The sequence below is a fragment of the Rhodococcus artemisiae genome (assembly GCF_036327795.1).
Lineage (GTDB): Bacteria > Actinomycetota > Actinomycetes > Mycobacteriales > Mycobacteriaceae > Rhodococcus > Rhodococcus artemisiae.
The window spans coordinates 340245-397915 of record NZ_JAUTXY010000004.1; the positions used below are offsets into that span (position 1 = coordinate 340245).

A 57671-nucleotide genomic window follows, 5' to 3' on the forward strand; every position below is an offset into this window, starting at 1 on the left:
GGGATCTCGCCGCCGGTGAAACCGAGCACCACGGCGCGACCGCCCGGGGCGAGGCTGCGGAGGCTGTCGGTGAACCGGTCGCCGCCGACGGGGTCGAGCACGATGTCGACGCCTCGGCCGCCGGTGAGTTCGAGGGCCTTGTCCTTGAATCCGTCGACACGGATGACGTGGGTCGCTCCGTTGGCCTCGGCGACCTCGGCCTTCGCGTCGGTGCTCACGACCGCAATCGTCTCGAGACCCAGGGCTGCGGCGACATTGAGCGCTGCGACGCCGACACCGCCTGCGGCGCCGTGGACCAGCACGGACTCGCCGGGGCGGTAGCGTGCGCGCTCGTCGAGGGCGAAATGCGCAGTCAGGTAGTTCAGCGGCATGCCGGCTGCGGCCGTGAGTGACACGTGATCCGGGAGTGCGAACACCGACCGGGGGTCGACGGCGACCGTCTGCTGCCATGCACCGCCGTGCGCGAGTACGGCGACCCGTTGACCGGGTGCGAACCCGCTGCTCTCGGGCGCGGAACGGACGATCCCGGCGCCTTCGGACCCGAGGACGCAGGGGAGGGGGCGGACCACCTGGTAACCGGCGCTGGTCTGGAGGAGATCGGGAAACGAGACGCCTGCGGCGTGGAGGTCGACGACGACGTCGCCGGGGCCTGGGGTGGGTTCGGGGATGTCGACGGTGTGTACACCGTCAGGACCGGTGTTCTGGGTCAACTGTGCAGCCTGCATGGGTCTCCCGCCGTGTGGTGGCCGAAATCGGTGTCCGGGCTCACGGCCAATCATTACCAGACGTAACTGATCGGGCGCTAGATAAAGCTTGCTGTTGACCGAGCGATCGTTCCGTGGTACTCCTTTAGCGATCGATAAGTAACAGAATCCGGATTCGAAGGGGCACGCATGGCCGACGACACGACCGCTACCGAACCCGCCGCACTGTACGAAAAGCGTGGTGGGGTCGCGATCATCACACTCAACCGGCCCAAGGCGCTCAATGCGGTCAACGGTGCGCTGTCGACGGCAGTCGGCACGCTGCTCGAGCAGGCAGAGGGCGACGACGACGTCCGCGTCATCGTGATCACCGGATCCGGACGTGCGTTCTGTGCGGGTGCCGACCTCAAGGCCATCGCAGCAGGGGAGAACACCTCCGCGGACGGACACCCCGAATGGGGCTTCGCCGGATACGCACAGCACTGGATCAGCAAGCCCACGATCGCGGCCGTCAACGGATTTGCGCTCGGTGGCGGAACCGAACTCGTCCTCGCCAGCGACCTCGCCGTGGTCGACGAGGAAGCCAAGCTCGGACTGCCCGAGGTCAAGCGCGGACTGTTCGCCGCCGCCGGCGGAGTGATCCGCCTGCAGCAGCAGATCCCCCGCAAGCTCGCCCTCGAACTCGCCCTCACCGGCGAGCCCATCTCCGCCGCGCAGGGAAAGGAATACGGCCTGGTCAACCGGGTCGCTCCCGCCGGCACCGCCCTCGACGTCGCACTCGAGATCGCCGAGACCATCGCCGCCAACGCGCCGCTGTCGGTGCGCGAATCGAAATCGATGATCTACCGCACCGCGAACCTCCCCGACTGGGAGGACGCGGCGTGGAACGCGAACGTCGAAGCCCTGAAGGTCGTCTTCAGCAGCGAGGACGCCATCGAGGGCCCCACCGCGTTCGCCCAGAAGCGGCAGCCCGTGTGGAAGGGCCGCTGACCCACAAGCTCGGCCCGGTGTCGCGGCGAACGCTCCTGTGACATCGGGTCGCACCAACCGCTCCCGGGACATCGGGTCGCACCAACCGCTCCCGGGACATGGGGTCGCACCAACGACCGTCCCGTTCGAACATCAGGAGTCACCATGACCAATGCAGTCATCGTCGACGTCGTCCGCACCGCGGTCGGCAAGGGCAAACCGGGAGGGGCGCTCTCGAGTACCCATCCCGTCGAACTGCTCGCGCACGTGCTGCGCTCGCTCGTCGAGCGCAACGGCATCGACCCCGCCCAGGTCGACGACGTCATCGGCGGTTGTGTCAACCAGGCGTCCGAGCAGGCACTCAACATCTCCCGCACCGCGCTCCTCGCGGCGGGCTTCCCCGAATCCGTGCCCGCCACCACCATCGACCGCCAGTGCGGTTCGAGCCAGCAGGCGGCCCACTTCGCGGCACAAGGCGTCATCGCCGGGGCGTACGACATGGTCATCGCGTGCGGCGTCGAATCAATGAGCCGAATCCCGATGGGCACCTCGTCGATGGGCAAGGACACCCACGGGCCGAGCATTCGTGCTCGCTACCCGGAGGGCCTGGTCAATCAGGGCATCTCCGCCGAGCTGATCTCGGCGAAGTGGAAGTTCGACCGTGACGCGCTCGACGCGTTCTCCGCGCAGTCGCACCAGCGCGCCGCTGCCGCCATCGCCGCGGGACACTTCGACAAGGAGATCGTCCCGATCGAGGTCGCCAACGCGGCAGGCGAGCAGGTGAAGCACACGGTCGACGAGACAGTACGCGCCGCCACCACCGCAGAAGGACTCGCCGGCCTGAAGCCGTCGTTCTACACCGAGGAGTACGCCGCCCGGTTCCCTGAGGCACAGTGGATCATCACCCCCGGTAACTCGTCGCCGCTCACCGACGGTGCCTCCGCCGCGCTGATCATGAGCGAGGAGCTCGCCAGCAAGCTCGGCCTCACCCCGCGTGCCCGATTCCACTCGTTCTCCGTCGCCGGCGACGACCCGGTCTTCATGCTCACCGCGCCGATCCCGGCCACCAAGAAGGTTCTCGCGAAGGCGGGCCTGAGCATCGACGACATCGACGCATACGAGGTCAACGAAGCGTTCGCTCCTGTGCCGCTCGCATGGGCGCACGAGTTCGGTGCCGATCCGGCGAAGCTCAACCCGTGGGGCGGCGCCATCGCGCTCGGTCATGCGCTCGGATCGTCGGGCACCCGCCTGCTGAGCACGCTCGTCAACCACCTCGAAGCGACCGGCGGCCGTTACGGTCTGCAGACGATGTGTGAGGGCGCAGGCATGGCCAACGCCACCATCATCGAACGTATCTGACACACCACTATTCGGAAGGATATTCAATGATCGTCAATGACAGCGTTGCCGTCGTCACCGGAGGCGCCTCGGGTCTCGGCCTGGCCACCACCAAGGCGCTGATCGCCGACGGTGCGACCGTCGTCATCATCGACCTCCCCTCCTCCAACGGTGAAGCCGTCGCCAAGGAGCTCGGCGACCGTGCGCGCTTCGCGGCGGCCGATGTCGCCGACGAGGCAGCAGTGGTCGCGGCTCTCGATCTCGCCGAGTCCCTCGGACCGCTGCGTGTCGCAGTGAACTGCGCCGGCATCGGCAACGCAGTCAAGACCGTCAGCAAGAAGGGCGCGTTCCCGCTCGACGGCTTCAAGAAGGTCATCGATGTCAACCTGATCGGCACGTTCAACGTGATCCGCCTGGCGGCCGAGCGTATTTCGAAGACCGAACCGGTCGACGGCGAGCGTGGCGTCATCATCAACACCGCCTCCGTCGCCGCGTTCGACGGTCAGATCGGCCAGGCCGCGTACTCCGCGTCCAAGGGCGGTGTCGTCGGCATGACCCTGCCGATCGCCCGCGACCTCGCGTCGCTGCTCATCCGCGTCGTGACGATCGCTCCCGGCCTGTTCAAGACGCCGCTGCTCGGTTCGCTGCCGGAAGAAGCTCAGGCCTCGCTCGGCCAGCAGGTTCCGCACCCGGCCCGCCTCGGTGATCCCGCCGAGTACGGTGCTCTGGCCGCGCACATCGTCTCGAACGCGATGCTCAACGGCGAGGTCATCCGTCTCGACGGCGCCATCCGTATGGCACCGCGCTAGACACCGCACGACGCACACGCGAGAGGATGGGATCGATGACCGCGCAACCGGAGATCAAGGCCGCGGATTGGCGGGTATTCGAGCAGCTGCGATACGACCCCATCCTCGAGCACGCGCTGGAAGCCTTCAGCGAGAACGGCTTCCACGGAACCACCGTGCGCGACCTGGCCCGCCGGGTCGGTGTGACGGTGCCCGCGCTGTACTACCACTTCGAGAACAAGGAAGCCGTTCTCGTGACCCTGCTCGACGCCGCCGTCCTCGACCTCATCGACCGTGTTCTGGCCGCGGTCGCGGATGGTGGCGCCGACCCGGTCGCCCGATTCTCCAATGCCGTCGAGGCGATCGTGCTCAACATGACGTTCCGCGCCATGCGTTCGGGATTGGATTCCGAACTGCGCCACGTCTCTTTCGAGAACCGCCGCACCTACGCTGCGACGCGGAAACGCCTCGAACTCATCATGCTCGACCTCGTCCGCGAAGGTGCCGAGGCCGGAGTCTTCGACGTCGACGATGCCGAGGAGACCGTGCGGGCCATGCTCGGCATGCTCCAATCCATCGCCCGCTGGTACCAACTCGACGGGCCACTCACCCCGGCGCAGGTCGCCGACCGCTACATCGTGATCGCCCTGCGCATCGTGGGCAACCACGCCACCACCTGAACGTCTCACTGCGAGGAGATCTTTCGTGCTGTCCACAGCTTTCACCGAAACCTTCGGAGTTCGTCACCCCATCGTGCAGGGCGGAATGCAGTGGGTCGGCCGCGCCGAACTGGTCGCCGCCGTCGCCAACGCCGGCGCGCTCGGCATGATCACCGCACTCACCCAGCCCACCCCCGAAGATCTCGATAAGGAGATCGCCCGAACCCGTGAGCTCACCGACCAGCCGTTCGGTGTCAACCTCACCATCCTGCCGTCGATCACGCCGCCACCGTACGACGAATACCGCCAGGTCATCATCGATTCCGGTATCAAGATCGTCGAAACCGCGGGATCCAATCCCGCGCCGCACCTACCCGACTTCCACGCCGCCGGAATCAAGGTGCTGCACAAGTGCACCAGTGTCCGCCACGCCGTCAAGGCACAGGATGTCGGTGTCGACGGCATCAGCATCGACGGATTCGAATGCGCAGGTCACCCCGGTGAGGACGACATCCCCGGCCTCGTGCTCATCGCTGCGGCAGCAGAGCAGATCAGCATTCCGATGATCGCCTCGGGCGGTTTCGGTGATGGTCGCGGTCTCGTGGCCGCTCTCGCCCTCGGTGCCGACGGCATCAACATGGGCACCCGATTCATGTGCACCGTCGAATCGCCGATCCACCAGAAGATCAAGGAAGCGATCGTCGAGGCGAAGGAAACAGACACCGAGTTGATCTTCCGTACGCTCCGCAACACCGCGCGCGTGGCCAGCAACAGCGTCAGCCGTGAGGTAGTCGAGATCTTGGGCCGCGGTGGACAGTTCCCCGACGTGCAGGAACTCGTTGCCGGTGCGCGCGGTCGCCTGGTGTACGAGAACGGCGACCCGGAGGCCGGAATCTGGACTGTCGGTACCGTCCAGGGCATCATCCACGATATTCCCTCTGCCGGTGAGCTCGTCGAGCGCATCGTCGCCGACGCGGAAGCCTTGATCTCCGAGCGTCTCGCGGGTCTGATCGACCGCGTGAACGCCTGATGAGCGCCTACTTCCAGGAGAATTCATGAAGCGTACCCATTTCGAGGGTGATCATGAGGCGTACCGGGAAACGGTGCGCGAGTTCTATGCCCGCGAGGTCGAACCGAACTACGAACGCTGGGAAGAGGAACGGCTCATCGACCGGTCCGTGTACCTGGCGGCCGGCAAGGCCGGGATTCTGGGCCTCGGAGTCCCGGAGGAATTCGGTGGGTCGGGTGTCACCGACTACCGGTTCCGTCAGATCGTCCAGGAGGAGACGGCCCGCACGAACACCACGTCGTTCGGTGCGACCCTGGCACTTCAGGACGACATCGCCATCCCGTACCTGCTGCATCTGGGCACCGAGGAGCAGAAGGCTCGCTGGCTGCCGCGTATGGCCTCCGGCGAGATCATCGGTGCCATTGCGATGACCGAACCGGGTGCCGGTTCCGACCTGCAGGGCGTCAAGGCCACCGCGGTCCGCGACGGTGACGACTGGATCATCAACGGCCAGAAGACCTTCATCACCAACGGCATCCACGCCGACCTCGTCATCGTCGTGTGCCGCACCGATCCGAGTGCCGGGTCGAAGGGGTTCTCGCTCATCGTCGTCGAGCGCGACACTCCCGGCTTCAGCCGCGGACGCAAACTCGACAAGGTCGGTCTCGCCGCGCAGGATACCGCGGAGCTGGTGTTCGAGAATGCCCGCGTACCCGCCGAGAACCTGCTCGGCACCGAGGGTCGCGGCTTCATCCATCTCATGGAGAACCTGCCGCTCGAGCGGATCGGCATTGCTGTCAGCGCCATCACGTCGGCGCGCGCGGCCTACGAGTGGACCAAGCAGTACGTGTTCGAGCGCAAGGCATTCGGAAAGCCGATCGGCGATCTGCAGAACACCCGATTCGTGCTCGCGGAGATGCTCACGGAGATCGAGGTGACCGAGTCGCACGTCGACCGGTGCATTCTCGCGCTCAACGCCGGTGAGCTCACCGCGGTCGATGCGTCGAAGGCGAAGTGGTGGGCCAGCGAGTTGCAGAAGCGTGTCGTGGACCGGGGTGTGCAGCTGCACGGCGGTTACGGGTTCATGATGGAGTACGCGATCGGTCGCGCCTACCGGGACGCGCGCATCCAGACCATCTACGGTGGCACTACCGAGGTCATGAAGGAAATCATCGGCCGCGACATCGCCGCCGAGTTCAAATAACGAGGTCACCCATGGGAGCGGCATGTTCGATCTGACCGGTAAGAGGGCTCTGGTGACCGGCGGATCGGCCGGTCTCGGGCTCGGCATGGCGCGCGGACTTGTGCGCGCAGGCGCCGACGTGGCGCTCTGGGGACGTAGTACCGACAAGCTCGAGGCCGCGGCGGCCGGACTCGCGGATTTCGGCACGACGGTGTGCACGCGGTCGGTCGACGTGGCGGACGAACAGGCGGTGATCGACGGCGTCGTGGCCACCGTCGACGCTCTCGGTGGCCTCGACATCGTCGTCGCCAACGCGGGTATCACGGGGCAGCTGCAGAAGTTCCCGGAATCGTCGACCGAGCTGTACCGGGAGGTGATGGCGACCAATGTCGACGGCGCATACTTCACGTTGCGGGAGACGTCGAAGATTCTCGTAGCGCAAGGCACCGGCGGGTCGATGATCGTGACGTCGAGCCTCGGCGCGCTCCAGGGTGCCGGTCGGAATCAGGCGTACGGCGCGACCAAGGCTGCGGTGCTGGCCATGGCCAACGGCTGCGCGGTCGAGTTCGCTCGTTTCGGTATCCGGGTGAACAGCGTTCTGCCCGGCTGGATCGCAACCGATCTCACCGCGCAATTGCAGGACTCCGAGGTGTTCAACAGCAACGTCATCTCCCGGGTACCGCTCGGTCGCTGGGGCACGCCCGAGGATTTCGAGGGTATTGCCGTCTACCTGGCGAGCGATGCGTCGCGATTCCAGACCGGAAGCACGACCCTCATCGACGGCGGATACAGCATGTTCTGATTCCCCACTCTCCGGGCCGACCTATTGCGCGGCCCGGAACGATCGGGAAATGTAGAGCGCGAAAACCACATTCTACGAAAGGGAGAACATGGCGCTCACCGCACTGCTGGAGCTCGAGTTCAAGGCCGATTCGCTCGACGACGCGAAGAAGGTCATGACACGCGTCCTGGACGAGACCCGGGCGTTCGACGGGTGCGTCGGCATCGAGATCCTCGTGGACCAGAAGAACGAGGCACGCTGGGTCGTCGTCGAGAAATGGCAGTCGCAGGCGCACGACACCGCATACCGCAAGTTCCGCGCGGGTGAGGGCGCGATCACCGATCTCGGGCCACTGCTCGCAGGCGCGCCGAAGCTGACCCACTTCGACACGCTCTGACAAGCGAATCCCCAAGTGGGGCGCGCCATGGCGCGCCCCACTTTCACGCGTGAAATGTGTGAGTGGGTAGGTCGTCGCCGAAGAGATCCGGCATGTCGGTGCTGACGCGATCGGGGAACGATGCCGGTCGTTTCTCGAGGAACGCGGCGATGCCCTCGCGGGCATCCGGTCCGACGCCGCGGATGTTGATGCCGCGTGATTCTGCCCGGTGGGCGAACATCGGATGGTCGGTTCCGAGCATGCGCCACATCAACTCCCTGGACAGTGCGACGGATACCGGGGCCGAATGTTCGGTGATTCTGCGTGCCAGGGCGAGCGCTTCGTCGAGTACGGATGCCTTCGGATGGAGCGCGTAGAAGAGACCTGATTCGTACGCTTCCGCGGCGTCGATGAGCCGACCGGAGTAGACCCAGTCCAGCGCGCGTTGCATCGGCACCAATCTGGGCAGGAACCACGACGAGCACGATTCCGGAATCAACCCGCGACGATTGAAGACGAAGCCGATGCGTGCGTCGTCGGCGGCGAGCCGGAAGTCGGCTGCCAGGGTCATGGTGATGCCCACACCGACGGCGGGACCGTTGATGGCCGCGATGATCGGTTTGCGCGACTCGAACATGCGTAGGACGACCCGTCCACCACCGTCGCGGCGCATCTCGTTGTCGGGGTGCTCGTCCTGCCACTCGGTGAAGGTGTCCGCGCCGGCGGAAAGATCGGCCCCGGCACAGAACGCTCGTCCGGCACCGGTGAGCACGACGGCACGGACGTTGTCGTCGGTGTCGCAGCGTTCGTAGGCGTCGATCAACTCGTTCTCCATGATGGTCGTGAAGGCATTGAGCTGGCCGGGACGATTCAGGGTTATTGTGGCGATCCCATCGGCGATGTCGAGTCGAATGTGCTCCATCGGGACAGCATCGCACGGTTATTGAACGATCGCTAGGACGGATTCGGGACGCGTGACTCTACGCTGTGCGTAGTTGGTCGGCGATGAGATGGGAAGAGAATGCGTGCTGCAAAAGGGGCGATGCCGGGTGCCGGTCGCCAGGTGATCCTGGATTCTGCCATCAGGAACATGAACCACCGCGGCTATCACGGCACGTCCATGCGCGACATCGCGCGCGACGCCGACATCACAGTCGCATCGATCTATCACCACTTCAAATCCAAGCAGGAAATCCTGCAGGACATCATGACCCGAGCGTTGCACGACGCTTTTGCGATGACCCGGTCCGCGCTCCTACGTTCGGGCGGGTCCTCCGCCGAACAACTCCGCGCGGTGGTGCGCGCGTGGGTCATTTTTCATACGACGCGACAGTCCGACGCCCTTGTCGGCGCCACCGAGCTGCGCAGCCTCGACGATGAGGGTCGCCGACTGGTGGTCGCACTGCGTGACGAACAGGAGAGCGTCTTCCGCGAGATCATCGACAGGGGAGTCGAAGACGGGGTGTTCACCACTGCACTGCCGCTGGATGCGTCGCGCGCCATCATTCACATGGGGCAGTCGGTGTGCACGTGGTGGCGTTCGGACGGGCCCTTGACGCCCGAGGAGCTTGCGGAGCGATACGCGGAGCTCGCGCTTGCCATGGTGCAGCCCGTGGACGGCCGGTAGCGCAGAATCTCCGTACGTCTGCGCTGGTCACCTTTGCCGTCTGACGAGTGAACGATTGATTGGCCGAGGGTGAAGACCTCTCCGACAAACGCGTAGTTCTACAGAAACCAGCAGTTCAATGCGAGAGAGTTGACACGCGTCGTGCGCTGGGTCACGATTGCGCTACCCGAACGATCGTTTGGGTGCGTGATCGAAAGGAGGCCCATCGATGGCCGCTCCCATGGCCGACGCAGTGGCCGAACTCGACCTCGACGCACTCGGTGTCCATCTGCAGGCGACCCTCCCCGGGAGGATCGCGGGGCCCCTGAGCGCCACACTTGTCGGTGGCGGTCGCTCGAATCCGACCTATCGCCTCACCGACGGCGAGAACATCTGGGTGCTGCGCAGGCCTCCTTATGGTCACGTACTTCCCAGCGCGCACGACATGAAGCGCGAGTACACGGTCATCGACGCTCTCGCAGGCTCTGCGGTCCCGGTACCTGCTGCAGTGCATCTGTGCGAGGACGTGCACATCCTCGGCGCGCCGTTCTATCTCATGGAGCTCGTCGACGGCGGATCCGTCGGTACCGTCTCGCAGGCCGAGGCCCTCACCCCTGGACAGCGTCACCGTCTCGGTCTCGACCTCGCAGACAAGCTGGCCGATCTCCACGACATCGACCCAGCGTCGGTCGGGCTGAGCGAATTCGGCAGGCCGGACGGGTATCTCGAGCGTCAGCTGAGCCGCTGGGAGCGGCAGTGGACGTCGTCCAAGACCTCGGAGCGCTCGGAGGTGGCCGCTCTACTCGGTAAACTACGCAGAGCTCTGCCCCGCACCCGATTCCCGGGAATCGTGCACGGCGACGTCAAGCTCGACAACGTGCTGGTCGCTCACGAAGACCCGGCGAGCATCGTCGCTGTGCTGGACTGGGAAATGGCAACTCTGGGCGACACGCTCGCCGACGTGGGCATCATGCTCAGCTTCTGGGATGTGCCCGGCTCGCCGTTCAACCCTGTCACGAAAGGTCTCGCGACGCTCGACGGCTTCCCCACCCGAGCAGAACTCGTCGACCGTTACGCGACCAGGCGCGGAATCGAGCTCCCCGAAATCGACTGGTACACCGTGTTTGCCGACCTCAAGATCGCGGTCATCCTCGAAGGAATCCACGCCCGCCATCTGCAGGGCGACACAGTCGGTGAAGGCTTCGAGGACATCGCGGACATGGTCGGCCCTTTGCTGCAGCGCGCACTCGAACTCGCCGAGACGTCGTCGCTCCATGAACTTCGCCACTAGGCACCCACACCGATCGGAGACAGCATTATGGATTTCGCGTACAGCCCCAAGGTCGAGGAGCTGCGGGAGAAGCTGGCCGAGTTCGTGCAGAACCGCGTCCTTCCTGCCGAGAGGATTGCGGCGCAACAGCTCGCGAGCAAGCCCGACTTCTGGGGTGCGCCGCCGATCATGGCCGATCTCAAGGCTGCGGCCAAGCGGCAGGGACTGTGGAACCTCTTCCTGCCGGAGGACGGTGGCGCCGGCCTGACCAACCTCGAGTACGCGCCGCTCGCCGAACTCACCGGCTGGAGTCCACAGCTCGCTCCCGAAGCACTGAACTGCAACGCGCCGGACACCGGCAACATGGAACTACTCGCCCGCTACGGCACGGCGGATCAGAAGCAACAGTGGCTTGCCCCGCTCCTCGAGGGCGAGATCCGCTCCTGCTTCTCGATGACCGAGCCCGACGTCGCGAGCTCGGATGCCTCCAATGTGCGGCTCGACATCGCCGAGGACGGCGACGACTGGGTACTCACCGGACGTAAGTGGTGGACCACCGCCGCGCTGCGCGAAGACAACCGGGTCGCAATGGTCATGGGCGTCACCGATCCCGACGCGCCTGCCGGCTCGCGTCACTCGATCGTGCTGGTACCCACCGACACCCCCGGCGTGACCATCGAACGCTCCACCACGGTCCTCGGATTCGACGACCGGCACGAAGGTGGCCACGGCGAGATCGTCTACGACCGCGTTCGGGTCCCGAAAGCGAACCTGCTCGGTCCGCGCGGAAAAGGCTTCGCAGTGGCTCAGGCCCGCCTCGGTCCGGGTCGCATCCATCACTGCATGCGCCTGATCGGCATGGCCGAGCGGGCGATCGCGCTCATGACCGAACGCGCGCGCACCCGGGTGGCATTCGGCAGACCCCTCGCAGACGAAGGCGTCGTCCAGGCGACGATCGCCGACGCTCGGATCAAGGTCGACGCAGCACGTCTGATGGTGCTGCGCGCGGCATGGAGAATGGACGTCGAGGGCCCCAAACAGGCTCGCCACCACATTGCTGCTGCGAAGGTCCTGGTGCCGTCGACGGCCAAGTGGATCATCGACGAAGCAATGCAGATCTTCGGTGGTGCCGGATTGTCCGAAGACACGCCGCTCGCCATGCTGTACTCGCAGGCCAGATTCCTGCAGATCGCCGACGGCCCCGACCAGGTGCACCGTCGTTCGCTCGCGCGCGCCGAATTCGCTGCTACCCCCGCCATCCGAGAGATTCGCGGATGATCGGCGAACACTGACGCTCCCGCCCCCCAATTCCCCTGGTTCGAAAACGAGGACCTACGATGTCCGAAACACAAACCCACGAACAACCACTCGGTACGCCAGCGGGTCCGGCCCCCCGTGCCGGCCGCGCCGCAGTTGCCGCCGCGATCTCCACCTCGCTCGAGTGGTACGACTTCTTCATCTATTCGACGGCCGCTGCGCTCGTGTTCAACGTGACCTTCTTCGCCACCGGCAACGAAGTCGTCGCGGCAGTGAACTCCTTCGCGACCGTCGCCGTCGGATTCATCGCGCGGCCCATCGGCGGTATCCTCGCCGGGCACTTCGGTGACAAGGTCGGGCGCAAACCCGTGCTCGTGGCCGCCGTGGTGCTCATGGCGGTTGCAACGTCGCTGATCGGCTTCGTGCCGAACACCGAGATCGTCTGGCTTGCACCGATGCTCCTGGTCACCTTGCGTATCTGTCAGGGCCTGGCGGTCGGCGCACAGTGGGGCGGCGCAGTCCTGCTGGCCACGGAGAACGCCCCCGCGAATCGTCGCGGATTCTTCGGTAGTTTCGCCCAGCTCGGCGTTCCGATCGGTGTAGTCCTCGGCAACGTCGTCTTCCTGATACTCACCGCAACCGTCGCCCAGGACTCGTTCCTGTCGTGGGGCTGGCGCATTCCGTTCTGGATCAGCCTCATCATGCTGCCGGTGGCGTTCGCGATCCATCGCTACCTGGAAGAGACCCCCGAGTTCAAGAAGATCGCTGCGAAACTCGAGGAGGCTCCGGCCGCGCGTCGCTCTCCGATCGTCGAAGTGCTGCGCAAGAATCCGGGCACGGTACTCATGGCCGCGGGCTCGAACGCGATCGGTGTCATCTTCTTCTACACGATGATCACCGGCTCGGTGCAGTACGCGACAACCTACCTCGGCCTCGGCCGCTCGACCGTGCTCACGTTCATCCTCATCGCGTGCCTTCTCCAGATCCCGTTGGTGCCGTTGTTCGGTCATCTGTCGGACCGTATCGGCCGGAAGCTCGTCTTCGGTGCGGGTACCGTCGCCATGATGGTGTGGGGTGTGCCGATGTGGCTGCTGATCGGAACATCCGGTCCGGACACGGTGTGGCCGTTCGCGGTTGCCGTGATCGTCGGCGTTGTCGCGATGTCGCTCCAGACAGGCACGCAGGGAACGCTATTCTCGGAGCTTTTCCCGCCCGAGGTGCGCTTCTCCGGAGCATCGCTCGGCTACCAGATCTCGGCCATCATCGGCGGCTTCGCTCCGATGGTGATGGTGTTGCTCATCAACGGCGAGGCCGGCAATGCGTGGAAGGTAGGCGTATTCCTCGCCCTCTCCGCCGCGATCGGGCTGCTGTGCCTCATCGCAATCGTGCGGAGGTATTCCCGGCCGCACGAGTCTGCGGACGCAGCCTGACCCGATACGACCAGGAGTAGACAGATGCTGGACTTCCCGGATACCCACGCTGCGGCCGACCCCGGTCGTCCCGCGTACATCATGGCGGACACCGGTGCCGTCGTGACCTACGGCGAGCTCGTCGCGGAGTCGCGCGATATAGCAAAAATGTTGTGGTCCAAAGGTCTTCGTCACGGAGACTGTGTGGCCGTATTGATGGAGAACTGTGCGTCGTTTCCGAAGATCGCGTGGGCGGCACAGCGCATCGGACTGCGCTATGTCACTCTGTCCACGCGTCTGCTGCCGGATGAAATCGCATACATTCTGGGAGATTCCGGAGCATGCGCACTGTTCACGAGCGGGCGCTGTCTCGATGCGGCAGCCGATGCCGTAGATCTGACCCCGGGAGTGCAGCACCGCTTCACCGTGGACGAGGCTGCCCGGGGATTCGAGAATCTGGCGGTCGAACTGGACTCCGTTGCGCCTGGAGTGGTTCCGGACGAGCGTGAAGGTGTGGATCTGCTGTATTCGTCCGGCACAACAGGTCGGCCCAAGGGTGTCGTGGCGGACCTGCCGCTCCACCCGCTCGGGACGCCGCCGGGCGTGGCCGGCCTGCTGCACACCCAGTGGGAGATCGGCCGGGACAGCGTGTACCTGTCTCCAGCGCCGCTGTATCATGCTGCACCGCTACGTTTCACCATGACGGTGCACCGGTACGGCGGCACCGCGATCGTGATGGAGCGGTTCGACCCGGAGAAGGCGCTCGAACTCGTCGAGCGCTACCGGGTGACCCATACCCAGATGGTGCCCACCATGTTCATCCGGATGCTCAAACTCCCGGAGGCGCAACGCACCGCATTCGATGTCTCGTCGCTGCAAGTGGTCATCCACGCCGCGGCGCCGTGTCCGCCGGACACCAAACGAGCAATGATCGACTGGCTCGGACCGATCATCCACGAGTACTACTCGTCGACAGAGAACAGCCTGTTCACCGCTCTGGACTCGCAAGAGTGGCTGGCCCACCCGGGATCGGTGGGGCGATCGATCCTGGGTACCGCACACATCCTCGACGAGTCGGGGGAGGAACTGCCACCGGGGGAGTCCGGCACGATCTGGTCGGACGGCGGGCTGATGTTCGAGTATCTGAATGATCCGGAGAAGACCGCGGCAGCCCGCAACGAGATCGGTTGGACGACGGTGGGCGACCTCGGATATCTCGACGAGGACGGCTACCTCTACCTGTCGGATCGGCGCGCCGATCTCATCCTGTCGGGCGGTGTCAACATCTACCCGCGTGAATCGGAGGACGTACTCGTGGTGCATCCGAAGGTTGCCGATGCTGCGGTGTTCGGTATCCCACACGACGAACTCGGTGAAGTCGTGCACGCGGTAGTGCAGCCCGCACCCGGCGCGGCGAGCGGCAGTGCGCTCGAGGAAGAACTGCTCGCGTTCCTCCGGGAGAAGCTGTCGACCTACAAGTGCCCACGCCGGATCGATTTCGTCGACGAGTTGCCTCGTCACGCCACCGGCAAGCTGTACAAGCGGCTGCTGCGCGACCGCTACTCGCAGAAGATGGTGTCGTGACCGCTGTCGTCCTCTCGACCCCGATCGCCGGCGTTGTGCAGGTGACGATGAACCGGCCTGATGCCCTCAACACTCTGACCTCGGACTCGGTGGCCGAGTTCCGTAGTGCTCTGGCGGACATCGCCGCCGACCGATCCTGTCGTGTCGTGGTGCTCACCGGGGACGGCCGTGCGTTCAGCGCGGGGCTCGACCTCCACGGCTACGGCGACGAGGACCGGATCGCCGCCGAGGGCGCGGTCGGTCGGATGCTCTCTCGGCAGCGGGACCTCGCCGGGCTGGCGCAGCAACTGCACGAACTCCCGCAACCGGTGATCGCCGCGGTCAACGGACCCGCGGCAGGCGGTGGACTCGCGCTGGTGTGCGCGAGCGACATCCGTCTCGCCGCGACGTCGGCGGTCTTCGCGGTCTCGTTCATCCGTGCGGGCTTCTCCGCCTGTGATATCGGGGTGTCGTGGCTGCTGCCACGCATTGTCGGCGCCGGTCCGGCCCACGAGCTCATGCTCACCGGCCGGCGCATCGACGCCTCCGAGGCGCAGCGCATCGGGCTCGTCACCGCAGTCTTCGATCCGGAGGAACTGCTCGACTCCGCGCTCGCGAAGGCCCGGGAGATCATGCTGAATCCGCCGTTGTCGGTGGAGCTCACCAAACAAGGCATGTGGATTGCACTCGAGACGCCGTCGTTCGACGCGTCGGTGGAATTCGAGAACCGTCAGCAGGTGTTCACCGCGCTCACCGAGGATCGCAGGGAGGCGACCGCGGCGTTCCTGGAGCGGCGGCCTCCGTCGTATCGGCGCAGATAGCGCACGTACCGGAGACCGCCCGGTCGGTAGCCCCGGATTACCGGAGCGACAAGCGTCGGCGGGCCCCCGCATACTCTGCGGTCAGGCGCGCGACTACGTCTGCCGCGGGCACCACCGAGTCGATCGCGCCCACACCCTGGCCCGCGCCCCACACGTCGCGCCACGCCTTGGTGCTGTTGTCCGAGCCGAAGCTCATCGCAGACGGATCCGACTCGGCGAGGTTGTCGGGGTCGAGGCCCGCAGCCTCGATGCTGCCGCGCAGGTAGTTGCCGTGGACGCCCGTGAACAGATTCGAGTAGACGATGTCCGACGCGGTCGAGTCCACGAGCATCTGCTTGTAGCCGTCCACGGCGTTCGCCTCGTCGGTGGCGATGAACACCGACCCTGCGTAGGCGAGGTCTGCACCGGCTGCCTGCGCCGCGAGGATCGCGTTGCCGTGCGCGATCGACCCCGACAGGAGCAGAGGCCCGTCGAACCACTCGCGGATTTCCTGGAGGAGGGCGAAGGGCGACTGGGTGCCGGCGTGTCCGCCCGCGCCCGCGGCGACCGCGATCAGGCCGTCGGCGCCCTTCTCGATCGCCTTCCGTGCGAAGCGGTTGTCGATGACGTCGTGCAGCACGATGCCGCCGTACGAGTGCACGGCGTCGTAGACGTCGGTGCGTGCACCGAGCGAGGTGATGACGATCGGAACCTCGAACTCGACGACTGTCGCGAGATCCTGCTCGAGGCGGTCGTTGGACCGGTGCACGATCAGATTCACCGCGTACGGAGCCGACGGTGCGTCGGGATTGTTCGCGTCGTGCTTGGCGAGGTCCTCGGTGATCCGGGTGAGCCACTCACGTAGCTGCGACTGGGGTCGCGCGTTCAGCGACGGGAACGAGCCGACGATGCCCGCAGTGCATTGTGCGATGACGAGATCGGGATTCGACACGATGAACATCGGCGACGCGACGAGCGGCAGGCGCAGCCGGTCTTGCAGGACGGGTGGCAGACTCACAGCTCTCCCTCACAGGGTTCGGACGCGGATGTGCTGAGCGTAGAACCCCGGGTGATCGACCGGAAATCGTGGTGGGTCCGACGCCGGTCGCCGCCTTGCCGGGGCGGGCGGTTAAGGTGAATGCCGGAGTGTCGTGGTCACTGCACGTCACTGTTACGTCGAGTGTGGAGGTAATCGGGCATGTTTGAACTGATCGGCATGGTCATCGTGGTCGCTTGTATTGCCGTCGTCGTGGCCTGCTGCCTGACCCTGCTCGTGGCGTCGACCATCGGACCGCACTTCCTCCTGGCGTCGGACAAGAAGAACGCCGAGGTCGAGCGGAACACGCCCGCCCGCGTCTGACCCCGGCCCGACCTCGTAGGAGTCCGAGCGCCTACCCCCAGCCCAGCTGGTGGAGGCGCTCCTCTTCGATTCCGAAGTAATGTGCAATCTCGTGCACGACCGTCACCGCGACTTCGTGCACCACGTCCTCGTCGGTGTCGCAGATGTCGAGGATCGCGTCGCGGTAGATCGTGATCGTGTCGGGTAGCGATCCGGCGTAGTGGCTGTCGCGTTCGGTCAGCGCGATCCCCTGGTACAGACCCAGCAGGCTCGGCTCGTCCTCGTGCCGCGGCTCGACGAGCACCACCACGTTGTCGATCGCTCGCGTGAGTTCTGCGGGAATCTCGTCGAGTGCATCCGAGACGAGTCCGTCGAAGCGCTCGTCGCTCATCTCCACCATGGGGTCAGCCTCCCGGGAGGGGAGCCGCGCCGGGGAGCGGCGTGGGGAGCGACCTGCCCTCGGGCTGCGGAGGCGGCGGAACCGGCGGCTGGCCGTCGATCAGGATGTCGCCCTTCGCACTGCCCGTGATGGAGGCGAAGCCGCCGCCGTCGACCTGCTTGCCGACCGAGCAGTTGACCTTGCGGCTGCCCGCCAGCCAGCTGTCGAAGTTCACGTTGTCCCAGAACAGCGTCAGCGTCTTGTTCCTCAACGCCTCGGGGTCGCCCAGGTACTCGTTCACACGCTCCGTGCAGGTCTGCTCGAGGTAGGCGTCCTGATCCTCGACACTCGGCACTCCGCCCGGGAAGTTCTCGGACAGGTCCACCGTGGCGACCACTTCGAACGCATGCGGCTTCGAGCACTCGACGGGATCGGCCGGGACCCCGTTGTTGATGCCGATGCACAGGCCGACATCCCAGGCGCGGGACTGGTCCTGATCGGCGACCTGGCCCTTGATGGGCAGCAGGTTGCCTGTGGTCGACGAGAACTGCAGTCCACAGCGCAGCGTGCGTTCACCGGCGGCCCAACCGGCTTCGCCGGGGTTGATCAGTCCGACGCTGAACTTTCCGTGCGGATCGAAGTGGCCGCCCAGGTAGTCCATTGCCGCAGGTTCGCACTGCTCGTCGCGGAGTTCGGTGAACCGCACCACCGACGGGAAACGCGACCCCGGCCCCCACTCGGCGCCGGGGAACACGCTCAGGTCGATATCTCGGACCACCTCGAACAGGTGAGTCTGCTCGCAGTCCACCTTCGCGAGGTCGCTCGCATCGAGCTCCGTCCAGCTCAGACAGTCTCCGCTGGTGGAGGTACCGAACGCTTCACCGGCGACGGCACCGGTCGACGGCGACGCAGCGCTGCTGTTTCCGTCGACGGTGTCGGTGCCCTGGAAGCCCGCGACGACGAACGTCGCGATCGCGGCGAGGACCGCGCCCGCAGCTACGAATACCAACGCGCGCCGCGTCAGCTTTGCTGACGGCGGACGCCGTACCGGCTTCTTCTTCTTGTCTTCGGCCATCACCTCCCATCATGCCCTGGCCCAGTCCCTGCGGGTAACGTCGGTTCATGGCCGACGACCAGATCGATCCCCGTATCCAGGAGATCGCGCAGCGTTGCTTCGACGCAGCGCGCGCAGGCGACAGCGAGACCTTGGCGACATATATCGAGGCAGGCGTCCCCGCAAACCTGACGAACGGAGCGGGCGACACCCTCGTCATGCTCGCCTCCTACCGCGGGAACGCCGCTGCCGTGCGAGTCCTCATCGACAACGGCGCGGACGTGAATCGTGCGAACGACCGCGGCCAGACTCCGCTCGCCGGCGCGGTCTTCAAGGGCGAAGAAGAGGTTGTGCGGATGCTCACCGACGCGGGCGCGGATCCGCTGGGCGGGCACCCCACCGCGGTGGACGCGGCGCAGATGTTCGGGCGCGAGGACTACCTGCAGCTCTGGCAAAGGTAGGCTTCACCTTCGTGATCGACCTCAAGTTCCTCCGCGAGAATCCCGACACCGTTCGCGCCTCGCAGCGCACTCGAGGCGAGGACCCCAGTCTCGTCGATGCGCTGCTCGATGCGGATGCCTCCCGTCGCGCCGCTGTGCTGGCGGGCGACAACGCCCGCGCCGAGCAGAAGGCGCTCGGTAAGAAGGTCGGTAAGGCATCCCCGGAGGAGCGGCCCGCGCTGCTCGACGGCGCGAAGGAACTCGCGGCCGAGGTGAAGGAACTCGAAGCCGAGCAGAAGGCCGCGCAGGAGGCGCTCGAGCGGGCGCACATGGCGATCTCCAACGTCGTCCAAGAGGGTGCTCCGGCCGGCGGTGAGGACGATTTCGTCACCCTGGAGACGGTTGGTGACCTGCCGACGTTCGATTTCGAGCCGAAGGATCACCTCACTCTCGGAGAGTCGCTGGGCCTGATCGATATGGAGCGCGGCGCGAAGGTCTCCGGTGCGCGCTTCTACTTCCTCACCGGCTACGGTGCGCTCCTGCAGCTCGGTCTGCTCCAGCTCGCTGCGCAGAAGGCCACGGCCAACGGATTCACCATGATGATCCCGCCGGTGCTGGTACGCCCCGAGATCATGCGTGGCACCGGCTTCCTGGGGCAGCACGCCGACGAGGTGTATCACCTCGAGGACGACGACCTGTACCTCGTCGGCACGTCCGAGGTCCCGCTCGCCGGCTACCACTCGGGGGAGATCCTCGACCTGTCCGGCGGCCCGAAGCGCTACGCGGGCTGGTCGTCCTGCTTCCGCCGCGAGGCCGGCAGCTACGGCAAGGACACCCGCGGCATCATCCGCGTGCACCAGTTCGACAAGGTCGAGATGTTCGTCTACTGCAAGCCCGAGGACGCGACCGCGGAGCATCAGCGGCTGCTGGCGTGGGAACGCGAGATGCTCGCCGCGATCGATGTGCCCTACCGGGTCATCGACGTCGCAGGCGGCGACCTCGGATCCTCGGCGGCCCGCAAGTTCGACTGCGAGGCATGGGTTCCCACTCAGGAGCGTTACCGCGAACTGACGTCGACGTCGAACTGCACCACGTTCCAGGCCCGTCGCCTCGGCGTTCGTTATCGCGACGAGAACGGCAAGCCGCAGACCGCCGCGACCCTCAACGGGACGTTGGCGACCACGCGTTGGCTCGTCGCGCTCCTCGAGAATCACCAGCAGGCCGACGGCACCGTCGAGGTTCCCCCGGCGCTGGTTCCGTTCGTCGGGCGCGAGGTGCTCGAGCCCGTCGGCTGATCGATCCCATCAGGGCGGGTGTGCTCAGCTCAGGATGAGGCAACTCGTGGAGCCGGTGGCCAACAGTTTCCCCTGATCGTCGCGTGCTTCACCGCGCGCGATCGCAGTGCGGCGACCGGTGTGTTCGCAGAACCCTTGCACCCGTACCACGTGGCCCGGCTGTACCGCACGCAGATAACGCACCTGCAGGTCGAGTGTCGTGTAGCCGACGCCCGCGTCGAGTGTGCTCGACACGGAGAATCCCATTGCCGTGTCGAACAAGGTGGCGAGCACCCCGCCGTGCACGCTGCCGACGGCGTTGGCGTGGAACTCCTGCACCTCCAGGGTCACCTCGACGAATCCTTCCCGGGCGTCGGTGACGGTGAAACCCAGCGTCCGGGACGTGGGGTGATGGGGGATGTTGCCGTCCATCAGTCCGCGCAGGAAATCCAGTCCCTGCATATCGCGGTTGGCTGCCGATGTCGGTGCCGGATCTTCCCACGTGTAGGTGCGCTGCCGGTTCGGTTCGTTGTCCTTGCTCACAACTGACGACGGTATCGGACGACCATGTCGTTCGTGACACACGCGAGCCGGAGTGCCATGCTGGACCCATGCGCCGACGATGTTGATTCAGCCGTTCGACCTCGCTGTCCGTCCGGGCGGTCGCCTACGCGGCCACTCGCGAATTCGTGCCGCTCTACGGTCTCTATGCGCTGCTGTTCGAAGACCACGGCCTGAGCACCGGCAGTATTTCGTCGCTGTTCGTCCTGTGGTCCGTAGTTGCGTTCGTCTCGGAGGTTCCGTCGGGCGCGTGGGCCGATACGGTGTCGCGCCGTGGCCTGCTTCTCGGCAGTGGCGTCCTGTTCACGGCGACCTTCACGATCTGGATGGTCTGGCCCACTGTCTGGGGGTTCGCGGCAGGGTTCGTGCTGTGGGGTGTCAGTGAATCCCTGAAATCGGGCACGTTCGAGGCACTCCTCTACGACGAGCTCGCGGCGCTCGACGCCGAACACAGGTACGCCGCCGTGATGGGGTACGCGAATGCCGGCGAGATGGTGTGCGTGTTCGTCGCGATCCTGTCGGCATCCCCGCTGTTCGGGCTCGGCGGCTATGCGCTGGTCGGTTGGCTGTCCGTCGCGATCACCGTCGCGAACATGCTGCTGGTCCTGACGTTGCCGTGTGCGCCCTGTGCGATGGAGGCAGACGAACTCGACGGCACCGGCGACACGGCGACCTCGGTGCCGCCTCCGTCGGCGGTGCTCGCTCGCTACGTTTCGGCGCTGCGCGACGGCACGACCGAAGTGCGCACCGACAAGGTGGTACGCCGCGCGGTGGTCCTTGCCGCGGCGCTACTCGCGTGTCTTGCATTCGACGAGTACTTCGGCCTGCTCGCACGGGAAGGTGGGGCGACCATCGAGCAGGTGCCGGTTCTGGTCGCGCTGACGGTGGTCGGTCAGGTGATCGGTGCTGCGGCCGCGGGCAGGACCGCCTCGATGAGTGGCCGGGTGATGAGTGCGGTGGTGATTGCGGGGGCGATGCTCCTCGCGGCCGGCGCGATGGTGGGTGGTGTCGTCGGGTTCATCGCGATCGGGTTCGGGTACGGGGCGCTGCAGAACACCGCCATCGTTGCCGAGGCCCGTCTGCAGGACACGATGTCGGGCCGCACCCGCGCGACGGTGACCTCGGTGGTGGGTCTGACGAGCGAGGTGATGTCGGTTGCAGTGTTCGCGTGGTTCGCGGTGGGCTCGGCATGGATTCCGCTGTCTGCGCTTGTGGTGTCGACGGTATTGCCGCTACTCGTGGTAGGTATCACTGCCGTCCGATGGCTGCCCGACCGGGGCTCCTCAGCAGCTTCTTAACCGGAGGCTCTAGCCTCGACGCACATGCGTGCACGTCTGCTCACCATGATCACCGCAGTTTCCGGGTTGGCCCTTGTGGGCGCCGGATCGACCTTCGCCTACCTCGATTCGCCCGACACCACCGTGACCGTCACCGAACAGGAGGCTGGCGGCGCCGACGTCGACGATGCCCGCAGCACGTTGCAACAGGCGAGTCTTCCCCTCTCGATCCTCGACGGTGGAGTCGGCCAGCTCACGGACGGCAGTCGTCAGCTCGACGACGGCGCACAGCAACTCGCGGACGGACTCGGTCAGGCCCGGGACGGGGGACAGCAGCTTGCGGACGGACTCGACCAGCTCGAGGGCGGCGTGGGTCTGCTCGGCGACGGGGCCTCCCAGATCAGCGGGGGCGTCGACGAAGTGGTCACCCGGCTCACCGGATTCGGTGAGATGCAGGGCAGCGTCACCACGCAGCTGACGACCGTCGCCGACACTCTCGATCTGTCCGGCGATCCTGTGTCGCGCTCGGCATCCGGGAAGATCCGGGATCTGGTCGACATGTTGAACACGCAGGGGCTGGGGCCCGACACCATGGACCAGCTCGCGCAGCTGCGCGGCGGCGCACAGCAGCTCGCCTACGAACTCACCGACCCGAACGCGGAATTCGTCGCGGGTATGGCCCAGGCTACCGACGGCTCCCGGCAACTGCGTGACGGCCTGATCCTGCTGGACGACGGTGGCCGGCAACTGACCGACGGCACCGGTCAGCTCGTGGCGGGGGTCGGACCGGTGAGCAATGTCGTCCAGAGCATCTCGGGCAACGTGCGGGATGCGACGGAGGCGCTGCCGCGGTCCGGTGACGCGCAGGCCGCCGAACCCACCGTGGAGGCGGGGGATCGTCAGTGGTGGCCTTTCGCGTTGATCGCAGTCGGCGCGGTGCTGTTGCTCGTGCCGGCGTTCGCACCGCGCCCTGCGGTCACGCCGATTCCGGGCGACGCGACTGTGTGACCAGCAATTCTGTGATCAGTGCGGGCAGCCGCTCGCGCCACTGAACCCAGTCGTGACCACCCGCGAACGTCCCCGAACGAATCGGGTGCCCGGCCGCGGCCAGCCGATCGGTGGCGTCGGCGACCTCGCCGAGCATCATCCACTCGAGTGAACCCACCTCGCTGAGGATGGGTACGTCGCCGCCGTTGTCGGCCTTCGCGAGTGTCGGCACGTCGTGCCCGTGCTCGTCGTGCCACCACATCGACGGTGACAGGCAGGCTGCGCCGCGCACGGCATCGGGCCGGGTCAATGCGAAGAACATCGACGCGAGTCCGCCGTACGAGCAGCCGCCCACCGTCACGGGCTCGCCCGCATATGCGAGGAGGTCGTCGCGGAACCGAGGGTTGGCGGTCAGGTCGGACGCCCGCACGTTGCGTTCCTGTCCGTCGGCGCTCACGTGGTCGACGACGAGCACCCGCGCGGGGGCGTTCGCGGGATCGTCGAACGCGGCGAGCACCCGGTGGCGGCGGACCTCGTCGCCGTCGAACAACACGACGGTGCCGTGACCCGGCACGGGCGGGACGTAGGTGCCGACGCGACGCGGGATGCCGTCGAGTTCCACCGTCTCTGCCGTGAGGATGCCTTCCGGGAGCGCGCCCGTCCGGAGTCGCTGTGGCTCGGCGTCGGGGGCAGCGCCTTCGAACGATTCGATGGCACCCCGGCGGAAGTCGATCCACCACTGACGCTGGTCCACGTCGCCTTCCGGAACTGTGAGCGGTGCGTCCGACGGAATGAACGTGTACGCGCCGCGCCAACCGGCCGGAACCCGCACGGACAGGATCCACAACCGTAAGTCCGTGTCGCGGTGCATGCTTCCGGCGGGAATCCGGCTCCGGTCGGTGACGCAGTTGACATCGAGGAAGACGGCGGTCGTCGAGGGTGGCAATGCGGCGTCACCCACGGCGAACGTCGCAATCCAGTCACTGCCCTCGGAAGTGAAGACCACTGTTCCGTCACCCTGCAGCGCTTCCCGGACGGCACTCGGAGTGGGGACGGAACGATCGGGGGCCGGTCGGCGCTTCCTCGGCGAGGGTGGAGGAACGGTGGTGTTCTCGGTCAAGTCCGATCAGCCCTCTCCGCGGATCGCGGCCGCGATCTTGTCGGGTAGTTCCTGGCCGAGCCATGCCATGCTCAGCAGGCTGGTCGAGCGGAAACCGCGCCATTCTTCATCGGTCGGCTGGTAATGATGCCCGCCTCCGACCACGTTCAGTGAACTGAACACCGGCATCGCGTAGTACGTGTCGCGCAGACCGGTGTCGGGGAAGTAACCGATGAGCACATCCGCTTCGAGGAGACGGAGGTTCTCGGGGCTGAGCTGGTTGTCCTTGCCCTCCTCGACGTACTTCTCGGTTTCCGGCGCGGGGACGAGACCGAGGCTGCCGAGCAGCTGACTCGTGGCGGAGTCCGGTCCGGTGAGCAGACCTGCCTGATCGGCGGAGTGCAGCAGAGACACGACGTAGGTGGCGCCGTTCAGTTCCGGATTGCGTTCGGCAGCGGCCTCGAGTTCGGATTCGGTGGCCTCGATCTGGGCGTCGATGTCCTCGCGGGTACCGAACAGCTCGGAGACCCGTTGGGACTGCTCGGCCCACGTGTCGGCCTGCTCGGCTTCGGCGCGGGCCAGGGTGGGAGCGATGGCTGCGAGCTGCTCGTACACGGTGTCGGTGAGCTCGAGGCCGGTCGCGAGGATCAGATCGGGCTCGTAGGACGCGACTTCCTCGACCGGGACCTCGGTGCCGAAGTCGAGCAGCGGCGGGATCTCGCTGCCGAGTTCTGTGATCGCTTCCTCGGTCCACGGCATGACCGGCTTGACCACCGATTGCGCCATCGCGACCGGAACGACACCCGACGCGAGGGCGGCGTCGTTGTCGGACACCGACAGGGTGACCACTCGCTCGGGCGTGCCTTCGACCGTGGTCTCGCCGAACCGATGGCCCACTGTGACCGACGCTGCGTCATCGGTCGGCGACGCAGCGTCCGACGAACCCGACGAACATGCCGCGACGAACAGCAGCGGAACCGCGGCGAGTGAGACGGCAATCCGACCGAATCTCATGGTGACCTCCTCGATGACCAGCAAACGGGAGGCAAGCCTAACCTGAGCAGGTCGGGTGTGGTTCCGGTAGTTCCGGTTACCCGGAACTACCGGAACCACACAACGGCGTCAGAGCTTGCTGCTACGCAGCTCATGCCCCTTCGACGTCTTGCAGCGACCTGACTCGAGATCCCACTGCCAGCCGTGGAGGTTGCAGGTGAGGGTGGTGCCGTCGACGACGCCGAACTTGGACAGGTCGGCCTTCAGGTGCGGGCAGCGGCGCTGAATCTCGTAGCCGCCCAGCTCGATCGACGCCGTGTCGTCGTGTGCCTCGGCGAACCAGCCGTCCGCGTAGGCGATTCGTTCATCGGTGAGGCACTTGAAGAAGGTGTACAAGAACTCGTTGTACCCGCCGATGCGCCACGCCGTGAAGCGGGTGGACAGGAAGATCGTGTTGACCCAGTCGGGTTCGTCGTCGCGCAGGACAGTCCGCACCAGCTCCGGTGCGATTCGGAATCCGTAGCGGTACTTGCCTTCTCCTTCGATGGGCTCGCGCACGACCCGCTTCGGGAAATCCAGCACGACCGTCTCGGCGTCGTCGCCCGAGCCCATGACCAGACCCACGGGGTAACCGATGCCGTCGCAGATCAGGTCGGACTGCGCCATGATCGGCTCGAACTTCGCCTTGAGCGCGGGCAGCAACGGCTCACCCTCGGCGGGCGCCCACGTGGCCTTCTCTGCCGCGATGACCGGCGCGAACCGCTGTGCCATGTCCTCGATGTAGGCGGCCTTGTCGGTGAAGATCGCATCGACCTGCTCATCCGGGATCGGATGCGTGAGTGTCATCCGATCCTTGCCTGCCAGATCCACGGTCGACCCCGGGATCATGAGCAGGCCGCCGTCGCGCCCGTGGATACGCAGCTGTTCGAGGAACACGTGCTGGTCGGGGAAGATGTTCCCCTCGTCGCCGTGGTCGTCGTTGAGGTCGCGCAGATCGTCGTCGAGGAACACCGGCGGCCCGGCCGACGGCACGATCCAGGTGGCGCCGACCTGCTCGATGTAGCTGCGGCAGCGATCCATGCCGCGCCGGCGCTTCTGCTTACCGAAGTTGGCCTTGGTCTTCTTCGGGATGTCGTAGACCATCGGGTACCAGATGGCACCCGAGTACTGCAGCAGATGGATGTCGATGTGGCCGAACGCCTCGTGCATCGGATCCATGTCGATCGGGCGCGCGTCGTTCATGTTGAACACGGTGCTCTCGCCGTCGGAGACGACGAGACCGGAGTCGCCGATCGGACCGTCGGCAGGGGCCCGCAACGCGATGATCATGATGTCGAGAGCGCCGGGCTGGAGCGGAGCCTGCGGAGCGACCTCGATTCCGGCCGCCGAGATCCGGTGCTTGACGGAGTCGATGGTCTCGAAGAACTTGGTGAAGCCCAGCGCCTCGAGTTCACGCCGCAGATCCGGCACCGGGTAGTCCGGCAGCAGCACCGTCGCGTCCTTGCTGACGTGCTTGCTCAGGGTGCCCGGATCGAAATGATCCTTGTGCAGGTGCGACACGTACAGGTAGTCGACGTTGCCGAGTGCATCCCAATCGAGCCCGGTGTTGTCGGGAAACGGTACCCACGATGCGAAGTACGCGGGGTTGACCCAGGGGTCGCACAGGATGGACCCGGCCTCGGTCCGAATATGAAACCCTGCGTGTCCGACGCTGGTGATCTGCACTTCGTTGCCTCCTGACGTGCTGACCGACGTGACCCCAGGGTAGGCGGAGCCGCTCAGCCCACTGCGCCCAGGCAGTATCCGTTCGACGCGATTGTGACGTAGACAACCAGGTCACGAGCCGTTCCTGCCTCGACGATCGGGATCGTCACACTCCCGTAGACGTCGTCGACAGGTGAGAAGGTCGCAGATTCCGCGTCGAAGGATGTCACGTCGTCGAGGGCATCGGGATCGGTCCACAGCGGCGGCACGACCGGGTTGCCGGTGCCCCACGGATCCCAGATCCCCATCCCGGGGCAGATCAGGGGATAGTCCTCCTCGGTGTCGCTCGGGTCCACCGGATCGCCCACGGCGCGTCCGAGGAACCGTTCCACCGCGTAGACGGCGTCGTCATCGGTGTAGATGCCGCTGTCATCGGTCGCGTGGACATAGGGGCAGGCGTAGCCGGAGGAGATCTCACTGCGCAGCACCGACACATCGGTGTCGTTCGCGGACCACGTCACCGCGAACTGGCCGTCGAGTCCGGTCTGCTGCACCGCGGCGCTGATCGCGTCGGCATCGGCGTACATCTCCTCGGCTCGTTCCGGTGCGATCGTCCAGCATTTGCCGACCACGTCGGTGCCCGCCAGCAGATCGTTCGTCCACCCCTGTAGGGCCGCGGCGGCCGCGGCGTTGCCGGGCACGTCGCCGACCGTGACCCCAGGTGTTGCGGCCTCCGTCGAGGGAGCCGTGGCGGAATCCCCGTCGGTTGCGGCGCCCCCGCTGTCCGAGGAGACCGCTGCGGGCGGTTCGGGAGTCTCGGTGGGAATGCCGGACTGCCCATCGCCGGCGCATCCGGTCGCGGCCAACGCCAGTGCGACAGCGGTGCCTGCGACGACGAACAGGCGGGGTTTTCCGGTGGTGATGGTCAATATTCTCGCCCCTGACGTCGATCGCGGTCGGTCCGATGCGGTGGACCCGGCTACGCTAACCGACGTGGAACCCTTCTACCGGACCATCATCGGCGTGGCACGCACACTGTTCGCAGCCCAAGGCCTGAAATTCACGATTTCCGGGGCGGAACACATCCCGGCGACCGGGGGTGCGGTCATCGCGATGAACCACACGGGCTACATGGACTTCACCTACGCGGGCATTCCCGCGCGCGAAACCAAGCGGTACATCCGGTTCATGGCGAAGAAAGAAGTGTTCGACAACAAGATCTCCGGGCCGATGATGCGCGCCATGAAGCACATCCCCGTCGACCGCGGCGATGCCGGCGACTCCTATCGGCTTGCAGTCGAGGCGCTTCGCAGGGGTGATCTCGTCGGCGTGTTCCCCGAGGAGACGATCAGCCGTAGTTTCGAACTCAAGGACTTCCGGTCAGGTGCGGCCCGGATGGCGCTCGAGGCCGGTGTGCCCGTCGTCCCCATGGTGCTGTGGGGGTCGCAGCGGGTGTGGACCAAGGGGCACCCGAAGCGACTCGGTCGAACGAACACTCCGATCACCATCATCGTCGGGGCGCCGATCGAGCCGTACGAGCCTGCCGCCGAGATGACCGCACAGCTGCACACCACCATGGAGCAGATGCTGCAGGAAGCCCAGAAGAACTATCGCCACGAGCAGGGTGCCTATTGGGTGCCGAAGCGGCTCGGCGGTTCGGCCCCGAGTCCCGAGGAAGCGAACCTCGAGGACGCTCGCGTGGCGGCGGAACGGCGTGCCCGCAAGGAGCAGCAACGTGCTCGACGTGAGGCCGGTGGGCACAGTGGGGACGAGCCGGGCGCGAACGGAAAAGGTCCTTCGGCACAATGACCGAGTGAGTCCCCAACGTCCGAGCCTTGTCGCGACCGATGTCGACGGCACCCTGATCGACGACACGGAGCAGATTTCCGACCGAACCCGCAGCGCAGTGCACGCGGTGATCGATTCCGGAACCCCGTTCGTCCTCGCGACCGGTCGCCCGCCGCGGTGGATCGCGCCGGTGGTCGAACAGCTCCGGTACGCGCCGCTCGCGGTGTGCGCCAACGGCGCAGTGCTCTACGACAGCGCCACCGATCGAGTGCTCAGCGCCGCGCTGCTCGGCACGGACGAATTGTCGTGGCTCGCCGATCTCGCGGCCACGGTCCTGCCGGGCAGCGGTCTCGCCGCCGAACGGGTCGGAGCGAGCGCACACGATGCCGCGACACCTCAGTTCGTGAGTTCACCGGGTTACGAGCACGCGTGGCTCAACCCGGACAACACCGAACTCGCCGAGCACGACGTGATCGCCGAGCCGGCCATCAAGCTGCTGATCCGGCAGCCGGGTATCAGCAGCGCCGAAATGGCCGAGGTGCTCCTGCCGGAACTCCACGGTCTCGTCGACCTGACGTATTCGACCGACAACGGGCTCATCGAGATCTCCGCGGCGGGCATCACGAAGGCGGCAGGACTCCAGGAAGCCGCTCGGCATCTCGGGGTGACGGCCGATCATCTCGTTGCGTTCGGCGACATGCCCAACGACATTCCGATGCTGTCGATGGCACGGCACGGTGTGGCGATGGAGAACGCGCATCCCGAGGCCAAATCGGTGGCAGACGAAGTCACTGCCACCAACGTCGAGGACGGGGTTGCCCGCATCCTCGAACGCTGGTGGCAGTGACTCGTTTACGCCGGTGACCGAAGGTCAGCCTGCAGGCACCGGTTCGGGTGCCGGCGCGGCTTCCGGTGCCGGTGCAGGTTCCGGAGCGACCGCGGCGGCCGCAGGTTCCTGCATCGACTCCTCGTAGGCGTCGTTGTAAGCGCGGAGCACCTTCGTGACGACACCGGTGACCTCGTTGAAGATCAGCGAACCGAACTCGAAGTCCGACCGCCAACCGTCCGGCACCCGGTACTCGTCGCTGGTGGGCAACCCCAGCTCACCAGCGTCGAGCCCGGACTTCTGCCACGCCTGGTAGATCTCGCCGAGCACCGTCCACACACCGCCGTTGGGCGAGGTGTAGATGGCCCCGTTGACGAACTGGGCGCTCTCGAATCCGCCCCTTGCGGGAAGGATCGATGTCATGGCCGTACCCAGACGTCCGGTCTCGCCGCCTTCGGCGATCCATTTCTGGGCCAGCGGGTGATTATCGGCGAGACGAATCAGTTCCTGCACGAGGTTCTGGACGTTCTCGGCCGATCCGGTGGCCGGTGTCCCGGCATCGGTGTCGGGCACTGCATCGCGTGCGGGCGGAGGAGTGTCCGTCGCGAGATCGGTGCTCGGGCTCGTGCCCTTCGCGGCTTCCGCGGCGATGTTGCGGATCTTGTCCATCTGGGCGTATCCGCCGTCGCCGGGGCAACTGGTGCTGCCGACGTCGCGGTGGGCGAAGATGACCGGCAGGTCGACGGACGCGCCCCTCGGGTACGGGGTGAACGAGGTGCCTTCCGAGTACATCGTGGTGCGGCCCTTGGGATCGAGCCCTGCCTTCGCGAGCCGCCATCCGAGGAACTTGCCCACGGCGTCGACGGTGGTCTCGGGCGGTGTCGCCGACGAGAAGTCTCCCATCATCGCGATACCCATCGTGTTCTCGTTGAAGCCACCCGCGTGGGCGCCCTGCACATTGCGGTCGAGACCGCCGGCGCGACCTTCGAAGATCTGGCCGTACTTGTCGACGAGCACGTTGTACCCCACGTCGCACCAGCCGAGTGTCTGCGAGTGGTACGCGTAGATCGCACGCACGATCTCCGCGGATTCCGCCTTGGAATAGTCGTTGCTGCCCGCAGTGTGGTGCACGGTGGCGCCGCCCAGCGAATCGTCGTAGGTCGGTTCGTCGCACCGGATCGATTCGTCGGCGCCCCACTGCGAGCGGGTGATGACCTCGAGGCCGGAGTCACCCACCGGGCCTGCGATGTCTTCGAGGGTGGCATCGGCGGGGCTGGTGCCCGGGTCGATGAGCACAGCGCTGACGCTGTCGGCGAGGACCTGAGCGGGGTCTTGGCCGTGCAGCGGGCGTGACGAGGACGCCGGTGCGTAACCGAGTTCGGGCGCGTCCTCTGCAGGTGTCGCGACGGGTGCCGGTGCCTCGGCGGGTACGGGTGCCTCGGCCGGTGCGGGAACTTCGCCCGGTGCGGGAACTTCAGCAGGTGCGGGAGCCCCGGGTGCAGCCGGTGCTTCGGGTGCTGCCGGCGCAGGTTCCTCGGGCGGCGCTTCGGCGCCGGCAAGGTTCGGTTCCGGACCCGGCCGCGGAGTCAACAGAACCTGCACGGCCTTGGTCGCACCGACGAAGATCGGCTCGGTGCCGCCGCGCGCGTCGGGGCTGGGGTTGTCGGGTCCGGCGTCGATGGGTTCGGTCACAGACCACGGACCCCACGTGCCGTCGTCGTTCTGCGCGCGGATCATCGCGTCGGTGTCGGCCACGTCGCTTGCCGTGAGGGCGACGAGGCTGAACGGCGTGTCGTGGGTGAGTTCCTTGACGACTGCGCCGACGTGCCCGATCGGTCCACCACCCGGATCGGGAGCCGTCGAGATCTGCGGGATGCCCTGGACGATCTCCCTGAGGCTCATGTCGGGCAGGTTGAGCCCGGTCAGTTCTTCGAGCGGGATCACGAGGTCGGGCACTGACGCGAGCACGACCTCGGCGATCGTGGGCGCGACCGCTTCGACGGAATCGCTGGTCTGACGGATATCGGTCTGGTCACTGGTGAAGCCGGACACCGCGAAAGGTGTTGCGACGGCCAGGGCGGCGACGGCACCCAGGACGATCGACGGCTTCGGGCGGCGATGCGGCACTGTTTGCTACTCCCTGTTGGTGTGCGCGGGTTCGGGCGGTCGATATCTCGGGCGGTCGATATCACTGGTCGGAATCCAACATCTTCGAGCCCGTTCCGCGCCGGAACGGACCGCCGATGAAGGCAACTTGTGATGCCATTGTTGCTGTTGTGACATTTGTTGCGATACCTCGCCACTCTTGTCACACTAGACACAGCAAACCATAACCCTCAACCTGAGCTTGAGCATCGGTCTCGGGATGTCCGATCCGTGAGAGCGGGCGATGACGTGGACGATCGTCCGCGTGATCAGCGGAAATGCGAGAACAAGGGAGCGCAGCGCATGGCACGACAGTCGATTCGTCGCAGAGGAAAAATTCGTAGACGGCGTGTCGTCCTCGGTCGGCCGCTGCGCAACGGATGGCGCCCGACCGCGACACGTGCCGCTGCGATGGGCATCGCGCCCGCTCTACTCGCCGGGGCAGTCGTCGGTGTTTTCGTGAGCAGCGGATCGGACGGCTCCGACGTCCGCCAGGCCGTCTCCGCCGACACTCCCTTCACCTTCAGCGGTCAAGGCCACGGTCACGGACGTGGCATGGGCCAGTGGGGTGCCTACGGCTACGCGCAGGACGGATGGACGGCCGAACAAATCGTCGGTCATTACTACGGGGGCACCACCCTGGGCACCGCCCCGGACTCCATGATCGCCGTGCGTCTCATGGGCCTCGACGACCACAGTCTCGACGTCTACTCCGACGCCGGACTCGACGTCGCGGGTCGACAGGTCGGTCCCGGAGAGGCCGCCCATCTCACCCCGAATGCCGACGGCGGCGCGAACGTCGTGGTCACGGCCGGGTGCAGTGGTGATGTGCTGTGGCAGGGCGCCACCGATGTGCCGTGGGTCGACCCTGTCGATCTCGGCGAGGATCGTCCCAAGGACGAGCACCTGAAGCTGTGCTCGGGCGACACCACCTACCGCGGCGCGATCGGTGTGGTGCTCGACGGAGATGCCGCACGCACCGTCAACCGTCTGAATGTCGAGGATTACCTGCGCAGCGTCGTCCCCGCCGAGGCCGTGCCGGGCTGGGCCGACACGGGTGGAGCCGAAGCATTGCGTGCACAGGCGATCGCGGCCCGCTCGTACGCACTCGCGGAGAAGCGCGACGAGAAGTGGCAGACCTGCGACACGACGAGCTGCCAGGTGTACGGAGGCTCGGGCACGGAGGATCCCCGTACCGATGACGCCGTTCGCACCACCCGCGGACAGGCGCTGATGAAGGACGGCGCGGTGGTCCGCAGCGAGTTCTCCGCATCGACCGGCGGATACAGTGCCGGTGGCACCTTCCCGCCCGTCGAGGATCTCGGCGACAAGGTCGCACCCAACCGGCAATGGGCGAAGACGATCACCGCCGGTGAGATCGGTACGGCATTCGGTGTCGGTGAGCTCCAGAACATCGAGGTCATCGCCCGCAACAACCTCGGCGACGCGGGAGGTCGCGCCACTCAGGTGCGCGTGATCGGCTCCGATCGGACCATCGAGACCACCGGTGCCGAGGCGCGCGCCAAGCTCGGGCTGCGGTCCGACTGGTTCAGCGTGCAGGAAGGTACCGAGGCCGCTGTGCCGCCGCCTACCCCGGCACCGGAGATCGACACCGAGGTGGGAGCCCTGCGGTTCGAGACCGGTGACAGCTCGGAGATCCAGTCGAAGTACCTCGAACTCGGCGGGGTCGAGGGCATCCTCGGCTCGCCCGTCGGACCAGAACTGATGCTTCCCGACGAGCGCGGCAAGTTCCGGATCTTCACCGGTGGCGCGATCGTCTGGACCCCCGATCTCGGTGCCCAGGTCATCGAGTCGAGCTTCCTGCGTGACTGGTTCCCGAGTAGCGGAAGCGCAGAATAGAGCTCGACCACCCGACACAGTGAGCAATGCCGTCCACGGAATCCGTGGACGGCATTGCTGTGCGTAGGGCGTTGGTTCCTCGGCACGCCGCAGCGTTGACATTGACGCAACGTCAAGATGCACAGTGGATGTCGAGCAGAACGGAGGCAGGCATGCAGCGTCACACGGACGTGCAGCGCGAATGGTCGATCCAAGAGCTTTCCCGCGCTGCCGGAGTCACCAGCCGCACCCTGCGGCACTACGACGACGTCGGGGTGCTCGCACCGAGCCGCACGGGGCGGAACGGGATGCGGTTCTACGACTCCGATGCCCTGGTCCGGTTACAGCGGGTCCTGCTACTGCGCGACCTCGGGCTGGGGCTACACGCGATCCGCGAAGCCCTCGACGATCGTCACGACACCGCGGGTGCGCTGCGCACCCACCTCGAGCTGCTCGAACACGAGCGAACCCAACTCGAACGCCGCATTCGGGCGGTTCGCACGACCCTGGAGAAAACAGAGAAAGGAGAGGATCTCATGGCGAAGGAAGTGTTCGACGGATTCGATCACACGCAGTACCGCGACGAGGTGACAGAGCGCTGGGGTGAGCAGGCGTACGCCACCGGCGACCGGTGGTGGCGCGGTATGAGCGAGCACGAACGGCGCGACTGGCAGTCGCACGTCGCCCGCCTGAGCGCAGACTGGGCGGCCGCGGCTCAGGCGGGTCTCGACCCGCACGGAGAGCAGGCCCAGGACCTCGCACGCCGCCACGTCGAATGGTTGTCGTCCGTTCCGGGCACGCCCGCTCACGGCGCGGACGAGTCCGGCCTGCGTGACTATGTGCTCGGCCTCGCCGATATGTACGTCGAGGACGACCGGTTCGCGGCGAACTACGGCGGTACCGCGGGTGCCGAGTTCGTACGCGCCGTTCTGCAGCATTACCTCTGATCACCCGGCCCTTACGGGACCCGCCGACGGACCGAAAGGGCGCCGGGGTGACAAGGTCGTTACCCTGGTTCTCCGTGACTGCTGCATCAGCGCCCCAGCCCTCTCCCGGTGAGTACGACCTGATCGTCGTCGGCTCCGGATTCTTCGGACTGACGATTGCCGAGCGCGCGGCCACGCAGCTCGGGAAGCGGGTCCTCGTGGTCGAACGGCGCCACCATCTCGGTGGCAACGCGTACTCCGAACCCGAACCGGAGACCGGAATCGAGGTCCACAAGTACGGTGCCCACCTGTTCCACACGTCGAACAAGCGGGTCTGGGATTACGTCACCCAGTTCACCGACTTCACCGGCTACCAGCATCGCGTATTCGCGAAGCACAACGGTCAGGCCTACCAGTTCCCCATGGGCCTCGGCCTGATCTCCCAGTTCTTCGGGCGCTACTACAGCCCGGAGGAAGCGCGGGCACTGATCAAGGAACAGTCCGCCGAGATCTCGACCGCCGACGCCCAGAACCTCGAGGAGAAGGCGATCTCCCTGATCGGCCGTCCTCTCTACGAGGCGTTCATCCGCGACTACACCGCCAAGCAGTGGCAGACCGATCCCAAGGAACTGCCCGCAGGCAACATCACCCGCCTGCCCGTGCGGTACACGTTCGACAACCGCTACTTCAACGACACCTACGAGGGTCTGCCCGTCGATGGCTACACCGCGTGGCTCGAGAACATGGCGAAGGATCCGAAGATCGAGATCCGGCTGGACACCGACTGGTTCGAGGTGCGCGACGAGATCCGTGGCGCCAACCCCGACGCACCCGTCGTCTACACCGGTCCGCTCGACCGCTACTTCGACTACGCCGAAGGCAAGCTCGGCTGGCGCACCCTGGACTTCGAGACCGAGGTCCTGCCCACCGGTGACTTCCAGGGGACTCCGGTCATGAATTACAACGACGCCGACGTGCCCTTCACCCGCATCCACGAGTTCCGGCACTTCCACCCCGAACGCGACACGTACCCGGCGGACAAGACCGTCATCATGCGTGAGTTCTCGCGTTTCGCGGAGGACGAGGACGAGCCGTACTACCCGATCAACACGTCCGACGACCGCGCGAAGGTCGCCGCCTACCGTGAGCTCGCCAAGAAGGAAGCCGTGGCGAACAAGGTGCTGTTCGGTGGCCGTCTCGGTACTTACCAGTACCTCGACATGCACATGGCGATCGCGAGCGCGTTGACGATGTTCGACAACACTGTGGCGCCGCACTTCGAATCGGGTGCGCCGATCGCGGGGGATGCCTCATGAGCCGATCGACCACCACCGTCGCGCCGGCGCCCGCCGCGTCGGACAGCGACTCGCTCGGTAAAGCGCTGCTCCAGCGGATCATCCTGCCTCGACCGGGTGAACCTCTGGACGTGCGGACCCTCTACATCGAGGAATCGTCCACCAACGCGCGACGGGCACACGCGTCGAGCCGAACCGAGCTGAACATCGGTGCCGAGTCCGAGGTGTCGCTGTGCACCTACTTCAACGCGTTCCCCGCGAGCTACTGGCGTCGGTGGAGCACGTTGAATTCGGTGGTCCTGAGACTCGAGCTCACCGGCCACGGCCGTATCGACATCTACCGCAGCAAGGCCGATTCGAGCCGCATCCACGTGCAGGGCCGTGAATTCGACGGTTCGGGCATCGTCCTCGAACTCGAAACCGATCTCGGCCCGTTCGAGGACGGCGGGTGGATCTGGTTCGACGTCACCACCGACACCGACGTCACCGTTCACGCCGCCGGCTGGTTCGCGCCCGTCGAGGCCCCAGGCAAGGCCTCCGTCGCAGTGGGCATCCCCACCTTCAACCGCCCGGCCGACTGTGTCGCGGCGCTGCGCGCGCTCGCGTCGGATCCGTTGGTCATGGATGTCATCGACGCGATGATCATCCCCGACCAGGGCACCCGCAAGGTCCGTGACCAGGACGGCTTCGCAGAGGCCGCCGAGCCGTTCGGCGACCGCCTCGTCATCCACGACCAGGCCAACCTCGGTGGGTCCGGCGGATACAGCCGCATCATGTACGAGGCGCTGAAGACCACCTCTGCCCCCTACATCCTGTTCATGGACGACGACATCGAGATCGAACCCGACTCGATCCTGCGCGCACTCGCGTTCTCGAGGTTCGCCAAGTCTCCGACACTCGTCGGCGGACAGATGCTCAACCTGCAGGAACGCAGCCACCTCCACACGATGGGTGAGGTCGTCGACCGGTCGGTCTTCATGTGGTCGGCCGCCCCGAACGTCGAGTACGACCACGACTTCTCCACGAACCCGCTGCGCGACCGCGAGAACTCGAAACTGCTGCACCGGCGCATCGACGTCGACTTCAACGGCTGGTGGATGTGCATGATCCCGCGCGTCGTCGCGGAGGAGATCGGGCAGCCGCTGCCGCTGTTCATCAAGTGGGACGACGCCGAATACGGGCTCCGCGCCCGTGCCGCCGGGTACTCCACGGTGACGATGCCCGGCGCTGCGATCTGGCACATGGCGTGGAGCGACAAGGACGACGCGATCGACTGGCAGGCGTACTTCCACCTGCGCAATCGTCTCGTCGTCGCCGCCCTGCACATGCCGGGCGACGGCAAGGGCATGGTCCTCGACACGATCAAGGCCACGATCAAGCACCTCGTGTGCCTCGAGTACTCGACCGTCGCGATCCAGAACAAGGCGATCGAGGACTTCCTCGCCGGACCCGAGAACCTGTTCGACCTGCTCCCCGAGGCGCTCGGCGAGGTGCATGCGCTGCGGAAGAACTTCTCCGACGCCCGGGTGGTGCCGTCGTCGACCGATCTGCCGTTGCCTTCGGGCGCAGAAGTGGGCGCCGTCGGAGAACCCGAAGGGAAACTTGCAAAGATCTCGCGACTCGCGAAGGGCATGCTGCACAACGTGCGCCCCGAGAATCCCGAGCACCACACGCGCCCGCAGCTCAACGTGCCGACGATCGATGCCCGCTGGTTCCTGCTGTCACAGGTCGACGGGGTGACGGTCACCACCGCGGACGGCCGGGGCGTGGTCTACCGTAAGCGCGACCGCGCGCAAGCCCAGGCGCTGCTGACCGAAGCGCTGCGGTTGCGGCGCGAACTCGCACAGCGCTTCCCGGAGCTCAAGAGGCGCTACCGGGATGCGGTTCCCGCCCTGACCAGCAAAGAGGAGTGGGAACGTGTCTTCGGCATCGACGGATAACGTCACTGTTCCGGCCGGTGCCGGCACCGCGACCGTAGAGGTCGACAGCGACCGTGCGCCTTTCGAGGTGCGGGTGCTGCAGACGGTGCAGGGCACCGTCGGGACCCTGCCCGGAGCGACCTCGGTGGCGCGCGGGATGTCGCACTTCGGAGAGCACGCGCTCGGCTGGATCACGATCGGCGCCGTGGGCGCTCTCGTGGATCCGAAGCGACGCACCCAGTGGGCTGGAGTCGCGGTCGGGGCGGTCGGAGCGCACGCCGCGTCGATCGTCATCAAGCGCGTCGTCCGTCGCAAGCGCCCTGCCCATCCGTCGGTGCAGGTCAACGTATCGACGCCGAGTCGGCTGAGTTTCCCGTCGTCGCACGCGACGTCCACGACGGCAGCGGCCGTGCTGATGGCGCGCACGACCGGGCTACCCTTTCCGGCGATGCTCGTGCCCCCGATGCTGCTGTCGCGTCTCGTTCTCGGTGTGCACTATCCGACGGATGTCCTGGCCGGTGCGGCGCTCGGGGCGGCGTCCGCTGCTGTGGTGGCGCGGGCAGAGAAGAAGTTTGGAGAGCGATGAGCGAGGAACCGACCGCCGTTACGGAGGCCCCCAAGAGCCTCCCAGCGGCAATCGTGAAGGCGGTGCGCCCACGGCAGTGGGTCAAGAACGTGCTGGTGCTCGCGGCGCCGATGGCGGCGGGGTCCGTCACGGAATCCGCGGTGCTGTTGCCGGTCGCGCTCGCGTTCGTGGTGTTCTGCATGGCGGCGTCCGGGATCTACCTCGTCAATGACGCGATGGACGTCGAGGCCGACCGGGAGCATCCGACCAAGCGGTTCCGGCCGATCGCGGCGGGAGTGCTGCCGCTGCAGCTCGCGTACATCCTCGCCGGCGTGCTGCTCGTCGCCTCGATCGCGCTGTCGTTCCTTGCGAACTGGCAGCTCGCTGTGGTGATGGCCGTGTACATCGGCATTCAGCTCGCATACTGCTTCGGTCTCAAGCATCAGGCCGTGCTCGATATCTGCATCGTCTCGTCGGGATTCTTGATCCGTGCGATCGCAGGTGGTGTGGCCGCCGAGATCCCGCTGTCGCAGTGGTTCCTGCTGATCATGGCGTTCGGATCGTTGTTCATGGCCGCCGGGAAGCGGTACGCGGAACTGCGGCTCGCGACGCGGACGGGTGCGAAGATCCGGAAGTCGCTCGAGTACTACACCGAGACGTACCTGCGGTTCGTGTGGACGCTCGCTGCCACGGCCGTGGTGATCTGCTACGGGTTGTGGGCGTTCGAGCAGGACACCATCGCCGGTTCCAACTGGTACGCGATCTCGATGATCCCGTTCGTCGTCGCGATCCTGCGGTATGCGGTGGATGTCGACGGTGGCGATGCCGGTGAGCCCGAGGAGATTGCTCTGGGCGACCGCGTGCTGCAGTTCCTTGCGGTGGTGTGGATCGTGGTGGTCGGCGGTGCTGTCTACCTCTTCTGACGTCGTGGACGGCGTCGACGACAGCGTGGCGGGCAGGTCGGTTACCGATCCGCCCGCCCGGTCGCGTCGCCTCGCGACGGGGGTGTTCGCCGGTGGTGTCGTGATCGCGGCACTGCTGATGTTCTCGGGGGCGTGGGAACGCCGTTGGATCGCCGACGACGGCCTGATCGTGTTGCGCACAGTGCGCAACCTGATGGCGGGCAACGGCCCGGTGTTCAACAGCGGCGAGCGGGTCGAGGCCAACACCTCCACCATGTGGACCTACATGGTCTACGCGGCCGGGGAGCTGAGCGGAGTTCGCCTCGAATACGTGGTGCTCACGATCGCCCTGTTGTTGTCGACCGGTGCGGTCGTGCTGGCCATGCTGGCCGCCGCACGGATGTACAGATGGCGCCTGCGGGGCGCCACGGGCACAGTCCTGCTGATGCCCGCGGGAGTGCTCGTCTACATCGCCGTGCCACCTGCGCGCGACTTCGCAACGTCCGGACTCGAAACCTGCCTGGTGATCTGCTGGATCGCGCTGCTGTGGCTGATGCTCGTGCGGTGGGCGACACCCGACCCGAAGCACGAGGGACTTCCCGGTACCACGCAGATCCTCGTCACTGCCTTCGTTGCGGGCCTCGGTCCGCTCGTACGCCCCGAACTCGCCATTCTCGCGGCCGGGGCGCTGGCCATGCTGTTCTTGGCACAGGGACTGACGTGGCGGGTGCGGGTCGCGATGGTCGCGGTGGCCGGACTGATCCCCGTGATGTATCAGATCTGGCGGATGGGTTACTACGCTCTGCCGTACCCGAACACCGCCGTGTCGAAGGACGCGGGCGGAGCCAAGTGGTCACAGGGGTTCGAGTACCTCGGCAATCTGGTGAGCCCGTACCTGCTGTGGTTGCCGGTCCTGTTCCTGGCGGTCGTCGCCGCGGTGGTGCTGTGGGCCACTCGGGCCCCGGCCGGTGGCGGAGCCGTGTCGCAAGACGAGGGAACAGACCTCCGGGCGTGGGCCCGGCGTGGGCAACGGGCGTTGCGCACCCCGACGGCGGTCGTGTTCTTCGCGCTCGGCGCCGGCCTGCTGTTGATGCTCTATTCGATGCGGGTCGGCGGCGACTTCATGCACGGTCGCGTGCTGTTGCCACCGCTGTTCTGCTTGCTGCTTCCCGTCGCTGTCGTGCCCTTGCGGGTGCCCGACCGGTCGGAGATCGGCAACAACAAGACCACCCGTACGGCAGGTGGTATGGCGCTGCTGTGGATCGGGACGGTGGTCTGGGCGTTCTTCGCCTCCAACACCACGGGCATGCCCGAAGGTGCGGTGGTGGGTCGCTCCGGGATCGTCGACGAGCGCGCGTTCTACGTGCTCAACACCGGCCATTCGCATCCGATCCTCGCGACCGATTACCTCGATTACCCCCGCATGCGCGCGATGGTCGAGGCGATCGACAACACCCCGGACGGGGGGCTGCTGTTGTCGACGCCCTCGTACGACGTGTGGGACGTCGTGCCGCCGCCCCTACCGATTCCTCCGGGTGGTGCCGGGCACACGGTGTACTTCCTGAATCTCGGCATGACGAGTATGAACGTCGGCCTGGATGTGCGGGTGATCGATCAGATGGGTCTCGCCTATCCGCTCGCTGCGCACACCGAGCGACTCGAGGACGGCCGGATCGGGCACGACAAGATCCTGTATCCCGACTGGGTGGTCGCGGACTCGGGGATGGTCGACGTACATCCGTGGATGCCGGCGTATCTCGATGAGGACTGGGTCGCCATGGCCCAGGTGGCGTTGACGTGTCCTGAAACACAGGAGCTGCTCGCGTCGTCGAGTGCGGAGCTCACGTGGCCTCTGTTCAAGCGGAATCTGCGCAACGCGTTCGAATATTCCGGGTACCGCATCGAGCGAGTGCCGAAGTATGAGATACAACGCTGCGATCTGGAAATGCCGCCACCGCGAGGCTAGAATGACGCCCCTTTTCGGAGGAATGTCGCATTCATTCGGATGACCTGGATGAATGCGACATTCTGCGTCGTGTGACCGTTCGGGTGACCCGGCCTACGGCCGTCGTCGAGGTCTCGTTACGATCACGCCGGATAACGGAGATGTAACGTTCGGGCCCCTGTGATCCGACGGAGTAGTCAAGACAAGCTCAAGACCTTGGGAATCGGGGTTTGTCAGAGATCACGCTGTCCTTTACAGTCTTGACCGCAGTGTGACTTGAAGGCGACCTTCACCAGGTCGCCGCCGCCGAAATCCGTCGGGGGACGCAGACGCGGACGCCGCAGATCGAGAAAGTGAGCATTGTTCATGCGTTTTGTCCCTAGGTTGTCGCAGGGCCTTCGCAGGCGCCTGCTCGGCACCGCCGCCGCAGCGCTTGTACTTCCTGTTGCTGCAGGTGTTGCCGGAACGACGGCTGCACTTGCCGCTCCGGCCCAGGCCGCGCCGGTTTCGCACCGTGCGCCCGCCGGAGGCTTCGAAGAGGTCTTCGTCGATTCCGACATGGGTCCGATCAAGGTCCAGATCCAGTGGGCCGCACGCGGTGGCGACGCCGCTCTCTACATGCTCGACGGACTGCGTGCCCGCGACGACGCGAACGCATGGACCTTCGAGACCAACGCGCTGCAGCAGTTCTCGCAGGACAACGTCAGCCTGATCATGCCGGTCGGCGGCCAGGCGAGCTTCTACACCGACTGGTACTCGCCGAGTAACTTCAACGGCCAGGACATCACCTACAAGTGGGAGACCTTCCTGACCGAGCAGCTTCCCGCCTACCTCGAAACCCGTGGTGTCTCGCGTAGCAACAACGGCATCCTGGGCCTGTCGATGGGCGGTTCCGCTGCACTGACCCTGGCCGCGTACCACCGCGACCAGTTCCAGTTCGCGTCGTCGCTGTCGGGTTACCTGAACCTGTCGGCCCCCGGCATGCGTGAGGCCATCCGCATCGCGATGCTCGACGCCGGCCGCTTCAATGTCGACTCGATGTGGGGCCCGCCGTGGAACCCGGCATGGCTGCGCAACGATCCGTTCGTGTTCGCGCCCAAGCTCGAGGGCCTGTCCATGTACATCTCGGCGGCCAGCGGCCTGCCCGGTGAGCACGACAACCCGAAGGGCCTGGTCGGCTTCTACAACACGGCCAACGCCATGGGCCTCGAGGCACTGGCTCTCGTCCAGACCCGCGCCTTCCAGGTGAAGCTCGCGACCCTGGGAATCCCGGCCACCTTCGACTTCCCGGCCCGCGGAACCCACGCGTGGAAGTACTGGGAGGACGAGCTGTGGAAGGCACGTCCGCAGATCCTGGACGCACTCAACGCGCACTGATCCGACTGCCAGGCCAAGCACACTGCTTCGACGTTGCCGCCCGGTTGCTCCTCACGGAGCAGCCGGGCGGCTTCGTGTCTTCGGTAACAATTTCCCCACCTGTCACAGCGCGGCTCCCTCACATCACGTCGCTCGACGTGTAGAAACAGGATTCGGGCCTGGCTGATCCGATCGACGGACGGCTCCCGCGATACCGAGTCCGCTCGGCGGACGATCTGCAATACCGCAATGCAGGAAGTGAGCGATATCGATGCGAACTGTGCATGGTGGCCATCGGGGGAGGCCGAACGAGGAAAAGGCAGGTACGAGGACCAAACGACGCCTGCTGGGGCTCGTCGCTGCGGCGCTCGTGGCGCCGGTCGGGGCGGGATTGACGACAGTCGCGGTGGCGACGGCGCAGCCGTCGGTCGCCGAGTCCGGGCCGGCAGCGACCCAGGACTCCTCCGGCGCGACCGTGCGTCAGGTCGACTGGCTCACTGATCGCCGCGTCGCGCTCTGGATCGATTCGCCGTCGATGGGCACGCCCATCCAGGTGCAGCTCCTGCTCGCGCGGGATTGGAACCTCACACCCGAGGCCCGGTTCCCGTCGGTGTTCATGCTCGACGGCCTCCGCGCTCGTGACGACGAGAACGGCTGGACGATCGAGACCGACGCCGAGCAGTTCTTCGCAGACAAGAACGTCAACGTGGTACTGCCCGTCGGCGGCCAGTCGAGCTTCTACGCGGACTGGATCGACCAGAACAACGGCCAGAATTACAAGTGGGAGACCTTCCTGACCGAGGAACTCCCGCCCATCCTCGAAAAGGACTGGCGCACCACCGACAAGCGCGGTGTGGTCGGCCTGTCGATGGGTGGCACGGCTGCGATGTTCCTCGCAGCCCGCAACCAGGGATTCTTCCAGTTCGCGGCGTCGCTGTCGGGCATTCTCACCACCACGACGCTCGGCATGCCCGAAGCCATTCGCTACGCCATGCAGGACGCCGGCGGATTCGACGTCGACGCGATGTGGGGTGAGCCCGGTAGCGAGGGATGGGAGTCTCACGACCCGTATCTTCTCGCCGAGAAGCTCCGCGGGGTGAGCATGTACGTCTCGAGCGGCAGCGGCAGCACCGGTCCGTACGATCAGCCGACCGCAGTTCCCGGCGTGAGCACGAACTACGCGGGCATGGGGCTCGAGATCCTGTCTCGCCTGACTTCGCAGGCATTCGCGACGAAGCTGAACAAGCTCGGCATCCCTGCGCAGATCGTGTACCGCCCGTCCGGCACGCACTCGTGGCCGTACTGGGAATTCGAACTGCATCAGCTGTGGCCGCAACTCGCGAACACCCTCGGCGTGGAAATCCAGAAGCCCGAGTGCGCCCCGCTCGGAGCGTTCGGTGACGTCGCGGCCGCGAATCCGTGGCTCGGCGACTGCCTGACTCGGGAGTATCCCGTCGCGGGTGGTTCCGTGCAGGACTTCCGCCACGGCCGGGTGTTCTCGTCCGGCGGCACCGCGGTGCCCGTCGCGGGAGCGATCGGTGGCAAGTACCAGAGCGCGGGTGGTCCCGCCGGCAGGCTCGGTTACCCGACGACGGAGGAGCGGGGAACCGCCGACGGGCGCGGCCGCTTCAATCACTTCCAGCACGGAGCCATCTACTGGACTCCCGAGCACGGTGCACGCACCGTGCAGGGCGCGATCTTCGAGGAATGGAAGGAACAGGGCTGGGAAACCGGTCCGCTCGGATATCCCGTGCTCGACGAGGTCGGTACGCCCGATCAGCGCGGCAGCGTTCAGGGATTCGAGATCGGCGCGATGTACTGGACGGAAGCGACCGGCGCGAACGCTGTGCTGGGGAAGATTCTGGCCAAGTACGGCGAACTCGGTTACGAGACCGGTGCACTCGGCTATCCGAAGTCGAGCGAGCACGTGATCACCGGCGACGGGCGTTTCTCCGAGTTCGAGCACGGCACCATCTACTGGACGCATGAGACGGGGGCGTGGCCGGTGCGTGGCCGCGTATTCGAGGCCTGGGTGGCCGAGGGTGCCGAGAACGGCCGGCTCGGCTATCCGATCGGAGACGAGACGCCGATCGAAGGCGGAATCGAGCAGAGGTTCCAGCACGGGTCCGTGACCGTCATCGATGATGCCCCCACGGTTCACCCGTGATTGTGTTTCACCCGTGATTTCGTACGGCAGGTGACTCTCGGCCCACGCGGTGCCGGTCGGAGCAGGCGCTCCTACCGGCACCGCGTGCGCTCTGTAGCCTGGACCGAGCCCAGTTCAGATCGATTCGAATCCCGGATGTGAGGACCCCCCAGATGCCTGCACGGACCCGCTCGCGCTCGACCCGCGTCCTCGGAGCGATCGCCGCAGCCCTGACTTCCGCGGCTGTGCTGGCCGCGTGTGGTAGCGACGATTCGACTGCCACGAACACCCCCTCGGCCACGACCACGACCGCCGCCGCGACCTCCGCCGAGACGACCACCTCGGAGGCAGCGGGCGACGACACCACCCGCCCGGACACCTCCGGTACCGAGGACACCGGTACCGACGCCGCCCCGACGAGCCCGGGTGAAGCGGCGACCGCGCCGCCGCCGGAGTCGCAGCCCGCACCGAGCGAGAGCGGTGAGGCGTTCCTGGCCGCGCTGCGTGAGGAGGGCGTCGAGCCGTCCGACGAGGCGAGCGCGATCGCGATCGCGGACTACGTCTGCGGTGCCGAAGCCCAGGGCGGTAATCCCGACGAGATCAAGACGATGGTGACCGCCCTCGTAGGCAGCGGATCCGTCGCCGCCGGTGAGGAGATCACCGAAGAGGACGCATCCGCGACCGCCGACACCTACATCTCGGTCGCCCACGACGCGTACTGCAGCTGACGCGTACTGCAGGCGAGAAGGTACTGCTGGTAGAGGGAGAAACACTTGATGGCCAGAACGAAGCGGCGTCGCGGGCGCAAGATCGTCGTACTCGGGGCGCTGCTGCTTCTGGTCCTGGTGCTGGCCCTCTGGTACATGCTGGCGGGGCGCTTGGATGTCCCCGGACCCATCACGCCGCCCGGACCGGAGGAACCACAGTCGCAGCCTGCGTCGTGCCCGGACGTCCAGGTCGTTGCGGTGCCCGGTACGTGGGAGTCGGCGGTCGGCGACGACCCGTACAACCCGACGGCCAACCCGGCGTCGCTGATGTTGAACGTGACCCGACCGCTGCAGGAGCAGTTCGACCCGCAGCGCGCCGACGTCTACACGGTCCCGTACGTCGCTCAGTTCTCCAATCCGGTCGCCCTCCCGCCGGACGGCCAGCAGTCGTACAACAACAGCCGTAGCGCCGGTACCGCCGCGGTGAACGACTTCATTGCGGGACGGTCCGCGGAATGCCCGCTGACCACCTACATCCTCACCGGGTTCTCGCAGGGCGCTGTCATCGCCGGTGACGTCGCGGCTCAGATCGGTGCAGGCAACGGACCGGTCCCCGCGGATCGGGTCCTCGGTGTCGCGCTGATCGCCGACGGCCGTCGTGACGGGGTGTCCGGCATCGATATCGGCCCTCCGGTCGTGGGGGTCGGCGCCGAACTCTCGCTCGGTGGTCTGCGGCTTCCCGGGATCACCATGACCGGCGAGCGTCCCGGTGGGTTCGGTGCGCTCGACGATCGCACCTTTCAGATCTGTGCACCGTCCGACAGCATCTGCGATGCACCGCCGGATGCGCTCAACCCGACCAACTGGATGACCGCTGCGCCGCGAGTTCTCGAGTACGTCAACAATCCGATCCACGCCATGTACAACACGTTCATAGTGGACGAATCGGGCATCACTGCGCCGCAGTGGATCACGGGTTGGGCTGCCGAGAAGATCGAGTCCGCACCGCATCCTCCGGAAGAGTGACGAATCACGGTTACCGGTGGGTAGTGTCCGGGATCACGTACCGGTACAATCGACCGATGGCTGCCTACGGGCCCGCCCGCGAGTGACGTTCGTGGGGCCGGGGGGAGACGGCGGGAAGTAACCGTAGTGATCGAAGGGGATGGATGCGTGCCGTCATCGGCGGAGACCTTGGGGAACGGGGTGCCGATCGGAATGATCCTCGTCACGAATTGTCGTGCCGAGGAGGTGATCCGCCGACGGCCGACCCACACTTACGGACGGAAAGTTCGGGCGGTGTGCACAGCCGACATGTCGGTGGCGCAGCGGCGAACAGGCATCTCTCGCAACTGCTGTGTCCGATGCTCCTGCTGTGTCCGAACAGATCGCCGAACGAGACCGCGTTTCGCGGATGGCCGCCGGGGTGTCGTATCTTTGGTGCTTCCCATCTCGGACGGAAAGGTTCGCGCCACAGGATCCGCTGCTCGCGGGGGAGCGAGCTGAGCCGATCTGTAACATATTCGTGATCTCGGATCGATGGACAGTACTGGCGGGTTGATTGCCGGAGACTGTTCGGTGCTGTGCAGGCACGACGATCCGGTAGCGCGGAGAACGTAGATGAGGCGCAACCATGTCGAGTGGTTGTGGGATCGCTTCGACAGGGAGAAGGAATTGAGCGTCGGGTTCGAAGAGTTCATCGATGAGAACGGGCAGATCGAACTGCCGGAGGGCAGTACGTTGCTCGATCATCTCGAGCGGCACACTGCCTCCAACGGTGACGAGCTGGCCTACCGGTACATCGATTACTCGCGTAACCGTGACGGAGACGTGGACGAGCTCACCTGGGACCAATTCGGCGTGCGGCTCCGTGCGATCGCCGCTCGGCTCCAGCAGGTCACCAATCCCGGCGACCGCGTCGCGATCCTTGCGCCCCAGGGCCTCGACTACGTGGTGTCGTTCTTCGCGGCGATCTACGCGGGTGTCATCGCAGTGCCGCTGTTCGATCCGGACGAGCCCGGCCACACCGACCGCCTCCACGCCGTCCTCGGCGACTGCACACCCAGCGCGATCCTCACCGCCACCTCGTCCGCCGCAGGTGTCCGCCAGTTCTTCAGGCCGCTTCCCGCTGCACAGCGCCCCCGCGTGATCGCCGTCGACGCAATCCCCGATACCGTCGCCGACTCCTGGAAGCGCCCCGAGTCCACCAGCGGCGACATCGCATACCTCCAGTACACGTCCGGTTCGACGCGCGTGCCCGCCGGTGTGGAGATCACCCACCGGTCCGTGCTCACCAACGTGATCCAGATGGCCGACTCGATGGAGCTCAACGAGAATTCGCGGGGCGTCACCTGGCTGCCGCTGTTCCACGACATGGGTCTGCTCACCGTCATCCTTCCGGCGATCGGCGGCAAATACATCACGATCATGAGCCCACGCGCATTCGTGCAGCGGCCGGGACGCTGGATTCGTGAACTCGCAGCCGTCTCCGACGGAGCAGGGACCTTCGCGGCAGCGCCGAACTTCGCGTTCGAGCACGCGGCCGCGCGCGGCGTGCCCAAGGCCGACGAGACGCTCGACCTGAGCAACGTGATCGGCCTGATCAACGGCAGCGAGCCGGTGACGACGTCGTCCATGCGCAAGTTCAACGACGCGTTCGCGCCCTACGGACTGCCGAAGACCGCGATCAAGCCGTCGTACGGTATGGCCGAGGCCACGCTGTTCGTGTCCTCGACCAGGAACTCCGAGGAAGCCAAGGTCCTCTACGTGGACCGGAACGAGCTCAACGCCGGTCGGGTCGTGCTCGTCGACCGCGATGCGCCGGGCGCTATCCCGCAGGTGTCGTGTGGCCACGTGGCCCGCAGCCAATGGGCGGCGATCGTCGACGCCGAGACCGGCGCGGAGGCCCAGGAAGGCCACGTCGGTGAGATCTGGCTGCACGGCGACAACATCGGAATCGGTTACTGGGGTCGGAAGGACGAGACCACCGAGACCTTCCACAACAAGATCACGAAGCGGGTCACCGAAGGAAGTCACGCCGAGGGGACCCCCGAGGACGCCCACTGGCTTCGTACGGGTGACTACGGCGTCTACGTGGACGGCGAGCTGTACATCACGGGTCGCGTCAAGGACCTCGTGATCGTCGACGGACGCAACCACTACCCGCAGGACCTCGAGTTCTCCGCCCAGGAAGCGAGCTCGGCGCTGCGTCCGGGCTTCGTCGCCGCGTTCGCTGTGCCGGCGAACCAGCTGCCGAAGGTGGTGTTCGACAACTCGGCGTCCGGCCTGCAGTTCGACGCCGACGACTCGTCCGAGCAGCTCGTCATCGTCGCCGAGCGCGCCCCGGGCGCCGGCAAGGCCGACCCGCAACCGATCGCCGACGCCGTGCGCGCCGCGATCTCCGCGCGACACGGTGTGACCGCGCGCGATGTGCTTCTCGTACCGGCCGGATCAATTCCTCGCACGTCGAGTGGGAAGATTGCGCGGCGGGCATGCAAGGCCGCCTACATCGAGGGAACGCTGCGTGGTGGGTACCAGCAGCAGGCGTTCCCCGACAGCGTGTAAGAAATTGTCCTCTGTCCGGGTAGCGTGGTGGGTTGATGGCTGACACTGAAATGACCGTTGCGCAGCTGCGCGAATGGCTGCGGAACTGGATTGCCGACGCAACCGGCCAGCCGGTCTCCCAGATTTCGGACGACCGTCCGATGGAGGAGTTCGGGCTGGCGTCGCGAGACGCTGTCGCACTCAGCGGCGACATCGAGGATCTCCTCGGTGTCACGCTGACCGCGACGGTCGCGTACCAGCACCCGACGATTGCCTCGCTGGCGACTCGCATCATCGAGGGTGTGCCGGAGGTGCCGGAGGGCGCCGACGACGCGTTCTACGTCACCGGCGGCGCCCTCGGTTCGAAGGACGTCGCGATTGTCGGTATGTCGACGCGTCTTCCCGGGCACATCGACACACCGGCCCAGATGTGGGAACTGCTCTCCGACGGTCGCGATGGCATCACCGATCTGCCCGAGGGCCGCTGGTCGGAGTTCGACGGCGATCCCCTCGTCGCCGAGGCCATTGCGAACGCGAACACGCGCGGCGGCTATCTCGACGACGTCAAAGGCTTCGACGCAGAGTTCTTCGCGATGTCGCCGCGCGAGGTCAAGATGGTCGACCCGCAGCAGCGTCTCGCGCTGGAGCTCACCTGGGAGGCGCTCGAGCACGCGCACATCCCGGCGAGCGACCTCAAGGGCGGCTCGGTCGGTGTGTTCATCGGCTCGTCCGCGAACGACTACATGCTCATCGCGGCGTCCGATCCGACGGCCGCCGACCCGTACGCGATCACCGGCACGTCCACGTCGATCGTCTCCAATCGCGTCTCGTACTTCTTCGACTTCCACGGTCCGTCGATCAGCATCGACACCGCGTGCTCGTCGTCCCTCGTCGCGGTCCACCAGGCAGTGCGTGCCCTGCGCGGTGGTGAAGCGAATGTCGCGATCGCCGGCGGCGTCAACATGCTCCTCGCGCCCGCGGGAACGCTCGGTTTCGACGAAACCGGCATGCTCACCGCCGACGGCAAGATCAAGGCGTTCTCGGCCGACGCCAACGGCATCGTCCGCGCGGAGGGCGGCGGCCTCGTCGTCCTCAAACGGCTCGAGGACGCCGAACGCGACGGCGACAACATCCTCGCTGTGATCGCAGGATCGGCCGTCAACCAGGACGGACGCTCCAACGGCCTGGTTGCGCCCAATCCGGACGCGCAGGCGGACGTGCTGCGTCGCGCCTACCGCGACGCGCAGATCCTGCCGTCCGGTGTCGACTACATCGAGGCACACGGCACCGGCACCGTGCTCGGCGACCCGATCGAGGCCGATGCACTGGGACGCGTCATCGGCCGAGGCCGCAACGCCGACAAGCCGGCCCTGCTAGGTTCCGCGAAGACGAACTTCGGGCACCTCGAGGCCGCTGCCGGTGCTGCGGGCCTGATCAAGGTCGTTCTCGCGATGCAGGAGGATGCGCTGCCTCCCACGCTCAACTACACCGCGCCCAACCCCTACATCGCGTTCGACAAGGCCAGTCTCCGGGTGATTCCCGAGGGTGCCCGGTGGCCGCGCTACTCGGGTCGGGCGGTCGCGGGCGTCTCCGGATTCGGTTTCGGCGGCACCAACGCGCACGTCGTGGTGCACGAGTACACCGGCCCGGAAGGCCAGAACGACTCCGAAGCCGAGGTCGAGGTTCTGCCGGACAGCGCCGAGGCCGCGGAGCATGCTGTTCCGTCGGACTCGTCCCTGATCTCCGGGCCCGCACGTGAGTTGCCCGTTGTGCTCGCGGTGTCCGCGCCCATGCCGTCGCGTCGTCGTCGTGCCGCGTCGGATCTCGCCGACTGGCTCGAGACCGAGAAGGGGAGCACCACCGAGCTGGCCGATGTGGCCCGTTCGCTGTCGCGTCGCAACCACGGGCGGTCCCGCGCCGTCGTCATCGCCGCCGACCGCGCCGAGGCGATCGCCGGGCTGCGTGCTGTTGCGGCCGGCAAGCCCGCGCAGAACGTCTTCTCCGCCGACAGCCCGGCCTCGAACGGTCCGGTGTGGGTGCTGTCCGGATTCGGTGCGCAGCACCGCAAGATGGCCAAGCAGCTGTATCTCGAGAATCCGGTGTTCGCCGCCGCGGTCGACGAGGTCGACGAGTTCATCCTCGACGAGTCCGGCTACTCCATGAAGGAGAAGTTCCTCGACGACGCGCAGGACTACGACGTCGAGACCGCGCAGGTCGGAATCTTCACCATCCAGATAGGGCTCGCCGCGGTGCTGCGGCACCACGGCGCCGAGCCCACAGCGATCGTCGGCCACTCGATGGGTGAGGCGGCCGGCGCGTACATCTCGGGCGGTCTGTCGCTCGAGGAGGCCGTGCGCGTGATCTGTGCCCGGTCGCGCCTGATGGGCGAGGCCGAGAGCCAGCTCGAGGGCGACGACATCCGCCTGATGGCACTCGTCGAGTACAGCTCCGACGAGATCACCTCGGTTCTGCCCGACTTCCCGCAGCTCGAGGTGTGCGTCTATGCGGCGCCCACCCACACCGTGATCGGTGGGCCGCAGGAGCAGGTCAACGCCATCGTCGCGCGCGCCGAGGCGGAGGAGAAGTTCGCTCGGGTCCTGCAGACCAAGGGCGCGAGCCACACGTCGCAGGTCGATCCGATCCTGGGCGAGCTCGCCGCCGAACTCGCAGGCATGGAGCCGCAGCGCCTGAAGGTGGACGTGTACTCGTCCGTCGACCAGGAAACGCTGTACCGCGCAGGTCACGAGGGCATCCACCCGGTCGAGTACTGGACGAAGGGCATGCGCCACAGCGTGTACTTCACTCAGGCGATCCGGAAGGCGCTCACCGACGGGTACACGACGTTCGTCGAGCTCAACGCGAACCCGGCGACCCTGATGTCGGTCGCCGCCACCGCGTTCGACGCCGGTGTGCAGGACGGCGTGTTCATCCAGACGCTCAAACGCAAGGAAGACGAATCGCTCGGTGTGCTCACCGCGCTCGCGCAGCTCTACGTCCATGGGCATCCGGTGGATCTGCGTAGTCTGCTGCCCGAGGGCGATTACGCCGACATTCCGCGCACTGCGTTCCTGCGCAAGCCGTACTGGGTCGACGCCCGCATCGGTGGCAGCGGTGGCCACGGCCGGGTCCCCGGCGCGCACGTCGCGCTGCCCGACGGCCGGCACGTGTGGGAGGTGCAGGCGGCAGCGGTCACCGATCCCGCGGAGCTCGTCACCACTGCTGCGTCGCAGGTGCTCGCCGATGTCACCCTCACCGCATCCATACGGCATGCCGAGCTGCCCCCTGCAGCCACGGTGACCACGACCCTCACTCCGCACCCCGGCGGCGCCTCGGTGCAGGTGCACGCCCGCACCGAGAGCGGTTTCACCCTGGTGCACGAGGGTGTCGTCACGTCCGGCGAGGCTCTTCCCGCCCCGGTGACCGCCACCCCTGCTCGTCCGTCCGAGGACGTCGAGGAACTGCCCGAGGTCGTCGAAACCTTCGGCGACAAGTGGGACCCCGAAGGATCGCAGACTCTCGAGGAACGCCTGACACTGATCGTCGCCGAATCCATGGGGTATGCACCCGAGGATCTGCCCGCCGAGATCCCGCTCATGGAGCTGGGCCTCGACTCGCTGATGGCGGTGCGCATCAAGAACCGCGTCGAGTACGAATTCGCCATCCCGCAGCTGCAGCTGGCGGCGGTCAAGGACGCGTCCCTGCGCGACGTCGCGAAGTACCTGCACTATGCGGTGGAGAATCGCGAAGAGGTCGCGCAGCTCGCCGCGCAACAGGCCGCCGAGAAGGCAGCCGAACGCGCGGAAACGGAATCGTCGCTGGAGCCGGTCGAGGATACGACTGTCGTCGGCGAAGCCGAGCAGATCCTGGCCCAGGCCGGTGCTTCGGCAGACGCGACCGAGTCGGAGGAGCCCGCCGCTGCTCCCGCGGAACCCGCAGCAGAATCGTCCGGGCCCGACGTTCCTCCTCGCGACGCCGCGGAACGCCTGACCTTCGCATCGTGGGCCGTGGTCACCGGGAAGTCCGCCAAGGGCATCTTCAACACGCTGCCCACCCTCGACGTCGCCGCGGCCGAGCGTCTCGCCGACAGGCTCACCGAGCGTGCCGGCGGAGAGATCACCGTCGATGACGTACGCAAGGCATCGACGATCGAACAGCTCTCGGAGACCGTCCGGCAGTACCTCGAATCGTCCGACAAGATCGACGGGCTCGTGCGTGCTCTGCGGCCGCGGCCCGAGGGATCGTCGGCGGTGCCGGTGTTCGTGTTCCACCCGGCGGGTGGCTCGACGGTCGCGTACGAGCCGTTGCTGCGGCGCCTGCCGGCGGATACCCCGATGTACGGCTTCGAACGCACCGAGGGTCCGATCGACGAGCGCGCGAAGGTCTACCTGCCGCTGATCAAGGAGATCCAGGGCGACGGCCCGTATGTGCTGTACGGCTGGTCGCTCGGTGGAGTGCTGGCCTACGCGGTGGCTCGATTGCTTCGCGCCGAAGGCAAGGACGTGCGGATCGTCGGTCTCCTCGACACGGTCATGGCCGGTGAGCAGATCGAGGACACCCCCGAGGAGATCCGGAAGCGCTGGCAGCGGTACTCGGCCTTCGCGAAGAAGACCTACGGTATCGATGCTCCGCTCCCGTACGACCTGCTTGCCGACGCCGGCAGCGACGAGGAGCAGATCAAGATTCTCCTGGGCCTGCTCGAGATGAGCGGCGCTGAGATTCCCGGCGGCATCATCGAGCATCAGCGCACCTCGTGGCTCGACAACCGCGCGATCCAGACCGCGAAGCTCGAACGCTATGACGGCGATGTGGTGCTGTACATGGCCGAGAAGTATCACGATGACGCAATCGACCTCGAGCCGGCGTTCGCTTCCCGGCAGCCCGACGGTGGGTGGGGCGATGTGGTCGAGAATCTGGAGATCGTCCCGGTGGGGGGAGATCACCTGCAGATCGTCGACGAGCCGTACATCGCGAAGGTGGGGGCCGATCTGACCCGCAAGTTGGCCGATATCGAGGCCTCGAGGAGCTGAACGAGTAGTGACCACCACGGCAGAGAAGCTGGCCGAGCTGCGCGCAAAACTGGAGATCGCAAACGAACCCGCAGGGGAAGCCGCGATCGCCAAGCGCGCCCAGAAGGGCATTCCCAGCGCGCGAGAGCGCATCGACATGCTCCTCGACAAGGGCACCTTCGTCGAGATCGGCGCACTGATGAAGACGCCCGGGAACCCGAACGCGTTCTACGGCGACGCGGTCGTCGTCGGACACGGCCTGGTCGACGGCCGGCCCGTCGCCGTGTTCTCACACGACCAGACCGTGCTGGGCGGCAGCGTCGGCGAGATGTTCGGCCGCAAGGTGTCGGCCGTTCTGGAATACGCATTGAAGATCGGTTGCCCGGTCGTCGGTATCAACGACTCCGGCGGAGCCCGCGTCCAGGACGCGGTGACCTCGCTCGCCTGGTACGGCGAGATCGGCAAACGCACCGAACCGTTGTCCGGGCTGGTCCCGCAGATCTCGGTCATCGTCGGCAAGTGCGCCGGCGGTGCCGTGTACGCACCGATCAACACCGACGTCGTCGTGGCGACCGAAGAGGCGTACATGTTCGTCACCGGCCCCGACGTCATCAAAGCGGTCACGGGTGAGGACGTCAGCCTCGAAGAGCTCGGAAGTGCCCGTAAACAGGCCGAATACGGCAATGTGCACCATGTCGCGCCCGACGAGAAGGCAGCGTTCGACTGGGTGCGCCAGTATCTGAGCTACATGCCGTCGAATGCGCAGGAGAAGGCTCCCGTGATCAACCCGGGCCTCGAGCCCGAGATCACACCCGACGACATCGAACTCGATTCGTTCATGCCCGACGCCGACAACTCCGGCTACGACATGCACGACGTCCTGCTCAAGATCTTCGACGACGGCGACTTCTTCGAGGTGCGGTCGCAGACGGCACCGAACATCATCACCGGATACTCGCGCGTCGACGGACGTCCTGTCGGTGTGGTCGCGAACCAGCCGTTGTACCTGTCGGGTGCTCTCGATGCGGCAGCCGCCGACAAGGCTGCGCACTTCGTGAGAGTGTGCGACGCCTACGACATCCCGCTGGTGTTCGTCGTCGACACGCCGGGCTTCCTCCCGGGCGTCGAGCAGGAGAAGATCGGCGTCATCAAACGAGGCGGACGGTTCCTGTTCGCCTACGTGGAGGCCTCTGTGCCGAAGGTGACCGTCGTGGTCCGCAAGTCGTACGGCGGCGGGTACGCGGTGATGGGCTCGAAGCAGCTCGGCGCCGACATGAACTTCGCGTGGCCCACCGCGCGTATCGCGGTGATGGGCGCGGAGTCGGCGGTTGCGGTGATCGGCCGCAAGCAGATCGCGGAGGCAGGCGAGAACGCTCCGGTGGTGCGTCAGCAGCTCATCAACTTCTACAACGAGCATGTCGCGACGCCGTACATCGCGGCCGAGCGCGGCTACATCGATGCGGTGATCGAGCCGAAGACCACGAGACTCGAGATCCGGAAGGCGCTGACGCTTCTCCGCGACAAGAAGGTGTTCAAGAACCCGCGCAAGCACCACCTGCTTCCGCTCTGAGGTTGTGACCGAAAAGTCCCACCGGCAGTCAACACGGCTGTGCCGGTGGGACTTTCGTGTGTCAGTCGAGGGCGGCCGTGGCTTCGATCTCCACCAGGAGGTCGGGTTCGGCGAGCGCCGAGACACCGATGCCGGTGAGGGGCGCCAGTGGACCCTCGATGCCCAATGTGGCGGCTGCGCGGCCGCCTCCTTCGACGAGCTGGGCCATCTTGTCGGGAGTCCAGTCGACGATGTACGCGGTCAGTTTCGCGATGTCGTCCCAGGTGGCACCGACCTCGGCAAGCGCGGTGGCGATGTTGAGGTAGCACTGTTCGGTCTGGGCGGCGAGGTCTCCCTCGCCGATCCGGTTGCCGGCGGCATCGCGAGCGACCTGACCGGCGATGAACACCAGCTTCGATCCGGTGGCGACAGAAACCTGCCGGTACAGCTCGGTCTGCGGTAATCCTGCGGGGTTGACGAGAGTGACGGCCATGAGGTTCTCCTGGAGTGTCGGCGTCCGAGCGGACCTTCAAACTATAACAGTGCAATGCTATGTAAAGTAGTGCCATGGTGAGAATGAAGGATCCGGCGGTGCGCACCCTGCTGGTCGAGCGGGCAGCGCAGATGCTGCGGGCGCGCGAGCCCATCACCCTGCGTTCGCTGGTGACCGGCACGGGCGTGTCGACGATGGCCGTCTACACCTATTTCGGGGGAATGGACGGATTGTGGAAAGCCCTGCGGCAGGAGGGATTCACACGCCTGGCAGCCGGATTCGACACGACGGAGACGTCGAACGATCCCGTACAGGACCTGGCGGCGTTGTCCGGGTCCTACATCGACAACGCCCTGGACCATCCCGACCTGTACCGGGTCATGTTCGACGCGAGCGTCGACCTCGAGGACCTCGAAGCGGCAGACTCGACCCTGGAATACCTGGTCCAGTCTGTGCGGCGGGCCGTGGACGCAGGGCGGTTCCATGCCGACGTCGACCCGCTCGAGTTGGCGATCCAGAGCTGGGCCATCGACCACGGGCTGGTGTCGCTCGTCGCCAACGGACCACTACCGCACAGCACCCTCGACCATTGTGTAACCATGCTCACCGCGTTGTTCGTCCAGGCGGGAGACGAGCCCGGCCGATGCCGCGCATCGGTCGAGGAGGGATGGGGACGGCGGACGCCCCGCGAAACGTAGGTGTTCAGGCCGTGTGGAGGGCACCCCGGATGTAGCCGAGGATGTGCTCGACCTCCGCGGCCGCATCGAAGCCCGTCGTGTCCTTCCACAGCAGATGTTCCATCTGCGCCAGCAACAGGATCGCCGTCGTGATCGAATCACGCTCCGGGTCGGTGGATCCCAGATCGGCGATGGGCCCCGCGAGAATGCGGGCGAGGGTGAGCTCGAGTTCCTCCCGCACCTTCGGAGCATGGCTCCGTCCACCTCCGCCGACGACGTTGCGTGTCGCGGCGGCGATCTCGGGGTCGACGCCCTGCTTCAGGATCACGGTCGCGCCCGCGCGCAACGCTTCTTCCGGTGTCTCGGCGGCGTCGATCTTCCTGCGCAGATGGTTGACGAGGCGGTGCCCACCTTCTTCCACCACGGCATCGACGAAGTCGCCCTTGCTGCGGAAATAGCGGTAGAACGCATCGTTCGACAGCCCGGCGGCCGCCACGATATCGGCGACACGTGCTGGCGCTCCGGCGGTCAACAGCTCACGGCCGGCCCTGATCAGACGGTCGACGTCACGACTCGCTGCCTCCTGCCGGGGAGTGAGGCTGCGTTGGACGGCTTCGGTGGCGCGGGCCGACATGGAACTGGTGCCGGCGATGTCTTCGGTGGTCACCCTGGTCATTCTAGAGAGTCGGAACCGAATTCTGTGCTCCACCCAGGTCGAGCGAATGGCACACCGGGATCGATCACCGAACCCGGTGTGCCATTCGCTCAATGTGGGCGGGGACGACGGGGCATGACGGGTGGGAGCTCCTACCGCTCGTAGACCCTCAGCGTGCCCGGGTTCCACAGGCCCGACCGAGTCGCCTCATCGGTCGCCACGTCGGCGGGCTCGGCGTTGGGATAGAACCGCACGTAGCGTTCGAGCGAACCCCAGTCGCGGGCCCAGTCGCCGTCGAGATATGTCGGGATCTGTTCGGCCCGCGCGAGCACCTCGGTGAAGCCGAGCGGACCACCGAATTCGGCCGCCTGCCAGGTATCGGTGGACGACACCGCCAGCGGGCGATCCGGGAGGATGCGATAGTTCGGCATCTCCGCGACGCCGTAGCGGTGGTCGAACGGACGCTGGCACGGGAACTGCAGGCCCACGGCCCAGTCCAGCAGCACCGGCTGCTCGGAGCCGATCACCGACTCGAGGGTGTCGAGTTGGGGCACCCGCGGCGGTGTGAAC

General features: G+C 66.3%; 50 protein-coding genes (2 of these 50 cut by a window edge). 36 read left to right on the plus strand and 14 right to left on the minus strand.

All coding sequences use genetic code 11. The features are described from left to right. A protein-coding gene (locus Q7514_RS11655) for an NADPH:quinone oxidoreductase family protein (protein WP_330133404.1) crosses the window boundary here: on the minus strand, positions 1–725 show its 5' portion. Its footprint begins 247 nt before the window's first position; the window shows 725 of its 972 coding nt (coding positions 1–725); its start codon is at positions 723–725; its stop codon lies beyond the left edge, outside the window. A gap of 168 nt (positions 726–893) precedes the next feature. Between Q7514_RS11655 and Q7514_RS11660 the strand changes: the two genes are divergently transcribed. The 8 genes from Q7514_RS11660 (at position 894) to Q7514_RS11695 (ending at position 7828) form a co-directional block, all read left to right on the plus strand. Then, positions 894–1694: a crotonase/enoyl-CoA hydratase family protein gene (locus tag Q7514_RS11660; RefSeq protein ID WP_330133405.1), complete on the plus strand. Its 801-nt coding sequence runs from the start codon at positions 894–896 to the stop codon at positions 1692–1694. 144 nt (positions 1695–1838) lie between these two features. Continuing rightward, entirely contained in the window at positions 1839–3032 is a 1194-nt protein-coding gene (locus tag Q7514_RS11665; RefSeq protein WP_330133406.1) for a thiolase family protein, read from the plus strand. Positions 3033–3058: 26 nt separating this feature from the next. Beyond that, positions 3059–3820, plus strand: a complete 762-nt coding sequence (locus Q7514_RS11670; RefSeq protein WP_330133407.1) for a 3-hydroxyacyl-CoA dehydrogenase — start codon at positions 3059–3061, stop codon at positions 3818–3820. Positions 3821–3855: 35 nt separating this feature from the next. Beyond that, positions 3856–4479 (plus strand): TetR/AcrR family transcriptional regulator, encoded by a 624-nt coding sequence (locus tag Q7514_RS11675; RefSeq protein ID WP_054806376.1) that lies wholly within the window; start codon positions 3856–3858, stop codon positions 4477–4479. Positions 4480–4504: 25 nt separating this feature from the next. Next, the gene (locus Q7514_RS11680) at positions 4505–5488 is read left to right on the plus strand and encodes an NAD(P)H-dependent flavin oxidoreductase (protein ID WP_330133408.1); all 984 of its coding nucleotides are present in this window, start codon (positions 4505–4507) and stop codon (positions 5486–5488) included. Positions 5489–5513: 25 nt separating this feature from the next. Beyond that, complete coding sequence (locus Q7514_RS11685) at positions 5514–6671, plus strand: acyl-CoA dehydrogenase family protein (protein ID WP_330133409.1); 1158 nt, start codon at positions 5514–5516, stop codon at positions 6669–6671. Positions 6672–6693: 22 nt separating this feature from the next. Then, entirely contained in the window at positions 6694–7452 is a 759-nt protein-coding gene (locus Q7514_RS11690; RefSeq protein WP_330133410.1) for an SDR family NAD(P)-dependent oxidoreductase, read from the plus strand. A gap of 88 nt (positions 7453–7540) precedes the next feature. After that, the gene (locus Q7514_RS11695) at positions 7541–7828 is read left to right on the plus strand and encodes a putative quinol monooxygenase (RefSeq protein WP_330133411.1); all 288 of its coding nucleotides are present in this window, start codon (positions 7541–7543) and stop codon (positions 7826–7828) included. A 43-nt stretch (positions 7829–7871) separates the two neighbouring features. On the opposite strand, the gene Q7514_RS11700 is transcribed toward Q7514_RS11695, so the two are convergent. After that, positions 7872–8729 (minus strand): crotonase/enoyl-CoA hydratase family protein, encoded by an 858-nt coding sequence (locus Q7514_RS11700; RefSeq protein ID WP_330133412.1) that lies wholly within the window; start codon positions 8727–8729, stop codon positions 7872–7874. Positions 8730–8828: 99 nt separating this feature from the next. Between Q7514_RS11700 and Q7514_RS11705 the strand changes: the two genes are divergently transcribed. The 6 genes from Q7514_RS11705 (at position 8829) to Q7514_RS11730 (ending at position 15733) form a co-directional block, all read left to right on the plus strand. Then, the gene (locus Q7514_RS11705; protein ID WP_330133413.1) at positions 8829–9434 is read left to right on the plus strand and encodes a TetR/AcrR family transcriptional regulator; all 606 of its coding nucleotides are present in this window, start codon (positions 8829–8831) and stop codon (positions 9432–9434) included. A 208-nt stretch (positions 9435–9642) separates the two neighbouring features. Further along, positions 9643–10704, plus strand: a complete 1062-nt coding sequence (locus Q7514_RS11710; protein WP_330133414.1) for a phosphotransferase family protein — start codon at positions 9643–9645, stop codon at positions 10702–10704. Positions 10705–10731: 27 nt separating this feature from the next. After that, complete coding sequence (locus Q7514_RS11715; RefSeq protein ID WP_330133415.1) at positions 10732–11961, plus strand: acyl-CoA dehydrogenase family protein; 1230 nt, start codon at positions 10732–10734, stop codon at positions 11959–11961. Between the two features lie 59 nt (positions 11962–12020). Beyond that, positions 12021–13370 (plus strand): MFS transporter, encoded by a 1350-nt coding sequence (locus Q7514_RS11720; RefSeq protein WP_330133417.1) that lies wholly within the window; start codon positions 12021–12023, stop codon positions 13368–13370. A 24-nt stretch (positions 13371–13394) separates the two neighbouring features. Beyond that, positions 13395–14933 carry an AMP-binding protein gene (locus Q7514_RS11725; RefSeq protein ID WP_330133418.1) on the plus strand — a complete coding sequence of 513 codons (1539 nt, stop codon included), beginning with the start codon at positions 13395–13397 and terminating at the stop codon, positions 14931–14933. Further along, on the plus strand, positions 14930–15733 hold the full coding sequence (locus Q7514_RS11730) for an enoyl-CoA hydratase/isomerase family protein (RefSeq protein WP_330133419.1): 804 nt from the start codon (positions 14930–14932) through the stop codon (positions 15731–15733). Before Q7514_RS11725 ends, Q7514_RS11730 begins: the two co-directional genes overlap by 4 nt. Positions 15734–15770: 37 nt before the next feature. Here the strand turns inward: Q7514_RS11730 and Q7514_RS11735 are convergent, their stop codons facing one another. Further along, complete coding sequence (locus tag Q7514_RS11735) at positions 15771–16730, minus strand: NAD(P)H-dependent flavin oxidoreductase (RefSeq protein ID WP_330133420.1); 960 nt, start codon at positions 16728–16730, stop codon at positions 15771–15773. A gap of 180 nt (positions 16731–16910) precedes the next feature. On the opposite strand from Q7514_RS11735, the gene Q7514_RS11740 reads away from it, so the two are divergent. Further along, positions 16911–17072 carry a hypothetical protein gene (locus tag Q7514_RS11740; RefSeq protein WP_330133421.1) on the plus strand — a complete coding sequence of 54 codons (162 nt, stop codon included), beginning with the start codon at positions 16911–16913 and terminating at the stop codon, positions 17070–17072. Between the two features lie 31 nt (positions 17073–17103). On the opposite strand, the gene Q7514_RS11745 is transcribed toward Q7514_RS11740, so the two are convergent. Further along, entirely contained in the window at positions 17104–17442 is a 339-nt protein-coding gene (locus Q7514_RS11745; protein ID WP_054717318.1) for a metallopeptidase family protein, read from the minus strand. Positions 17443–17455: 13 nt separating this feature from the next. Beyond that, the gene (locus tag Q7514_RS11750) at positions 17456–18505 is read right to left on the minus strand and encodes a septum formation family protein (protein ID WP_330133422.1); all 1050 of its coding nucleotides are present in this window, start codon (positions 18503–18505) and stop codon (positions 17456–17458) included. A 47-nt stretch (positions 18506–18552) separates the two neighbouring features. Here Q7514_RS11750 and Q7514_RS11755 point away from each other — a divergent pair, with 47 nt between their 5' ends. Continuing rightward, complete coding sequence (locus tag Q7514_RS11755) at positions 18553–18945, plus strand: ankyrin repeat domain-containing protein (protein WP_330133423.1); 393 nt, start codon at positions 18553–18555, stop codon at positions 18943–18945. A gap of 11 nt (positions 18946–18956) precedes the next feature. Continuing rightward, entirely contained in the window at positions 18957–20219 is a 1263-nt protein-coding gene (gene serS / locus Q7514_RS11760; protein ID WP_330133424.1) for a serine--tRNA ligase, read from the plus strand. A gap of 24 nt (positions 20220–20243) precedes the next feature. On the opposite strand, the gene Q7514_RS11765 is transcribed toward serS, so the two are convergent. Continuing rightward, positions 20244–20660 carry a PaaI family thioesterase gene (locus Q7514_RS11765; protein WP_408016076.1) on the minus strand — a complete coding sequence of 139 codons (417 nt, stop codon included), beginning with the start codon at positions 20658–20660 and terminating at the stop codon, positions 20244–20246. A 227-nt stretch (positions 20661–20887) separates the two neighbouring features. On the opposite strand from Q7514_RS11765, the gene Q7514_RS11770 reads away from it, so the two are divergent. Together Q7514_RS11770 and Q7514_RS11775 are read left to right on the plus strand one after the other, a co-directional pair. Next, a complete protein-coding gene (locus Q7514_RS11770) occupies positions 20888–22057 on the plus strand; it encodes an MFS transporter (protein WP_330133426.1) in 1170 nt (389 codons plus the stop codon). Between the two features lie 24 nt (positions 22058–22081). Beyond that, entirely contained in the window at positions 22082–23044 is a 963-nt protein-coding gene (locus tag Q7514_RS11775) for a hypothetical protein (protein WP_330133427.1), read from the plus strand. On the opposite strand, the gene Q7514_RS11780 is transcribed toward Q7514_RS11775, so the two are convergent. The 4 genes from Q7514_RS11780 to Q7514_RS11795 all read right to left on the minus strand — a co-directional run bounded on the left by Q7514_RS11780 (position 23013) and on the right by Q7514_RS11795 (position 27748). Next, entirely contained in the window at positions 23013–24029 is a 1017-nt protein-coding gene (locus Q7514_RS11780) for an alpha/beta hydrolase-fold protein (protein ID WP_330133428.1), read from the minus strand. The two genes, Q7514_RS11775 and Q7514_RS11780, sit on opposite strands and share 32 nt — an antisense overlap. Before the next feature lie 120 nt (positions 24030–24149). After that, positions 24150–25136: an ABC transporter substrate-binding protein gene (locus tag Q7514_RS11785; RefSeq protein WP_330133429.1), complete on the minus strand. Its 987-nt coding sequence runs from the start codon at positions 25134–25136 to the stop codon at positions 24150–24152. 108 nt (positions 25137–25244) lie between these two features. Continuing rightward, positions 25245–26840, minus strand: a complete 1596-nt coding sequence (locus tag Q7514_RS11790) for a Rieske 2Fe-2S domain-containing protein (protein ID WP_330133430.1) — start codon at positions 26838–26840, stop codon at positions 25245–25247. Positions 26841–26893: 53 nt separating this feature from the next. Beyond that, entirely contained in the window at positions 26894–27748 is an 855-nt protein-coding gene (locus tag Q7514_RS11795; RefSeq protein ID WP_330133431.1) for a hypothetical protein, read from the minus strand. A 64-nt stretch (positions 27749–27812) separates the two neighbouring features. Here Q7514_RS11795 and Q7514_RS11800 point away from each other — a divergent pair, with 64 nt between their 5' ends. Beyond that, positions 27813–28628, plus strand: coding sequence for a lysophospholipid acyltransferase family protein (locus Q7514_RS11800; RefSeq protein ID WP_330133432.1), 816 nt, complete (start codon positions 27813–27815; stop codon positions 28626–28628). Between the two features lie 4 nt (positions 28629–28632). Further along, positions 28633–29454, plus strand: coding sequence for an HAD family hydrolase (locus Q7514_RS11805; protein WP_330133433.1), 822 nt, complete (start codon positions 28633–28635; stop codon positions 29452–29454). A gap of 24 nt (positions 29455–29478) precedes the next feature. Here Q7514_RS11805 and Q7514_RS11810 read toward each other — a convergent pair whose 3' ends face one another. Then, entirely contained in the window at positions 29479–31560 is a 2082-nt protein-coding gene (locus tag Q7514_RS11810; RefSeq protein WP_330133434.1) for an N-acetylmuramoyl-L-alanine amidase, read from the minus strand. Positions 31561–31881: 321 nt separating this feature from the next. Here Q7514_RS11810 and Q7514_RS11815 point away from each other — a divergent pair, with 321 nt between their 5' ends. The 14 genes from Q7514_RS11815 to Q7514_RS11880 all read left to right on the plus strand — a co-directional run bounded on the left by Q7514_RS11815 (position 31882) and on the right by Q7514_RS11880 (position 55297). Further along, positions 31882–33438: a SpoIID/LytB domain-containing protein gene (locus Q7514_RS11815; RefSeq protein ID WP_330133435.1), complete on the plus strand. Its 1557-nt coding sequence runs from the start codon at positions 31882–31884 to the stop codon at positions 33436–33438. Between the two features lie 152 nt (positions 33439–33590). Beyond that, positions 33591–34364, plus strand: a complete 774-nt coding sequence (locus Q7514_RS11820) for a MerR family transcriptional regulator (RefSeq protein WP_330133436.1) — start codon at positions 33591–33593, stop codon at positions 34362–34364. Between the two features lie 74 nt (positions 34365–34438). Further along, positions 34439–35659, plus strand: a complete 1221-nt coding sequence (glf, locus tag Q7514_RS11825; protein WP_330133437.1) for a UDP-galactopyranose mutase — start codon at positions 34439–34441, stop codon at positions 35657–35659. Then, positions 35656–37578, plus strand: a complete 1923-nt coding sequence (locus Q7514_RS11830) for a glycosyltransferase (RefSeq protein WP_330133438.1) — start codon at positions 35656–35658, stop codon at positions 37576–37578. Before glf ends, Q7514_RS11830 begins: the two co-directional genes overlap by 4 nt. Before the next feature lie 67 nt (positions 37579–37645). Continuing rightward, positions 37646–38143, plus strand: a complete 498-nt coding sequence (locus Q7514_RS11835) for a phosphatase PAP2 family protein (RefSeq protein ID WP_330133561.1) — start codon at positions 37646–37648, stop codon at positions 38141–38143. Beyond that, the gene (locus Q7514_RS11840; protein ID WP_330133439.1) at positions 38140–39045 is read left to right on the plus strand and encodes a decaprenyl-phosphate phosphoribosyltransferase; all 906 of its coding nucleotides are present in this window, start codon (positions 38140–38142) and stop codon (positions 39043–39045) included. Before Q7514_RS11835 ends, Q7514_RS11840 begins: the two co-directional genes overlap by 4 nt. Positions 39046–39049: 4 nt before the next feature. Further along, complete coding sequence (gene zomB, locus Q7514_RS11845; RefSeq protein ID WP_408016077.1) at positions 39050–40990, plus strand: flagellar motor control protein ZomB; 1941 nt, start codon at positions 39050–39052, stop codon at positions 40988–40990. A 345-nt stretch (positions 40991–41335) separates the two neighbouring features. After that, a complete protein-coding gene (locus Q7514_RS11850) occupies positions 41336–42346 on the plus strand; it encodes an alpha/beta hydrolase (RefSeq protein ID WP_330133440.1) in 1011 nt (336 codons plus the stop codon). 250 nt (positions 42347–42596) lie between these two features. Beyond that, the gene (locus Q7514_RS11855; protein ID WP_330133441.1) at positions 42597–44492 is read left to right on the plus strand and encodes an alpha/beta hydrolase-fold protein; all 1896 of its coding nucleotides are present in this window, start codon (positions 42597–42599) and stop codon (positions 44490–44492) included. Positions 44493–44644: 152 nt separating this feature from the next. Then, a complete protein-coding gene (locus tag Q7514_RS11860) occupies positions 44645–45199 on the plus strand; it encodes a DUF732 domain-containing protein (RefSeq protein ID WP_330133442.1) in 555 nt (184 codons plus the stop codon). Between the two features lie 48 nt (positions 45200–45247). Then, positions 45248–46204: a cutinase family protein gene (locus Q7514_RS11865; RefSeq protein WP_330133443.1), complete on the plus strand. Its 957-nt coding sequence runs from the start codon at positions 45248–45250 to the stop codon at positions 46202–46204. A gap of 648 nt (positions 46205–46852) precedes the next feature. Next, the gene (fadD32, locus tag Q7514_RS11870; RefSeq protein WP_330133563.1) at positions 46853–48742 is read left to right on the plus strand and encodes a long-chain-fatty-acid--AMP ligase FadD32; all 1890 of its coding nucleotides are present in this window, start codon (positions 46853–46855) and stop codon (positions 48740–48742) included. Between the two features lie 50 nt (positions 48743–48792). Continuing rightward, positions 48793–53748: a polyketide synthase Pks13 gene (gene pks13 / locus Q7514_RS11875; RefSeq protein ID WP_330133564.1), complete on the plus strand. Its 4956-nt coding sequence runs from the start codon at positions 48793–48795 to the stop codon at positions 53746–53748. 7 nt (positions 53749–53755) lie between these two features. Then, positions 53756–55297 (plus strand): acyl-CoA carboxylase subunit beta, encoded by a 1542-nt coding sequence (locus tag Q7514_RS11880; protein WP_330133444.1) that lies wholly within the window; start codon positions 53756–53758, stop codon positions 55295–55297. A gap of 61 nt (positions 55298–55358) precedes the next feature. On the opposite strand, the gene Q7514_RS11885 is transcribed toward Q7514_RS11880, so the two are convergent. Beyond that, positions 55359–55769, minus strand: coding sequence for a RidA family protein (locus Q7514_RS11885; RefSeq protein ID WP_330133445.1), 411 nt, complete (start codon positions 55767–55769; stop codon positions 55359–55361). Between the two features lie 74 nt (positions 55770–55843). Between Q7514_RS11885 and Q7514_RS11890 the strand changes: the two genes are divergently transcribed. Continuing rightward, on the plus strand, positions 55844–56467 hold the full coding sequence (locus Q7514_RS11890; protein WP_330133446.1) for a TetR/AcrR family transcriptional regulator: 624 nt from the start codon (positions 55844–55846) through the stop codon (positions 56465–56467). 4 nt (positions 56468–56471) lie between these two features. Here Q7514_RS11890 and Q7514_RS11895 read toward each other — a convergent pair whose 3' ends face one another. Both Q7514_RS11895 and Q7514_RS11900 read right to left on the minus strand, forming a co-directional pair. After that, a complete protein-coding gene (locus Q7514_RS11895) occupies positions 56472–57113 on the minus strand; it encodes a TetR/AcrR family transcriptional regulator (RefSeq protein ID WP_330133447.1) in 642 nt (213 codons plus the stop codon). Positions 57114–57253: 140 nt separating this feature from the next. After that, positions 57254–57671 carry the end of an arabinosyltransferase domain-containing protein gene (locus Q7514_RS11900; RefSeq protein ID WP_330133448.1) on the minus strand. Its footprint extends 2894 nt past the window's final position, so the window shows 418 of its 3312 coding nt (coding positions 2895–3312); the start codon falls outside the window, past its right edge; it ends in the stop codon at positions 57254–57256.

Excerpts from the sequence above, each read along its gene's own strand:
- Q7514_RS11765 (WP_408016076.1), bottom strand. The coding sequence starts at position 20,660 with ATGCAGGGACTGGATTTCCTGCGCGGACTGATGGACGGCAACATCCCC.
- Q7514_RS11690 (WP_330133410.1), top strand. The coding sequence starts at position 6,694 with ATGTTCGATCTGACCGGTAAGAGGGCTCTGGTGACCGGCGGATCGGCC.
- Q7514_RS11865 (WP_330133443.1), top strand. The coding sequence starts at position 45,248 with ATGGCCAGAACGAAGCGGCGTCGCGGGCGCAAGATCGTCGTACTCGGG.
- Q7514_RS11890 (WP_330133446.1), top strand. The coding sequence starts at position 55,844 with ATGGTGAGAATGAAGGATCCGGCGGTGCGCACCCTGCTGGTCGAGCGG.
- Q7514_RS11750 (WP_330133422.1), bottom strand. The coding sequence starts at position 18,505 with ATGGCCGAAGACAAGAAGAAGAAGCCGGTACGGCGTCCGCCGTCAGCA.
- Q7514_RS11705 (WP_330133413.1), top strand. The coding sequence starts at position 8,829 with ATGCGTGCTGCAAAAGGGGCGATGCCGGGTGCCGGTCGCCAGGTGATC.
- Q7514_RS11855 (WP_330133441.1), top strand. The coding sequence starts at position 42,597 with ATGCGAACTGTGCATGGTGGCCATCGGGGGAGGCCGAACGAGGAAAAG.
- Q7514_RS11670 (WP_330133407.1), top strand. The coding sequence starts at position 3,059 with ATGATCGTCAATGACAGCGTTGCCGTCGTCACCGGAGGCGCCTCGGGT.
- Q7514_RS11820 (WP_330133436.1), top strand. The coding sequence starts at position 33,591 with ATGCAGCGTCACACGGACGTGCAGCGCGAATGGTCGATCCAAGAGCTT.
- Q7514_RS11725 (WP_330133418.1), top strand. The coding sequence starts at position 13,395 with ATGCTGGACTTCCCGGATACCCACGCTGCGGCCGACCCCGGTCGTCCC.
- Q7514_RS11885 (WP_330133445.1), bottom strand. The coding sequence starts at position 55,769 with ATGGCCGTCACTCTCGTCAACCCCGCAGGATTACCGCAGACCGAGCTG.
- Q7514_RS11830 (WP_330133438.1), top strand. The coding sequence starts at position 35,656 with ATGAGCCGATCGACCACCACCGTCGCGCCGGCGCCCGCCGCGTCGGAC.
- Q7514_RS11815 (WP_330133435.1), top strand. The coding sequence starts at position 31,882 with ATGGCACGACAGTCGATTCGTCGCAGAGGAAAAATTCGTAGACGGCGT.
- Q7514_RS11715 (WP_330133415.1), top strand. The coding sequence starts at position 10,732 with ATGGATTTCGCGTACAGCCCCAAGGTCGAGGAGCTGCGGGAGAAGCTG.
- Q7514_RS11665 (WP_330133406.1), top strand. The coding sequence starts at position 1,839 with ATGACCAATGCAGTCATCGTCGACGTCGTCCGCACCGCGGTCGGCAAG.
- Q7514_RS11860 (WP_330133442.1), top strand. The coding sequence starts at position 44,645 with ATGCCTGCACGGACCCGCTCGCGCTCGACCCGCGTCCTCGGAGCGATC.
- Q7514_RS11755 (WP_330133423.1), top strand. The coding sequence starts at position 18,553 with ATGGCCGACGACCAGATCGATCCCCGTATCCAGGAGATCGCGCAGCGT.
- Q7514_RS11700 (WP_330133412.1), bottom strand. The coding sequence starts at position 8,729 with ATGGAGCACATTCGACTCGACATCGCCGATGGGATCGCCACAATAACC.
- Q7514_RS11675 (WP_054806376.1), top strand. The coding sequence starts at position 3,856 with ATGACCGCGCAACCGGAGATCAAGGCCGCGGATTGGCGGGTATTCGAG.
- Q7514_RS11775 (WP_330133427.1), top strand. The coding sequence starts at position 22,082 with ATGCGTGCACGTCTGCTCACCATGATCACCGCAGTTTCCGGGTTGGCC.
- Q7514_RS11785 (WP_330133429.1), bottom strand. The coding sequence starts at position 25,136 with ATGAGATTCGGTCGGATTGCCGTCTCACTCGCCGCGGTTCCGCTGCTG.
- Q7514_RS11660 (WP_330133405.1), top strand. The coding sequence starts at position 894 with ATGGCCGACGACACGACCGCTACCGAACCCGCCGCACTGTACGAAAAG.
- pks13 (WP_330133564.1), top strand. The coding sequence starts at position 48,793 with ATGACCGTTGCGCAGCTGCGCGAATGGCTGCGGAACTGGATTGCCGAC.
- Q7514_RS11720 (WP_330133417.1), top strand. The coding sequence starts at position 12,021 with ATGTCCGAAACACAAACCCACGAACAACCACTCGGTACGCCAGCGGGT.
- Q7514_RS11710 (WP_330133414.1), top strand. The coding sequence starts at position 9,643 with ATGGCCGCTCCCATGGCCGACGCAGTGGCCGAACTCGACCTCGACGCA.
- Q7514_RS11850 (WP_330133440.1), top strand. The coding sequence starts at position 41,336 with ATGCGTTTTGTCCCTAGGTTGTCGCAGGGCCTTCGCAGGCGCCTGCTC.
- Q7514_RS11840 (WP_330133439.1), top strand. The coding sequence starts at position 38,140 with ATGAGCGAGGAACCGACCGCCGTTACGGAGGCCCCCAAGAGCCTCCCA.
- Q7514_RS11685 (WP_330133409.1), top strand. The coding sequence starts at position 5,514 with ATGAAGCGTACCCATTTCGAGGGTGATCATGAGGCGTACCGGGAAACG.
- Q7514_RS11745 (WP_054717318.1), bottom strand. The coding sequence starts at position 17,442 with ATGAGCGACGAGCGCTTCGACGGACTCGTCTCGGATGCACTCGACGAG.
- Q7514_RS11695 (WP_330133411.1), top strand. The coding sequence starts at position 7,541 with ATGGCGCTCACCGCACTGCTGGAGCTCGAGTTCAAGGCCGATTCGCTC.
- Q7514_RS11740 (WP_330133421.1), top strand. The coding sequence starts at position 16,911 with ATGTTTGAACTGATCGGCATGGTCATCGTGGTCGCTTGTATTGCCGTC.